This is a genomic window from Kribbella voronezhensis (genome assembly GCF_004365175.1).
In the GTDB taxonomy this organism is placed as follows: Bacteria; Actinomycetota; Actinomycetes; order Propionibacteriales; family Kribbellaceae; genus Kribbella; species Kribbella voronezhensis.
Window position 1 is genome coordinate 1,716,992 of record NZ_SOCE01000001.1, and the last position, 56,338, is coordinate 1,773,329.

At 68.1% G+C, this 56,338-nt stretch carries 56 protein-coding genes (2 of these 56 cut by a window edge); 25 read left to right on the forward strand and 31 right to left on the reverse strand.

The window, feature by feature from the left end:
• A protein-coding gene (locus EV138_RS07600; RefSeq protein WP_133977691.1) for a TetR/AcrR family transcriptional regulator crosses the window boundary here: on the reverse strand, positions 1-89 show its 5' portion. The gene continues 601 nt to the left of window position 1, outside the view; 89 of the gene's 690 nt are visible here — the first part of the coding sequence; the start codon lies at positions 87-89; its stop codon lies off the left edge, out of view.
• 95 nt (positions 90-184) lie between these two features.
• On the opposite strand from EV138_RS07600, the gene EV138_RS07605 reads away from it, so the two are divergent.
• Entirely contained in the window at positions 185-1,645 is a 1,461-nt protein-coding gene (locus EV138_RS07605) for an MFS transporter (protein WP_133977692.1), read from the forward strand.
• Here EV138_RS07605 and EV138_RS07610 read toward each other — a convergent pair.
• From EV138_RS07610 to EV138_RS07635, 6 genes are read right to left on the reverse strand one after another with little or no spacing between them, the layout of a single operon-like run.
• Positions 1,642-3,513 carry a beta-L-arabinofuranosidase domain-containing protein gene (locus EV138_RS07610; protein WP_133977693.1) on the reverse strand — a complete coding sequence of 624 codons (1,872 nt, stop codon included), beginning with the start codon at positions 3,511-3,513 and terminating at the stop codon, positions 1,642-1,644. The genes EV138_RS07605 and EV138_RS07610 overlap by 4 nt on opposite strands.
• A gap of 6 nt (positions 3,514-3,519) precedes the next feature.
• Positions 3,520-4,956: an alpha-L-fucosidase gene (locus EV138_RS07615; RefSeq protein WP_202866662.1), complete on the reverse strand. Its 1,437-nt coding sequence runs from the start codon at positions 4,954-4,956 to the stop codon at positions 3,520-3,522.
• Positions 4,957-4,983: 27 nt separating this feature from the next.
• Positions 4,984-6,675, reverse strand: a complete 1,692-nt coding sequence (locus EV138_RS07620; RefSeq protein ID WP_133977695.1) for a type 2 periplasmic-binding domain-containing protein — start codon at positions 6,673-6,675, stop codon at positions 4,984-4,986.
• 35 nt (positions 6,676-6,710) lie between these two features.
• Positions 6,711-7,661 (reverse strand): carbohydrate ABC transporter permease, encoded by a 951-nt coding sequence (locus EV138_RS07625; protein WP_133977696.1) that lies wholly within the window; start codon positions 7,659-7,661, stop codon positions 6,711-6,713.
• Positions 7,658-8,647 carry an ABC transporter permease gene (locus EV138_RS07630; RefSeq protein WP_133977697.1) on the reverse strand — a complete coding sequence of 330 codons (990 nt, stop codon included), beginning with the start codon at positions 8,645-8,647 and terminating at the stop codon, positions 7,658-7,660. The genes EV138_RS07625 and EV138_RS07630 overlap by 4 nt, the downstream gene beginning before the upstream one ends.
• Positions 8,648-8,672: 25 nt before the next feature.
• Positions 8,673-11,042, reverse strand: coding sequence for a glycoside hydrolase family 95 protein (locus EV138_RS07635; protein ID WP_133977698.1), 2,370 nt, complete (start codon positions 11,040-11,042; stop codon positions 8,673-8,675).
• Between the two features lie 127 nt (positions 11,043-11,169).
• On the opposite strand from EV138_RS07635, the gene EV138_RS07640 reads away from it, so the two are divergent.
• The 3 genes from EV138_RS07640 to EV138_RS07650 are packed head-to-tail and all read left to right on the forward strand — an operon-like array spanning position 11,170 to position 15,284.
• Positions 11,170-12,501, forward strand: coding sequence for an L-fuconate dehydratase (locus EV138_RS07640; RefSeq protein ID WP_238157998.1), 1,332 nt, complete (start codon positions 11,170-11,172; stop codon positions 12,499-12,501).
• Positions 12,498-13,247: a FadR/GntR family transcriptional regulator gene (locus EV138_RS07645; RefSeq protein WP_202866663.1), complete on the forward strand. Its 750-nt coding sequence runs from the start codon at positions 12,498-12,500 to the stop codon at positions 13,245-13,247. Before EV138_RS07640 ends, EV138_RS07645 begins: the two co-directional genes overlap by 4 nt.
• 9 nt (positions 13,248-13,256) lie before the next feature.
• Entirely contained in the window at positions 13,257-15,284 is a 2,028-nt protein-coding gene (locus EV138_RS07650) for a glycoside hydrolase family 36 protein (protein ID WP_133977699.1), read from the forward strand.
• A 1-nt stretch (position 15,285) separates the two neighbouring features.
• Here the strand turns inward: EV138_RS07650 and EV138_RS07655 are convergent, their stop codons facing one another.
• Positions 15,286-16,347, reverse strand: coding sequence for a LacI family DNA-binding transcriptional regulator (locus tag EV138_RS07655; protein ID WP_202866664.1), 1,062 nt, complete (start codon positions 16,345-16,347; stop codon positions 15,286-15,288).
• A gap of 112 nt (positions 16,348-16,459) precedes the next feature.
• Between EV138_RS07655 and EV138_RS07660 the strand changes: the two genes are divergently transcribed.
• The 3 genes from EV138_RS07660 to EV138_RS07670 are packed head-to-tail and all read left to right on the forward strand — an operon-like array spanning position 16,460 to position 19,405.
• On the forward strand, positions 16,460-17,542 hold the full coding sequence (locus EV138_RS07660) for a substrate-binding domain-containing protein (protein WP_133977700.1): 1,083 nt from the start codon (positions 16,460-16,462) through the stop codon (positions 17,540-17,542).
• A 31-nt stretch (positions 17,543-17,573) separates the two neighbouring features.
• The gene (locus EV138_RS07665) at positions 17,574-18,605 is read left to right on the forward strand and encodes an ABC transporter permease (protein ID WP_202866665.1); all 1,032 of its coding nucleotides are present in this window, start codon (positions 17,574-17,576) and stop codon (positions 18,603-18,605) included.
• The gene (locus EV138_RS07670; protein WP_133977702.1) at positions 18,602-19,405 is read left to right on the forward strand and encodes an ATP-binding cassette domain-containing protein; all 804 of its coding nucleotides are present in this window, start codon (positions 18,602-18,604) and stop codon (positions 19,403-19,405) included. Before EV138_RS07665 ends, EV138_RS07670 begins: the two co-directional genes overlap by 4 nt.
• A 57-nt stretch (positions 19,406-19,462) precedes the next feature.
• Here EV138_RS07670 and EV138_RS07675 read toward each other — a convergent pair whose 3' ends face one another.
• Both EV138_RS07675 and EV138_RS07680 read right to left on the reverse strand, forming a co-directional pair.
• Positions 19,463-20,452 (reverse strand): hypothetical protein, encoded by a 990-nt coding sequence (locus tag EV138_RS07675; RefSeq protein WP_133977703.1) that lies wholly within the window; start codon positions 20,450-20,452, stop codon positions 19,463-19,465.
• Positions 20,453-20,547: 95 nt separating this feature from the next.
• Complete coding sequence (locus EV138_RS07680; protein ID WP_133977704.1) at positions 20,548-21,444, reverse strand: MBL fold metallo-hydrolase; 897 nt, start codon at positions 21,442-21,444, stop codon at positions 20,548-20,550.
• Between the two features lie 133 nt (positions 21,445-21,577).
• On the opposite strand from EV138_RS07680, the gene EV138_RS07685 reads away from it, so the two are divergent.
• Together EV138_RS07685 and EV138_RS07690 are read left to right on the forward strand one after the other, a co-directional pair.
• Positions 21,578-22,012, forward strand: coding sequence for a winged helix-turn-helix transcriptional regulator (locus EV138_RS07685; RefSeq protein WP_133977705.1), 435 nt, complete (start codon positions 21,578-21,580; stop codon positions 22,010-22,012).
• A 58-nt stretch (positions 22,013-22,070) separates the two neighbouring features.
• Entirely contained in the window at positions 22,071-22,607 is a 537-nt protein-coding gene (locus EV138_RS07690) for a GNAT family N-acetyltransferase (protein WP_133977706.1), read from the forward strand.
• Positions 22,608-22,635: 28 nt separating this feature from the next.
• On the opposite strand, the gene EV138_RS07695 is transcribed toward EV138_RS07690, so the two are convergent.
• Positions 22,636-23,193 (reverse strand): M15 family metallopeptidase, encoded by a 558-nt coding sequence (locus tag EV138_RS07695; RefSeq protein WP_238157999.1) that lies wholly within the window; start codon positions 23,191-23,193, stop codon positions 22,636-22,638.
• Positions 23,194-23,338: 145 nt separating this feature from the next.
• Here EV138_RS07695 and EV138_RS07700 point away from each other — a divergent pair, with 145 nt between their 5' ends.
• Positions 23,339-24,034, forward strand: a complete 696-nt coding sequence (locus EV138_RS07700; protein ID WP_133977708.1) for a response regulator transcription factor — start codon at positions 23,339-23,341, stop codon at positions 24,032-24,034.
• Positions 24,027-25,133: a sensor histidine kinase gene (locus tag EV138_RS07705; protein ID WP_133977709.1), complete on the forward strand. Its 1,107-nt coding sequence runs from the start codon at positions 24,027-24,029 to the stop codon at positions 25,131-25,133. Before EV138_RS07700 ends, EV138_RS07705 begins: the two co-directional genes overlap by 8 nt.
• On the opposite strand, the gene EV138_RS07710 is transcribed toward EV138_RS07705, so the two are convergent.
• The 5 genes from EV138_RS07710 to EV138_RS07730 form a co-directional block, all read right to left on the reverse strand.
• Positions 25,107-25,565 (reverse strand): GNAT family N-acetyltransferase, encoded by a 459-nt coding sequence (locus EV138_RS07710; RefSeq protein ID WP_133977710.1) that lies wholly within the window; start codon positions 25,563-25,565, stop codon positions 25,107-25,109. The genes EV138_RS07705 and EV138_RS07710 overlap by 27 nt on opposite strands.
• A gap of 12 nt (positions 25,566-25,577) precedes the next feature.
• Positions 25,578-26,186 (reverse strand): D-Ala-D-Ala dipeptidase VanX, encoded by a 609-nt coding sequence (gene vanX / locus EV138_RS07715; protein WP_133977711.1) that lies wholly within the window; start codon positions 26,184-26,186, stop codon positions 25,578-25,580.
• Complete coding sequence (gene vanA, locus EV138_RS07720; protein WP_133977712.1) at positions 26,183-27,214, reverse strand: D-alanine--(R)-lactate ligase; 1,032 nt, start codon at positions 27,212-27,214, stop codon at positions 26,183-26,185. The genes vanX and vanA overlap by 4 nt, the downstream gene beginning before the upstream one ends.
• Entirely contained in the window at positions 27,211-28,131 is a 921-nt protein-coding gene (locus EV138_RS07725; RefSeq protein WP_439648963.1) for an NAD(P)-dependent oxidoreductase, read from the reverse strand. Before EV138_RS07725 ends, vanA begins: the two co-directional genes overlap by 4 nt.
• Positions 28,132-28,333: 202 nt before the next feature.
• A complete protein-coding gene (locus EV138_RS07730) occupies positions 28,334-29,290 on the reverse strand; it encodes an AraC family transcriptional regulator (RefSeq protein ID WP_133977714.1) in 957 nt (318 codons plus the stop codon).
• Positions 29,291-29,428: 138 nt separating this feature from the next.
• On the opposite strand from EV138_RS07730, the gene EV138_RS07735 reads away from it, so the two are divergent.
• Entirely contained in the window at positions 29,429-30,148 is a 720-nt protein-coding gene (locus EV138_RS07735; RefSeq protein ID WP_133977715.1) for an SDR family NAD(P)-dependent oxidoreductase, read from the forward strand.
• On the opposite strand, the gene EV138_RS07740 is transcribed toward EV138_RS07735, so the two are convergent.
• Both EV138_RS07740 and EV138_RS07745 read right to left on the reverse strand, forming a co-directional pair.
• Complete coding sequence (locus tag EV138_RS07740; protein ID WP_133977716.1) at positions 30,103-30,990, reverse strand: helix-turn-helix domain-containing protein; 888 nt, start codon at positions 30,988-30,990, stop codon at positions 30,103-30,105. The two genes, EV138_RS07735 and EV138_RS07740, sit on opposite strands and share 46 nt — an antisense overlap.
• Before the next feature lie 29 nt (positions 30,991-31,019).
• Positions 31,020-31,853, reverse strand: a complete 834-nt coding sequence (locus EV138_RS07745) for an oxidoreductase (RefSeq protein ID WP_202866666.1) — start codon at positions 31,851-31,853, stop codon at positions 31,020-31,022.
• A gap of 117 nt (positions 31,854-31,970) precedes the next feature.
• On the opposite strand from EV138_RS07745, the gene ligA reads away from it, so the two are divergent.
• From ligA to EV138_RS07770, 5 genes are all read left to right on the forward strand, one after another.
• Positions 31,971-33,968 carry an NAD-dependent DNA ligase LigA gene (gene ligA, locus EV138_RS07750; protein ID WP_133977717.1) on the forward strand — a complete coding sequence of 666 codons (1,998 nt, stop codon included), beginning with the start codon at positions 31,971-31,973 and terminating at the stop codon, positions 33,966-33,968.
• Positions 33,969-34,065: 97 nt separating this feature from the next.
• Positions 34,066-35,925: a CASTOR/POLLUX-related putative ion channel gene (locus tag EV138_RS07755; RefSeq protein WP_133977718.1), complete on the forward strand. Its 1,860-nt coding sequence runs from the start codon at positions 34,066-34,068 to the stop codon at positions 35,923-35,925.
• Positions 35,926-36,048: 123 nt separating this feature from the next.
• A complete protein-coding gene (locus tag EV138_RS07760; protein WP_133977719.1) occupies positions 36,049-36,966 on the forward strand; it encodes a serine/threonine-protein kinase in 918 nt (305 codons plus the stop codon).
• Between the two features lie 75 nt (positions 36,967-37,041).
• Positions 37,042-37,992, forward strand: coding sequence for a hypothetical protein (locus tag EV138_RS07765; RefSeq protein ID WP_133977720.1), 951 nt, complete (start codon positions 37,042-37,044; stop codon positions 37,990-37,992).
• Positions 37,989-39,047, forward strand: a complete 1,059-nt coding sequence (locus EV138_RS07770) for a polysaccharide deacetylase family protein (protein ID WP_133977721.1) — start codon at positions 37,989-37,991, stop codon at positions 39,045-39,047. The genes EV138_RS07765 and EV138_RS07770 overlap by 4 nt, the downstream gene beginning before the upstream one ends.
• On the opposite strand, the gene EV138_RS07775 is transcribed toward EV138_RS07770, so the two are convergent.
• Positions 38,978-39,751: a DUF6766 family protein gene (locus EV138_RS07775; RefSeq protein ID WP_238158000.1), complete on the reverse strand. Its 774-nt coding sequence runs from the start codon at positions 39,749-39,751 to the stop codon at positions 38,978-38,980. The genes EV138_RS07770 and EV138_RS07775 overlap by 70 nt on opposite strands.
• Positions 39,752-39,792: 41 nt before the next feature.
• Here EV138_RS07775 and EV138_RS07780 point away from each other — a divergent pair, with 41 nt between their 5' ends.
• Both EV138_RS07780 and EV138_RS07785 read left to right on the forward strand, forming a co-directional pair.
• A complete protein-coding gene (locus EV138_RS07780) occupies positions 39,793-40,044 on the forward strand; it encodes a hypothetical protein (protein WP_133977723.1) in 252 nt (83 codons plus the stop codon).
• 192 nt (positions 40,045-40,236) lie between these two features.
• Positions 40,237-40,461, forward strand: coding sequence for a DUF7218 family protein (locus tag EV138_RS07785; protein WP_133977724.1), 225 nt, complete (start codon positions 40,237-40,239; stop codon positions 40,459-40,461).
• 115 nt (positions 40,462-40,576) lie between these two features.
• Here the strand turns inward: EV138_RS07785 and EV138_RS07790 are convergent, their stop codons facing one another.
• From EV138_RS07790 to EV138_RS07810, 5 genes are all read right to left on the reverse strand, one after another.
• Entirely contained in the window at positions 40,577-41,419 is an 843-nt protein-coding gene (locus tag EV138_RS07790; RefSeq protein WP_133977725.1) for an SDR family oxidoreductase, read from the reverse strand.
• Positions 41,416-41,883 carry an SRPBCC family protein gene (locus EV138_RS07795; protein WP_133977726.1) on the reverse strand — a complete coding sequence of 156 codons (468 nt, stop codon included), beginning with the start codon at positions 41,881-41,883 and terminating at the stop codon, positions 41,416-41,418. The genes EV138_RS07790 and EV138_RS07795 overlap by 4 nt, the downstream gene beginning before the upstream one ends.
• 95 nt (positions 41,884-41,978) lie before the next feature.
• Positions 41,979-42,929, reverse strand: a complete 951-nt coding sequence (locus EV138_RS07800) for an SDR family NAD(P)-dependent oxidoreductase (protein ID WP_133977727.1) — start codon at positions 42,927-42,929, stop codon at positions 41,979-41,981.
• Positions 42,926-44,098, reverse strand: coding sequence for a zinc-dependent alcohol dehydrogenase (locus EV138_RS07805; RefSeq protein ID WP_133977728.1), 1,173 nt, complete (start codon positions 44,096-44,098; stop codon positions 42,926-42,928). The genes EV138_RS07800 and EV138_RS07805 overlap by 4 nt, the downstream gene beginning before the upstream one ends.
• Before the next feature lie 54 nt (positions 44,099-44,152).
• Positions 44,153-45,172, reverse strand: a complete 1,020-nt coding sequence (locus EV138_RS07810) for an SDR family oxidoreductase (protein WP_238158001.1) — start codon at positions 45,170-45,172, stop codon at positions 44,153-44,155.
• Positions 45,173-45,303: 131 nt separating this feature from the next.
• On the opposite strand from EV138_RS07810, the gene EV138_RS07815 reads away from it, so the two are divergent.
• Both EV138_RS07815 and EV138_RS07820 read left to right on the forward strand, forming a co-directional pair.
• Positions 45,304-45,684 (forward strand): VOC family protein, encoded by a 381-nt coding sequence (locus EV138_RS07815; RefSeq protein WP_202866667.1) that lies wholly within the window; start codon positions 45,304-45,306, stop codon positions 45,682-45,684.
• Positions 45,685-45,751: 67 nt separating this feature from the next.
• A complete protein-coding gene (locus EV138_RS07820) occupies positions 45,752-46,546 on the forward strand; it encodes a GAF and ANTAR domain-containing protein (RefSeq protein ID WP_133977729.1) in 795 nt (264 codons plus the stop codon).
• 122 nt (positions 46,547-46,668) lie between these two features.
• On the opposite strand, the gene EV138_RS07825 is transcribed toward EV138_RS07820, so the two are convergent.
• Positions 46,669-47,502, reverse strand: coding sequence for a SigB/SigF/SigG family RNA polymerase sigma factor (locus EV138_RS07825; RefSeq protein WP_133977730.1), 834 nt, complete (start codon positions 47,500-47,502; stop codon positions 46,669-46,671).
• Positions 47,503-47,950: 448 nt separating this feature from the next.
• The gene (locus EV138_RS07835) at positions 47,951-49,477 is read right to left on the reverse strand and encodes an FAD-dependent oxidoreductase (RefSeq protein WP_133977732.1); all 1,527 of its coding nucleotides are present in this window, start codon (positions 49,475-49,477) and stop codon (positions 47,951-47,953) included.
• A 118-nt stretch (positions 49,478-49,595) separates the two neighbouring features.
• On the opposite strand from EV138_RS07835, the gene EV138_RS07840 reads away from it, so the two are divergent.
• Positions 49,596-50,084 (forward strand): CinA family protein, encoded by a 489-nt coding sequence (locus EV138_RS07840; protein WP_133977733.1) that lies wholly within the window; start codon positions 49,596-49,598, stop codon positions 50,082-50,084.
• On the opposite strand, the gene EV138_RS07845 is transcribed toward EV138_RS07840, so the two are convergent.
• Entirely contained in the window at positions 50,081-51,043 is a 963-nt protein-coding gene (locus EV138_RS07845; RefSeq protein ID WP_133977734.1) for a TIGR03557 family F420-dependent LLM class oxidoreductase, read from the reverse strand. The genes EV138_RS07840 and EV138_RS07845 overlap by 4 nt on opposite strands.
• A gap of 186 nt (positions 51,044-51,229) precedes the next feature.
• Between EV138_RS07845 and EV138_RS07850 the strand changes: the two genes are divergently transcribed.
• Complete coding sequence (locus EV138_RS07850; protein ID WP_133977735.1) at positions 51,230-51,787, forward strand: hemerythrin domain-containing protein; 558 nt, start codon at positions 51,230-51,232, stop codon at positions 51,785-51,787.
• 98 nt (positions 51,788-51,885) lie between these two features.
• Here EV138_RS07850 and EV138_RS07855 read toward each other — a convergent pair whose 3' ends face one another.
• Positions 51,886-52,788 carry an SDR family oxidoreductase gene (locus tag EV138_RS07855; RefSeq protein WP_133977736.1) on the reverse strand — a complete coding sequence of 301 codons (903 nt, stop codon included), beginning with the start codon at positions 52,786-52,788 and terminating at the stop codon, positions 51,886-51,888.
• A 49-nt stretch (positions 52,789-52,837) separates the two neighbouring features.
• A complete protein-coding gene (locus EV138_RS07860; RefSeq protein ID WP_133977737.1) occupies positions 52,838-54,169 on the reverse strand; it encodes an MFS transporter in 1,332 nt (443 codons plus the stop codon).
• A gap of 65 nt (positions 54,170-54,234) precedes the next feature.
• Between EV138_RS07860 and EV138_RS07865 the strand changes: the two genes are divergently transcribed.
• Positions 54,235-54,795: an ABATE domain-containing protein gene (locus EV138_RS07865; RefSeq protein WP_133977738.1), complete on the forward strand. Its 561-nt coding sequence runs from the start codon at positions 54,235-54,237 to the stop codon at positions 54,793-54,795.
• 73 nt (positions 54,796-54,868) lie between these two features.
• Positions 54,869-55,330: an SRPBCC family protein gene (locus EV138_RS07870; RefSeq protein ID WP_133977739.1), complete on the forward strand. Its 462-nt coding sequence runs from the start codon at positions 54,869-54,871 to the stop codon at positions 55,328-55,330.
• 3 nt (positions 55,331-55,333) lie between these two features.
• On the opposite strand, the gene EV138_RS07875 is transcribed toward EV138_RS07870, so the two are convergent.
• Positions 55,334-56,284, reverse strand: a complete 951-nt coding sequence (locus EV138_RS07875) for a YihY/virulence factor BrkB family protein (protein ID WP_133977740.1) — start codon at positions 56,282-56,284, stop codon at positions 55,334-55,336.
• On the reverse strand, positions 56,284-56,338 hold the 3' portion of the coding sequence (locus tag EV138_RS07880; RefSeq protein WP_133977741.1) for a DUF3618 domain-containing protein. The gene runs 566 nt beyond the window's last position; 55 of the gene's 621 nt are visible here — the last part of the coding sequence; its start codon lies beyond the right edge, outside the window — the gene reads right to left on this strand; the stop codon is at positions 56,284-56,286. Before EV138_RS07880 ends, EV138_RS07875 begins: the two co-directional genes overlap by 1 nt.

The following is a 56,338-nucleotide window of genomic DNA, read 5'->3' on the forward strand; positions in this document are numbered from 1 at the left end:
GCTTGCCGCTTGCGCGCCGCGCGGTCGCCGGTGAGTACGCGCGGCGCCTCGGCGCGCGCCGCGGATCTGGGTGCTGAAGTCTCTGCCATCTCGGCACCGAGTCTAGCACCAATCTGAACTGTACCGTTGAGTTCAACTGAACTGCTCTGTACAGTTCAAAGCAACCCGGAGAAGGAGACAGATCATGGGATACCTCGGCCACACCCGGCGAGACGGCCCGCGCAGCAGGACCGCTGCACTGGCGTTGCTCTCGTTCGCGATGCTGATCGTTTCGCTGGATCAATACATCGTCGTCGTCGCGCTGCCGGACATCGGCCGCGAACTCCACTACTCGGCCCGGACACTGCAAGCCGTGATCAGCGCGTACGCCGTCGCCTCGAGCGGCTTCCTGCTGTTCGGCGGTCGCGCCGCCGACCTGCTCGGCAGGCGCCGGATGCTGATGACCGGCCTCACCCTGTACGCCGTTGCCTCGCTGGCCGGCGGGTTCGCCACTGGTCCCGGGTCGCAGCTGACCGCCCGCGCGCTGCAGGGTCTCGGCGGAGCGCTCGTCTTCCCCAGCACGCTGGCGATCATCAACACGACCTTCGCGGAGGGTCGCGACCGCAATCGCGCGCTCGGTATCTGGGGCGGCTCCGGTGCCGCCGGTCTGGTGATCGGCGTACTGCTCGGCGGCATACTGACCCGCGTACTCGGCTGGGAAGCCGTGTTCTTCGTCAATGTGCCACTCGCCGGTGCTGCGCTGCTGTTGGCCGTTCCGCTCCTCCAGCCGGACCCGTCGCGAGACAGCGGGCGGGTGTTCGATCTCCCCGGGGCGCTGACCGCCACCGGAGCCGTCACGCTGCTCGTCTTCACCCTCGTTCAAGGCCCGGCCCTCGGCTGGACGTCGCCATGGATCATCGGCACCGCCATCACGGGTCTCCTGCTGCTGGTCGCATTCGCCGTCACCGAGCGGCGCAGCCCCGATCCACTGGTGCCGCCCAAGTTGCTCGCCAACCGGGTCCTGGGGCTGGCCCTGGTGATCGCCTTCCTCTTCATGGCGACCTTCGGATCCCTGCTGTACTTCCTGTCCATCTACTTCCAGGACGTGCGCGGCTACGATCCGCTCCAGACGGGCATCGGCTTCCTGCTGCCCACGGCGGTCGTCGTGGCAGGCTCGACCCTCGCAGGACAAGCCGTCACCCGGTTCGGACTCAAGCGCACCCTGATCGCCGCCCTCGCCATCGGCGCGGCCGGTGCCGTCACCCTCGGCCTGGCGATGTCGGCCGACGGCTCGTTCGCCGCCCTCGTGCCGGGTCTCGTCGCTGTCAGCGTCGGCGACGGCGTCGTCTTCACGATGATGTTCATCGCCGCCGCCACCGGCGTCGCCGACCGCGACCAGGGCGTCGCCTCCGGCATGGTCTCCACCAGCTCCGGGATCGGCGCCGTCGTCGGGCTCGCCGCACTCGTCCTCGTCGCCAACGCCCGCACCGACGACCTCAGCGGCGAAGACCTGAGAATCGCCACCGCCGAAGGCATCCGGACCGCAGTATTCGTCATCGCGGCAGGCATCGCCCTCACCCTGCTGGTCGCCCTGAACCTCCGCGACCAAGAAGTTGCCGAGGACAACGATGCCGTTGGCGACCTCTGCGACACCACGACCTGCTAGCCGGGCCGCACCGGGAAGTACACGGTGTACGGCTCGTCCCGGATCTCCGCGAGAGGCACGAAACGCAGGCCGGTGGTCTGCCCGAAGGTCCGGTACGTCCCGGTCCTCCACCAGCTGTGGTGCCGGTCCTGATCGGGGGTCAGGAACGACGTGGGCTCGGCGGGATCGCCGGACAGCATCGTCTCCTGCTCGGTCAGGCCGGCCAGGACGACCGGCCCGTCGAGCATCGCCATCAGCTCCGGCCGGTCGGGCAGCGGCACAGTGCTCAGACTCGACGGCACCGTCAACCGGATGCGGTGTCCGCTCCACTCCCGGGACATCACGATCCAGCTGTCGTGGACCTCGGCCGGAGCTGCCTGCCCGTCGACCTCGACGACCGGCGGGCCGGCCGCCCATCGTGGGATCCGGAGCCGAACCTCGAAGGCGGACGGTTGCTCGCACCGCACCTCCACCACGTACACCCGTTGATCCGGCCGCCGCCGGGGCAATCGCCGTGACAGCTCCTGGATCCCTGCCGCGCCCTGAAAGGTCTGCCGTTGCCCCAGTACGACGCCCTGTTCAGCGTCCGCCGTGATCGCGACCTCGACGCGGCCACCGAACAGCTCGGCCCACGAGGTGGTCGTTTCGAGGTACTGGCAGATCGAGATCCCGGCGTCGTCGACGTACACCGCGGTCTCGTCCACCCCGGCGTGCGCCTGCAGCAAGGTGCCGTGACAGCACCAGAAGTCCTCGGTCGGGCGGCCCCACTGCTTGCGGCTTCCGGCCGCCAGCGGCAGGAAGTACGCCGGCATGCCGGTGTCCGGATGCTGCTGGGACCGGATTCCGTTGACCAGGTTCCGTTCCCAGTAGTCCGCGTAGCGATCGTCGCCGGTCCACCGGAACAGGAAATCGGCGAGCCGCATCAGGTTGTAGACCAGGCAGTGTTCTTGAACCGCGTGCAGCCGCGCCGACTGTTCACCGGGCGGCTGCCAGACCTCGCCGCAGCTGCTTCCTCCGGTGCAGTACGTTCCACGGGTCTCGACAGCGGAGTCCCAGAAGGCCTCGACGAGATCACGCCACCGCCGTTCGCCGGTGACCTCCCAAGCCCGAGCGGCGCCGAGGATCTCCGCGATCTGGGTGTTGGCGTGCTTGTTGGTCAGCACGTCGTCACCGGCGAGCAGAGGGTCGAAGAATCGGCGCCGGTCGTACCGGTCGATCAGGTCAGCGGCGACCTGGTCCCCCGTGAACGCGAGGAGGTCCGCCCACACCTCGAGCATGCCACCGGTCTCGCGGTCGAGCACGTCGTCCAACTGGTCGCGGGACAGCTTGCCGCTCCATTCGTGGAACCATCCGGCGAAGGCCGACGCGACGTCCAGCGCCTGTTCGTTCCCGGCGATCCGGTACTGGTCGAGCAGTCCCATGAAGGTCTTGTGTACGACGTACTGCGGCGCCCACACCTCACCACCTTCGGCCAGCCGGTCCAGGTACGCCGGTGGAATCGAGCCGGCCCACTGTCCACCATTCGCCCGCTGGCAGGCGGCCAGCTCGCCGACGATCGCGGCGGCTCGTGCCGCGATCTCGCCGTCGTACTGGCCGACCCGCGCCGCGGCCGACAGCCAATGCCCGAGGATGTGACCGCGCAGGTCGCTGGTGATCGATTCCCATCCCCAATGCCACGTCTGCGGACCGTCGGGCGCCACGGTCCCTATCGTCGTACCCCAGGAACCGGAGTAGCTCCAGAGACCCGCTTCTGCGCGATACGGCCGCAGGAGGTTGTCGGCGTCGAGGCTGCGGAGGTATCGGGCATTCAGCGTCCACCGGTCCCGAGTGGGCCCATCCGAGAGCGTCGTCTGTCCACCTGAGGCCCGGACCGTGCGCAATCGGGTCATCGCCTGTCAGCCGGCGCGGAGTTCGATGGCGAGACAGTTGGCGACGTCGAGCGGACGTACGTCGGGCAGCCGGACGACCAGGACCCCGTGTGCCTGCTCGAAGGCGACCGGGCCGTGGCCGAGTAGTCGGACGTTCGCGACCGTCTCGTGGTCGGCCAGGCTGCGGATCACGGCCCGGCCGTCCTCCGGCCAGGCCAGCTGGAACGCGTAGAGCGTGTTGTCCTTCCGGGTGAAGCGGAAGTCGGAGCTCGTCCAGTTCACCCGGTCCTCGGTGAATCCCCGGACGACCACGCTGGACGGCCCTTCGCCGAACACCCGGAACGGTCTCGTCCCGTAGATGCCCTCGCCGCACACCCGCATCCAGGCGCCGAGGTCGTCGAGGATCTGCGTGCACTCGACGTCGAGCGTGCCGTCCGGCAACTGCGGCACATTGAGCAGCAGGTTGCCGTTCTTCGACACGATGTCGACCAGCATCTCGATGACGTGGCCGCCGGTCTTGTAGACGTCGCGGACGTTGTAGAACCAGTCGCCGACCGACGTGTCCGTCTGCCACGGCTCCGGATGAATGTGCGGCGTCTGGCTACGCTCGATGTCCATCACCCCGACCGCGCTCACCTCCGGTCGCCGGTCCTTCTGCTGGTAGACCGCACGATTCGTCTGGTGAAGGTGCTCGCTGGTGTTGTACAGCTGGGCAACCGCCTGCAGTCCCGGCGTGTAGTCGGTCTCACCGAACGGCAGTGGCCCGTCGGAGTACAGCAGGTCCGGTTGGTAGCGGTCGATCATCTCGGTCACCGCCTCGAGCCAATGGCGGTGCCAGGCGGGGTCATCGGCGTACCACGGGTCCTGTACTTCGACGTCCTGCTCGGGCAGGTAGCGCCTGTTGTCGAGGTAGAGGTCCCGGTTGGCCGGATCGTCGCCGTCGTACGGGATGCCGGCGAAAGGCCCTTGTTTGTCGCTGTTCTTGGTGACCGCGAGCCAGCCGAGAGCCGCGCCGAGGTGCTCGGTGATGCCGAACGGCAGCCCGCGCTCGTCCGCGGCCGCCTTCCACAGCGCGAGGATGTCCTTGCCTGGCCCCATCTTGACCGAGTTCCAGCGGTGGATGGCGGAGTCGTAGTTGAAGAAGTTGTCGTGATGGACTGCCTGCGCCACGAAGTACCGGGCACCCGCCGCCACGAACCGGTCCATCAACTCCGCCGGATCGAAACGCTCCGCCTTCCACAGCTGGACGATGTCCTTGTAGCCGAACTGCGACGGGTGTCCATAGGTCCGCAGGTGATAGCGGTACTGATCACTTCCTTCGCGATACATGTTCCGCGCGTACCAGTCGCCGTACCGGGGCACGGACTGCGGACCCCAGTGCGACCAGATGCCGAGCTTCGCGTCCCGGAACCAGTCCGGACACTGGAAGGTGGCCAAGGACTCGAAGGTTGCGTCGAACGGCACTGGTCGCTCCTCGTCGGCTGGATGGATCTACTTGTTGGGGACTTTGTCGTAGGCCGTCTGCTGGATCTCCAGGTAGCGCTTCAGACCGAGGCCGTCGAGGCCCTTGACGTAGCTGTCCCAGTCCGAGTCGAGGTTCTTCGATCCGGTGATGAACTGCAGCGCGTTCTGCTGGATGTAGTTCTCGAGGTTGGTTTGCAGTGTCGCGACCTCGCTCGCCAGGGACGGATCGATCCACACCTTCCAGAACGGGTAGATCTGAGCCTTGTCCTCGTGGCCGGCGTACAACTTCGTTGCATCGAACAGTTTGCGTTCGTAGCCCGCCTGCGAGGTGATGTCGGTGTCGATGGCCTCGGAGTTGCGGTACTTCGCGGTGTTGTTGTACTGCGCCAGCGCACCCCAGCCGCTGTTGCGCGGTTTCGACCCGGGCTTCAGGGGAATCTGCTTGAAGCTCGGCTTCAGCGACTTGTCGAGCGCCACATCGCCGGGACCCGGCTTGGTCCAGGCCTTGCCCTCCATGCCGAACTGTCCGTTGTTCTCTCCCTCATCGGTGAAGATGTAGTCGAGCATCTTGATCGCCTGGATCTGCTTCTCCGGTGTCGCCTTCGACGTCAGTACGAACGTGGCGCCGGGAATGCTCGGGAAGACGTAGCTGGCGAAGTTCGCGCCACTCGGACCGGTCAACGGCGGTACCGCGTCGTACTGCTTGTCCCGCCCGTCCGCCGAACCGATGGTGACGAAGATGCCCGAGTGCATGACGGTGCCCGCGCCGAGGATGACCGAGCCGCCGTGGTTGCCCTGCTGCTGCATCGCATCCGGGTTCTGCGTGAAGGCACCTTTGTCGATCAGGCCTTCCTTGTAGAGCGAGTTGATGTACCGCAGGCCTTCGCGCCAGCCGTCCTTGTTCGCCTGGACGTCGACCTTGCCGTTGTTGAGCACCAGTGTGGTGTTGTTGCCGCCGCTGTTGTTCTGCCCTTGCGGGTCGTAGATGAAGGCGTTCATCAAGTACGGGATGAGGCTGTCGCGGACGTTCGCGCTGAGCGGGATCTCGTCGGCCTTGCCGTTGCCGTTCGGGTCCTGGGTCTTGAACGCCTGGAGCACCTTGCGCAGGTCCTCGGTGGTCTTCGGCTGCTCGAGGCCCAGCTTCTTCAGCCACGTCGAGTTCATCCACAGCTTGTCCGGGTACGAACAGTGGAAGCAGTCGACCCACTGCGGCATCCCGTAGATCTTGCCGTCCGGCGCGGTCGCCATCGCCTTCCACTCGGGCGTGGAGTCCAGCGCCTTCTTGATGTTCGGCGCGTACTGGTCGATCAGCTGGTTCAGCGGTACGACGACACCCTGGCCACCGAGCTTGAGCAGCTCCGCCGGGGTGAACTGGTCGACCCACGGGATCAGCAGGTACAGATCGGGGTAGTCGCCGCTGGCCAGCGAGATCTGCCGCTTCTCCTTCGACGGACCGCCGTCGAACGTCGTGGTCTGCCACTTGATGGAGAGGTTGAACTTCTGCTTCATCAGCTTGGTGAAGTCGTTCGTGGCGAGGTTCGTGTCGGCCGACTGCGGCGCGAAGACGTTCAGCGTGACGTCGGGATTTCCGGTGATCGTCGGCAGCGGCTTACCCTGCTCGTTGTTCGAGCCGCCACCGGAACAGGCCGCGAGCGCGAATGCCCCGAGACTGATGCCGGCGATCGCGGCACGCCTGGTCTTTGTGAACTGTACAGACATGAGGTCCCTCACAGGGGTCGAGGTGATGCGGAAGATCAGCCCTTCACGGCGCCGATCAGGATTCCCTTGGTGAAGTAGCGGGCGACGAACGGATAGATCAGCAGGACCGGCACGCTCGCCACCACGATCAGCGAGTACTTGAGCAGATCGGCCAGTTGCTGGCGCTGGATGACCACGGAGGCATCGACGGCCCCACCGCCGGTCGTGTTCAGGATCAAGATGTTGCGCAGGACCAGTTGCAGCGGGAACAGGTCCGGGTTCTTCAGGTAGATCAGCGCGTCGAAGTACGAGTTCCACTGCATGATCGCGTACATCAAAGCGACCACCGCGATCATCGGTTTGGCCAGTGGGATCACCACCGACCAGAGGAACCGCAGGTCGCCGCAGCCGTCCAGTTGGGAGGCTTCGACGAGTTCTTCGGGGATCGCGGTGCGGAAGTAGCTGCGGGCGATGATGACCTGCCAGACCCCGATCGCCTGCGGAATGATCAGCGCCCAGCGGGTGTCCAGCAGACCGACCGACTGGACCACCAGGTACGTCGGGATGAGGCCACCGGTGAACAGCATCGTGAACAGGATCAGCGTCATCACGACGTTGCGGCCGACCAGCGTCCGGCGGGACATCGGATAGGCGATCGCGACCGTCATCGTGACGCTCACGATCGTCCCGGCCACGGTGTAGAACAACGAGTTCAGGTAGCCCTGGATGATCTGTGGGTTGGCGAACACCGCGTGGTACCCGCGCAGCGAGAAGTCCACCGGCCACAGCAGCACCCGGCCCGACGAAACTGCCTGCGGACTGCTGAACGAGCTGGCCAGGATGTAGAGCAGCGGCAGCAGCACGACCGCGAGGAACACCGTCAGCAGCAGGTAGACGCACACCATGAAAAGCCGGTCGGTGCGTGGTTCGCGGATCCGTTGGGTCCGGGCGGCCCGGCGTTCGGCCCTCTTGCCGGGCAGTGTCGGTGTTTCGGCTTGGGCGGTCATGACCACAGTCCGTTCCCGGTGATCCGTTTGGCGAGCGCGTTGACGACCAGCAGCAGGGCCAGGTTGATCACCGAGTTGAACAGCCCGATCGCGGTCGCCATGCTGAAGTCGGCGTTCAGCAGGCCGGTCTTGTAGACGTAGGTGGAGATGATCTCCGACTGGCTGAGGTTGAGCGGGTTCTGCAACAGGAACGCCTTCTCGAACCCGATCGCCATGATGTTGCCGACGGCAAGGACCAGGATGACCACCGCGGTCGGCATGATGCCGGGCAGGTCGACATGCCGGATCCGCTGCAGCCGGCTGGCCCCGTCGACCTTGGCGGACTCGTGCAGCGCCGGATCGATCCCGGACAACGCGGCCAGGTAGATCACCGCGGAGTATCCGGTGGTCTGCCAGACGTCCGACCAGACGTAGATGTGCCGGAAGTAGTCCGGGTCGCCGAGGAAGTCGATCGCCGGTACGCCGAAGAAGCCGAGTCCTTCGTTGATGATGCCCAGTCGCGGCGACAGCACCAGGATGGTCATCGAGACGACCACCACGGTCGAGATGAAGTACGGCGCATAGGTGACCATCTGCACGGTCCGCTTGAACAACCCGGTCCGGGCCTCGTTCAGCGCCAGCGCGAGAATGATCGCGAGCGGGAAACTCGCCGCCACGGTGTAGACCGACAACAGGAACGTGTTCTTCACCAGCGTCCAGAACACCGGGTTGTGGAAGAACAGCTCGAAGTTCTGCCAGCCCACCCACGGGCTGCCCCAGATCCCCTTGATCACGTTGTAGTTCTTGAACGCCAGCACGGCATTCGACATCGGGATGTACTTGAACACCGCGAACCACACCAACGGCACGACCATCAGCAGGTACAGCGTCCAGTGTCGCTGCAGGCTCCGCCCGAGGCCCTTGAGACCGGGCCGCTCCCGGCGCCGCCGACGGCGCCGGGCCGGCAGCTCGCCGGCCGGCGGGCGAACAGTTGTCAGGGTTGCCATGGTGCCTCCTCGTCCGGGCCGGCGATCAGTTCGAGCTCACGCGGTGGCCGATTCCGGCCGTCAATCGGATCGCCACCCGCTCGTCGCCGAGGCGGACGCTCCGGTCCTGATCCCGGTCAGCGGTCAGGACCGCCTCGACACCCTGCGGCGTCCAGGTGAGATCGACCGTGACGCCGCCGCGCGCCCTGAGCCCCGTCACTCGCCCGCTGGTCCAGGTGGCGGGCAGCGCAGGAAGCAGTTCGATGTCGTCGGTGTGGCTCTGCAGCAGCATCTCCGCGATACCTGCCGTCGCGCCGAAGTTGCCGTCGATCTGGAACGGCGGGTGGGCGCAGAACAGGTTCGGGTAGACGCCGGCGCCACTGCCGATGTGCCCGGTGGCGTCGTCGTCGGCCGGCCGCAGGAAGGCCCGGACCAGGCGGTGCGTCGCCGCCGAGTCGCGCAGGCGGGCCCGCAGGCAGATCTTCCAGGCCAGTGACCAGCCAGTCGCCTCGTCACCGCGCAGATCGAGCGTTCGCGCGGCGGCTGCGGCCAGTTCCGGCGTACCGTCGGGGGTGATCGCGCTGCCCGGATGCAGGCCGACCAGGTGGGACATGTGGCGGTGGTTCGGGTCCTCTTCCGCGAAGTCGGCCGCCCACTCCTGTAGTTGCCCACGGCCACCGATCGGCGGATCGGGCAGTCGCTTCCGCGCCGCTGCAAGGTCGTCGACGATCGGGTCGACCATGTCGAGGAGCTCGGCCGACTGCTCCACCCGGTGGAACAGATCCGAGATCAGGGCCAGGTCCATCGTCGAGGACTCCGTGACCGAGGCGGTCTGCCCGTCACTGGTGAGGTAGAGGTTCTCGGGAGATGTCGACGGCGCAGTACCGAGGCTGCCGTCTGGTAGCTCGACGAGCCAGTCGAGGCAGAACTCCGCGGCCCCACGCAACACCGGCCAGGCTTCCGCGAGGAACTCGAGGTCGCCGGTGAACTCGTAGTGATCCCACAAGTGGCTGGCCAGCCAGGCACCCGCCATCGGCCAGTTCGACCAGCGTGGGTCGCCTTCGACAGGGATCGTCCAGCACCAGGCGTCGGCGTTGTGGTGCGCGGTCCACCCGCCGCAGCCGTAGCGCTCCCGCGCAGTCGTCCGCCCTGCTTGAGCGAGCTGGTCGATGTAGCGCAGCAACGGTTCGTGGCACTCGGAGAGATTGGTCGTCTCGGCCGGCCAGTAGTTCATCTCGGTGTTGATGTTCACCGTGTAGTTGGAGCTCCACGGCGGTCGCAGGATGTCGTTCCAGATGCCTTGCAGCGTGATCGGCAGACCGCCCGGCCGCGAGCTCGCGATCATCAGATAGCGGCCGTAGTTGAACAGCAGTGCCGCAAGCGCAGGATCGTCGACACCTTGGGCGATCCGTACGTCGGTGGGCAGTTCGGACTGCTCTGCGGAACCCGCCAGCTCCAACGCCGAACGACGGAACAAGCGGCGATGATCGTCCTGATGCGCCGACCGCAGTACTTCGAAGTCACGACCGAGAGCGGCTTGCACGACCTGGTCGGCGGCAGCCCAGCATTCCTCACCTGTTCGAGTGGGCGGAACCGAAGGGCCGTCGTACCCCGTGGCGGTCGAGAGCACGAGGGTCAGTTCGGACGCGCCCTCGACGATCAACTCGTTCCCGGCGGTGCGGATTTCACCGTCGCTGCTGGCACGCAACGCGATCGCAGCCTCCATACCGCGATCCGGACCGTCGGAGTACCGGATGGGCTCCGGCACGTCGCGATGGGGCGGCGCGACATCGGCCGGCGCCTGGAGCAGCAGTCCGAGCCCGCCGTCGACCGCGTGCGGGCGCGACTGCAACTGTGAGGTCAGCCGGCAGGTCAGCGCGAGCACCGGCTCGGACGCGGTCAGCCGCTGAACCAGTACGCCGTCCGGCGCGCTGACGAAGACCTCCTGCCGGACCGTCACTCCCTCGAGCTCGAACTGCGCCGTGGCGATCGCCGCGTCGAGATCGAGTTCCCGCCGGTACTGCGTGACGTCGCCAGCTGCAGGCACCGCGCCATCGACGCGTATTTCGAGCAGGAGATCGCCCAACGGCAAGAACGCCTGCGAATAGCCCGAGTGGAAACCGCGAGCCAGTTCGTGCGCCCGCCGGACGTCGCCGTCCCGCAGCGCATCACGCACCGCCTGCACGGCATCGGCGCCGGTCGCGCCGAGCGGAGTCGACAACGCCCGCGCGGTCTGCGGACTGCCCGACCACAAGGTCTCGTCGTTCAGTCCGATCCGATCCGTGCCGACGCCGCCGAAGCACATCGCGCCGATCCGCCCGTTGCCGAGCGGTAACGCCTCCAGCCAGGCGGCCGCAGGCTGGTCGTAGAAAAGCCGCTGGGTGGCGGCGTGGTTCGAGCTCACCAGGTTGCTCATACCAGTGCCCTCCGTCGAGACGACGAGGTATTGATCCTATGAATTTCCGGGATCGTAGCGCCGACTCGCGTCTTGGTCCATACTGAACGGCAGCTAAGCCGAAGAAAGATCCCATCTATTGCTGATCGTGAGGGCCCTCATGCCACGCATCACCTCGGTGGAGGTTGTCGACGTCCGCTTCCCGACCTCGCTGACCAGCGACGGGTCGGACGCGATGAACAAGGACGGCGACCACTCGGCGGCGTACGTCATCCTGCATACCGACGACCCGGGTCTGGCTGGTCACGGCTTCACCTTCACCATCGGGCGCGGGAACGACCTGTGTGCCGCGGCGGCGGCGCAACGTGGCGAGCCGCTGGTCGGCCGCGACGTCGACGCGCTGTGCGCCGATCTCGGCGGGATCTATCGCGAACTCCAGTCGGACAGCCAGCTGCGCTGGCTCGGACCGGACAAGGGCGTCATCCATCTCGCCCTCGCCGCGGTGATGAACGCGGTCTGGGATCTGGCCGCGCGCCGGGCCGGCGTACCGCTGTGGCGACTGCTGGCCGAGATGTCACCCGAACAACTCGTCGACGCGGCCGATCTGCGCTATCTCGCCGACGTCCTGACCCCCGAGCAGGCGGTCGCACTGCTGGCCGGGCAAGAAGGGGGCCGCAAGCAACGAATCGAGCAGCTGGAGGCCTCCGGCTACCCGTGCTACACGACGTCGGCCGGTTGGCTCGGGTACTCCGATGCCAAGCTGCGCAGGCTCTGCGAAGAAGCCGTTGCCTCGGGCTACAAACATGTGAAGCTCAAGGTCGGTGCGAATCTGGCCGACGACATCCGGCGCTGCGGGATCGCCCGTGAGGTGATCGGGGCGGACGGCAACCTGATGATCGACGCGAACCAGGTCTGGGAGGTCCCGCAGGCGATCGAATGGGTGCGGGCGCTGGCCCGCTTCGAACCGCTGTGGATCGAGGAGCCCACGAGCCCCGACGACATTCTCGGCCATGCGGCGATCCGCAAGGCCGTGGCACCCATCGGCGTCGCCACCGGCGAGCACGGGATGAATCGTGTGCTGTTCAAGCAGCTGTTCCAGGCCGGCGCCATCGACTACTGCCAGCTCGACGCCGCCCGCCTGGGCAGTGTCAACGAGGTGCTCGCGGTCTACTTGCTCGCCGCGAAGTTCGGCGTACCGGTCTGTCCGCATGCGGGCGGTGTGGGTCTGTGCGAACTCGTCCAGCATCTCGCGGTCTTCGACTACGTCGCGGTGTCGGGCTCGCTCGACCGCCGCGTCACGGAGTACGTCGACCATTTGCACGAACACTTCGTCGAGCCTTGCGTGGTACGAAACGGCGCCTACGTGCTGCCGACCGCACCCGGTTACAGTGCCGAGATGCACAGAGAGTCACTCGCGACCTACATCTATCCGGACGGCACCTACTGGGCGTCACGAGCGCTCGTGGAGCCCGTCCCGTGAGCAAGGCGAAGACGGCGGCGCCGGCTCGTACGCCGGGTGTCTCCCAGACCGACATCGTCGTCCAGGGCATCCGGCAGATGATCGTCGACGGGCGGTTGCGCCCGGGCGGCCGGCTGCCCGTCGAGAAAGACCTCGCGGCGGCTCTCGGGGTCTCCAGGAATCCACTGCGCGAAGGCGTCCGGGCCCTGTCGATGCTGGGAGTTCTCGACACCCGGCAAGGCGACGGCACTTATGTCACCAACCTGGATCCGGCGATGCTGCTGGCTCCGCTCGGTTTCGTCGTCGATCTGCAGGACGGCAGCGGGACGCATCACCAGCACGCCGTCCGCCGGATCCTGGAGACCGAGGCGGCTGCCGCTGCCTCACTGCGGATCGCCGAGGCGCAACTCGAGGCCGCTGCCGAGCTGTTGCGTCACAACGAGACCGAACTGGCGAAGAAGGAGCCCGATCACGAACTGGTGATCGAGAACGACATCGCCTTCCACCGCATCATCGCCGACGCCGCGGGCAATCCGTTGCTGGCGGCCCTGATCGACGCGCTCGGCGGCCGCACCATGCGTGACCGGTTGCGCCGGTCGATCTCGCAGCCGGGCGCGGACGAGACCGCCCATCGCGAGCATCTGTCCATCCTCGACGCGCTCAGCACCCACGACCCGGATCGAGCCCGCACCCGGATGGCCGCCCACCTGTTCACCGTCGAGGACTACCTGCTCGAACGAAACGGTGCGAACCCGACCCCGGAATGAGTGTTCTGGATGACCTTGCTGCACTGGAGTACCACTGACCTGACGTTGACCTTCGCCCTCGACGACGGCGGCCCGGTGCGACTGACCGCCGTACGCGAGAAGTCGCAGCCGTCTGCTGCCGGCCCGGAGCCGAGCCAGCCGCTGGTCGAGGTCTCGGCCATCGGGTACGGGCGCTCGCCGAGCAGCAACCGGCACGTCGAGACCGCGCTCGGCCAGCAGTTGCGCTATGTCAGCCACGAGGAATCCGAGTCGCTGTTGCGGATCGTCCAGGAAGAACCCCGGTCGGGGCTGCGCGTGGTCAGCGTCTTCGAGGCACGGGCCGGCGTCCGTGCCTGGTCCGAAGCCTCCATCAGCGGCACCGGAACCCTGCAGTTGACGTTCCTCTCGTCGCTCGTCGTCGGCCTGGCGTCGATCGACGCCGACCTGTACTCGGCGGAGAACACGTGGATGGCCGAGAACCGGTGGTCCGCACACCCCTTGCGCTCGGGCGCTCTGGCGCAGATCGTCCGCGATCCCCATCACCACGTGGCCCGGAGCCGGCACGCCGTGACCAACACCGGTTCGTGGTCGACCGGTGAGCGGTCGCCGATCGGCGTGCTGGTCGAGCGAAGTACGCCGTACGCGATCGGTTGGCAGATCGAGCACAACGGGCCCTGGCACTACGAACTCGGTGAGAGTCTGCGCGGCGGCTATCTGCTGCTGAGCGGTCCCACTGACCAGGAACACCAGTGGAGCTTCGAGCTGAGCGCCGGCAAACCGTTCACCACCGTGCCGGTGTCACTCGTCGCGGGGACGGACAGGGACAGCGTGTTCGCCGCGCTCACCCGTCAGCGCCGCGCGATCCGGCAGCGGCGGCCGATCGACGATCGGATGCCGGTCGTCTTCAACGACTACATGAACACCCTCCTGGGTGACCCGACGACCGAGAAGCTGCTGCCCCTGATCGACGCGGCCGCGACCGTCGGAGCCGACTACTTCTGCATCGACGCCGGCTGGTACGCCGAAGGCGACTGGTGGAACACCGTCGGAGCCTGGCAGCCCTCCACCACCCGCTTCCCGAACGGTCTCGCCGAGGTGATCGACCGGATCCACTCGCACGGCATGGTGCCTGGCCTCTGGCTGGAGCCCGAGGTGATCGGCGTTCGCTCCCCGATGGCGGCCGAACTGCCCGACGACGCGTTCCTGACCCGTCGCGGCCTCCGGGTCGAGGAGTCCGGGCGCTACCTGCTCGACCTCCGAAACCAGGCCGCCCGCGCGCACCTCGACGAGACGGTGGACCGGCTGGTCCGCGACTTCGGCGTCGGCTTCTTCAAGTTCGACAACAACACGATGACGGGCCCCGGGACGGACAACGGCGGCACGTCGGTCGGCCACGGTCTGCTCGAACACCAGCGAGCGCTGCTCGACTGGCTCGACGACCTGCAGACGCGCCACCCGGAGTTGTTGATCGAGAACTGCGCCTCGGGGGCGATGCGGATGGACTACGCGATGATGTCCCGCCTGCACCTGCAGTCCACCTCGGACCAGGAGCATCCGTTGCTCTACGCGACCATCGCCGCGGCCGCGCCCGCCGCCGTCCTCCCCGAACAGGCCGGCCACTGGGCCTACCCGATCAGCGGCAGCACGCGCGAGGAGTTCACCTTCGCGCTCGTCAACGGTGTACTCGGCCGGCTCTACCTGTCCGGCCACCTCAATCGGATGACCCCGCCCGAGCTCGACCTCGTCCGGTCCGCCCTGAGCGCGCATCGCGCCGTACTCGACGACCTCGACTCTCTCGTTCCTTCTTGGCCCCTCGGCCTGCCGACCTGGACCGACGAGTGGGTCGCCCTGTGCCTCAACGGTCCAGGCGCCTGCTATCTGACCGTCTGGCACCGCGCGCCGGGGCCGTCCACCATCACCTTTGCCTTCCCCCGGTCGAAGATCGAACCGCACTTCCCCACCGACCTCGATGGCTGGACCTACACCTGGACCGGCGACTCCCTCACCATCTCTGTCGACACCCCGGAGCCCTCCGCCCGCGTACTGCGCCTGACCTGACTCAACGGCGCACTGGCGGCGGGATCTCGCCGCTGCCCCGGATGACCAGTGCAGGCTCGAGTACGACGCGCCGTGGCGGACCGCTGTCGCCGCCGAGCCGGTCGAGCAGGATCTGCCCGACCTCGGTGCCGATCCGCCGGACGTCCTGCCGGATCACGGTGAGGGCCGGCTCGACCAGGTCGGCCAGCGGAAAGTCGTCGTACCCGACCAGGGCGACCTTGCCGATCACCCCGGCGGACCGCAGGGCGCGGACAGCGCCCACGGTGATGATGTTGCGGCCGGTGACGAGCGCGGTCGGTGGATCCGGCCGCTCGAGCAGGCCGGCGACCACCCGGGTCGCCTCCTCCTCGCTGCGCACACTGTGCACGAGCAGGTCCGGATCGAAATCGATCCCGGCCTCGACGAGGGCCGCACGGTAGCCGTCGATCCGGTCCTTGGCCGTCTCGATCTGCTGCAGGTCGCTGAGCATCGCGATCCGGCGATGCCCACCGGCGACCAGATGAGCAGTCGCCAGCTTCGCACCGAGCCGGTTGTCGACGGTGACCGAGTCGCAGTCCAGACCGTGCGGTCTGCGGTCCACGAACACCAGGGGAAGACCGGCGCGGTGCTCGCTCAGCAGGTACTCGTGCCGGTCCGAGGCCGGCATCAGGACCAGCCCGTCGGCGCGGCGGGCCACCAGGTCGGAGACGATGCCTCGCTCACGTTCCGGCTCCTCGTCGAGGCTCGCGGCCAGCACGGACAGGCCGGCTCCACGGAGAACGTCCTCCAGAGCGCGCAACAGGCCGGCGGAGAAGCTGTTGCCGACGTCCTGCAGCAGGGCACCGACGATGCCCGATCTCGCGCCTTTACGCCGCAAGGTGCTGGCACCGAGGTTGTGCCGGTAGTCGAGCCGCTCCGCGGCCTGCAGAATGCGCTCCCGGACCGCCGGCGAGGCCCCCGGCTCCCCGTTGACCACCCGCGACACCGTCTTGACGCTGACACCGGCCAGCGCGGCCACGTCCTTCATGGTCGACCGGGCCGGTCTTTCGGCGCCCCCTCCGGAATGCGTCAACGTTGTCGTCATGTCCGCAGTGTTTCCGATCGAGCCCTTGACCACAAGCCCCTTCTGGGTGTCTCCTCATCTACGTCAACGTTGACGTAAACACAAACTTTGCTGTTCCCGGAAGGATCCAGACATGCACTTCATCACCCGTACGGCGCGCTTGAGCGTCGCCGCGGTCGCCCTGACCGGACTGCTCGCCCTGACGGCCTGCGGCGGATCCGACGGCAACTCGGTCGCCGGTGCGAACGACAAAATCGGCGTCTCGCTGATCACCAAGGACTCCAGCAACCCGTTCTTCGTCGCCATGCAGAAGGGCGCCAAGGAGGAGGCCGCGAAGAACAACGTCGACCTGACCGTGGCCTCCGGGAAGGCCGACGGTGACGAGCAGGGCCAGGTGCAGGCGATCGAGAACGCGATCGCGCAGGGCCAGAAGGGCATCCTGATCACCCCGAACGGCCCCGGTGTGAACAGTGCGATCAAGAAGGCCCGCGACGCCGGGCTGTACGTGATCGCCCTCGACACCCCGCCGGACCCGGCCGACACCGTCGACATCACCTTCGCCACCGACAACTTCGAGGCCGGCAAGCTGATCGGGCAGTGGACCGCCAAGCAACTCGGCGGCAAGCCCGCGACGATCGCGCTGCTCGACCTGTTCAACGACAAGGTCGTCTCCGTCGACTACAACCGCGACCAGGGCTTCCTCACCGGCCTCGGGGTCGACACCAAGGACGCGAAGAAGAACGGCGACGAGGCGAAGTCGGGATCGTACGGCTCCGGCTCGTACACGATCGTCTGCAACGAGCCGACCAAGGGCGCCGAGGACGGCGGCCGGTCCGCGATGGAGAACTGCCTGACCAAGAACTCGAACATCAACGTCGTCTACACGATCAACGAGCCGGCTGCCGTCGGCGCCTACAACGCCCTGAAGGCGGCCGGCAAGACGTCCGGGGTCCTGGTGGTCTCGGTCGACGGGGGCTGCGCCGGGGTGAAGTCGGTGAAGGACGGCGTCATCGGTGCGACGTCCCAGCAGTATCCGCTGAAGATGGCCTCCCTCGGTGTCGAGTCGATCGCCAAGATCGCCCGTGGCGGCGACAAGCCCAAGAACAGCGACGGGCTCGACTTCTTCAACACCGGGGTGGCACTGGTCACCGACAAGGCCGCCCCGGGCGTGACCAGCATCGACACCGCCAAGGCCGGCACGCTGTGCTGGGGATGACCGGTCGGCCGACACATCCGGAGGTATGCAGATGACCGTCCAGAGCGCCGCCCCCGGGGCGGCCGAGAAAGAGCTGGCGCGGCGCGAACACACGCCGGGCCAGCGGATCCAGCACCTGCTCCACCAGCACCCCGCGCTCAGCCCGGCGATCATCCTGCTGCTCACGGTGGTCTGCTTCACCGCCGTGAACAGCCGGTTCTCCAACCCCGCGGCGCTTTCCCTGCTGGTTCAGCAGACCGCGGTGATCGCGGCGCTGGCGGTGGGCCAGACGTTGATCATCCTGACCGCGGGCATCGATCTGTCGGTCGGCGCGATCACGATCTTGTCCACCATGGTGATGGCGACCCTGGCGGCCGAGAACGGCTGGCCGGCCGGCCTCGCGCTGGCCGCCGGGGTCGTCCTGGGGCTCCTGGCCGGTGCGCTGAACGGGATCCTGGTGACCCGGATCGGCCTGCCGCCGTTCATCGTCACCCTGGGCACGCTGAGCATCTTCACCGCGATCGCCCTGCTCTACTCGGGCGGTCAGAGCATCCAGAACAACCGTCTCCCGGCCCTGCTCAACTGGACCGGTGACGGCTTCGCCATCGGCCGGTTCACGATCACCACCGGCGTACTGATCGTCATCGGTCTCTACCTCGTCCTCGGGTTCGCGCTCAGCCAGACCGCCTGGGGCCGGCACGTGTACGCGGTCGGCGACGACCCCGAGGCTGCGCGGCTCAGCGGTGTCCGCTCACGCCGGGTGCTGTTCAGCGTGTACGCCGTCGCGGGTCTGATCTACGGGATCGCGGGCTGGGCGCTGATCGGCCGCGCCGGCGCCGCCAGCCCGAACGCGATCGTCGACGCGAACCTGGACAGCATCACTGCGGTCGTCATCGGCGGAACGAGCCTGTTCGGTGGCCGCGGAGGTCTGCTGGGCACGCTGCTCGGTGCCCTGATCGTGCAGGCGTTCACCATCGGCTTGTCGCTGGCCGGAGTCGACGCGCAGTACAGGTTGTTCGCGGTCGGCGTCCTGGTCATCGTCGCTGTCTCCGTGGACCAGTGGATCAGGAAGGTGCGCTCGTGACCGCAACAGTGAACAGTTCCGAGGCGACGCGCGTACGGGTCCCGATCCTGTCGGCCAGAGGGCTGGTCAAGACCTTCGGACGCGTGATCGGCCTCGACGGTGTCGATCTCGACCTGTACGCCGGCGAGGTGCTGGCCGTGATCGGCGACAACGGCGCGGGCAAGTCGACCCTGATCAAGTGCCTGACCGGAGCCCTGATCCCCGATGCCGGCCAGCTGAGGCTGGAAGACGCGCCGGTGGCGTTCCGCGGCCCGCAGGACGCCCGGGCAGCCGGCATCGAGACGGTCTACCAGACGCTGGCGGTGGCCCCGGCACTCGACATCGCCAGCAATCTCTATCTGGGCCGGGAGGAACGCCGGCCCGGAATTCTCGGCAGCGTCTTCCGCATGCTCGACCATCGGGGCATGCGCGACCGGGCGACGACGGCGGTCCGTGAGCTGGGAATCCAGACGATCCAGAACATCCAGCAGACCGTCGAAACCCTGTCCGGTGGCCAACGTCAAGCCGTCGCCGTGGCCCGCGCGGCGGCCTTCGGCAGCAAGGTCGTCGTCCTCGACGAACCGACCGCGGCGCTCGGCGTGAAGGAGTCCCAGCAAGTACTCGAGATGATCAAGGGCCTCCGCGAGCGCGGCCTGCCGGTCATCCTGATCAGCCACAACATGCCCCATGTCTGGGACGTGGCCGACCGGATCCACATCCAGCGCCTCGGCCGCTGCGCCGGCGTCATCACCCCGCAGTCCCACACCATGACCGAAGGCGTCGCCATCATGACCGGCGCCACCAACCTCCAGGACAGCTGACTCCGAGCGGGGCAAGGGACGAGCACCTCGTCCGTTGCCCCGCTCGAACTCCGTTCGTCAGACCTTCCCGAGTTCCGGGATGAACGCGGCGAGCGCGCCGGTGAGCAAGGGCGACAGGATCGTCAAGGCGGTCAGCGGATTACGCAGCAGCGATACGTCAAGATGCAACAGCGCCTCGAGCCGGGACCGGCTCGACACCCACTCCTCGGTCGGCTGACCGTCCGCCGGAAGCGGATAGGCCTGTTCTACGACGCCGCGGGCACACGATCGCCAACTGGCGGCCAGCGGCACCGCGAGTACTGACAGCAGCACGGCGAAGAGCGCGCCGTAGTACAAGACATTGACCGCTGGGAACTCGTCGGCTCGCTCGGGATGGGCCGCGAGGAACGCCGCGCGCAATGCACCCGAGGTCACGATGGCGGCGATGACCCCCAGCGCGAACCCGCCGACACACAGCAGGAGCAGCTTCCACAGGTTCAGTAGTTGGGCGATCAGGTCGCGGTACTTCGCCGACTCGATGCCGGAGGCAACCACTTCTCCGGGCGCTTTTCTGATCGGCGCCAACTCCGCGATCCGGTCCTGAAGGGCATGGCACGTCTCGTGCGCGAGCCAGACCAGAGCGAGCCAGGGAACCGCTGCGATCATCCCGGCCAGCAGCACCGCGCGGAGGCGGACCACCAGATCTTTCACCGGCACGTCAGGGAAGCGACCGCCGGCCAGGCTGAGGAGGGCGAAGAAGACAGCGATCGCCGTTGCCGCGACGGCGACGTACGTCCAGCGGCGACGCGGGGTCGCCACGAGTCCCCAGTCGCTGCCATCGCCGAGGACGCGGGCCGCCGTCATCAGCATCCCGAGGAACAACAGGATTGCCGCGGCAGCCACCATCCGCCAGACCACCCAGGGCACACTGCTCACGAAGGCGTTGCTGTCCTTGGTCCCGGTCGAGTCGTCCATCCCGAGCGCCGCCGCCACAGCGAACAGCAAGGCCACCGTGCCGATCGTCAGCACCGGCGCCCCCAGCCGTCTACGCCGCACTCGTTCGCTCATCGCGCCCCCTCGGTCGACTCATCACACTCTGAAGACGATACGAGTCCGGTGCGTAACTGAGCAGGTGGTCGCGATCGGCGCGTGCTGGGCACCCCTCAGTCGACCGGAGCTGGTTGGGGCATGGTCGCCCACTGGTGGGTTGTGGTCAGGGCTTCGATGTGGCCGAAGACCGAGTTGGCGAAGTGGCCGCCGGCGATGAGGTCGGGGCTGCCGGCGAAGCGGGTGAGGAACTCCTGGCGGGTCCGCAGTGAGCGGTCCGGGTCGACATCGAAGCGGAAGTTCCACGTCGGCTCGCTCACCTGCGCCTGGGTGTGCATGACGTCGCCGAGGATCACCAGCCGCTGCTCGCTGTCCGGGTCGGCCACGACGATCGACACGTGGCCGGGAGTGTGGCCGGCGGTCGGCAGGATCTCCAAGCCGGGCAGGTCGAAACCGGGATCGCTGAAGAACTGGGCGACTTCGGCCAGCGGTCGCTGAACTGCCTCCGGATGCGGCCCGACGAGCTCGTCCACGCCGGCCCAGTGCTCCCACTCCCGGCGGTCGACGAAATGCCTCGCCTTGGCGAAGGTCAGCCCCTCGACCCGGTGGCCGGCCATGCTCGGCGCCGGCGCCAGGTTCGACGTCCAGCCGACGTGATCGTGGTGGAGATGCGTGAAGAGTACGGCGTCGATGTCGTCGGGACTCAGCCCTTCATCGGCCAAGCTCGTCAGCAGGCGGCCGCCGCGGAAGCTCGCGACACCAGGGAGCTCGAAGTCGACCTCGCCGAGCCCGAGGTCGACCAGTACGGCGGACGACGGCGTACGGACCAGGAACGAACCGACGCTGACCGGCAGCCGGCCGTCGGCGTCCAGGTAGGTCCCGTACCGCGTCCAGCCGGCGGGCGCGCTCGCGGGAAAGAGCTCGGACGGACTGAGCCGTACTTCCCCGTCGGGCAAGTACGTCACGGTCGTCCGACCGATCCTGAGCTGCTCGCGCGGCGCTACATCGACCATGGCCGTTTCCTCTCGGGTAGAAGCTGATGTACTAACTGTTCGTTAGTGCTGCAACCCTCGACAAGTACGCACTTGCAAGTGCGCATCAATCAATTCGCTTGTTGTCATACTCACCGTTCGTTAGTGTCGGGGCATGCCTCAAGAGCCGGCGCGACGACGCCCGCGGCCAGGCAGCCGGCATCCCACCCGGGTCAGGCTGAGCGACGGACATCTGGCCAACGTGTACAGCGCGGCCTGTCCGTCCCGTCAGGCGTTGGACCGGCTCGCCGACAAGTGGACCGTTCTGATCGTCGGGACGCTCGAGCGCGGGCCGCTGCGGTTCGGGCAGCTTCGCGATGCCATCGACGGCATCAGCGAGAAGATGCTGACCCAGACTCTGCGTAGCCTGGAACGCGATGGCCTGGTGGCTCGCCGGGACCACGGCACGATGCCGCCGCAGGTCGACTACCGGCTGACCGAAATCGGTACGACGCTGGCCGCCCCGGTCGCCGCGATCCGCGCCTGGGCGGAGCACTACATCGTCGACATCGAGGCCGCCCGATCCGCACACGACCAGAACCAGCCCTGAAGCCGCTGACCGACAGCAACGCCGTACGGGCTGGAACCCAACGACGCCAGGAGCATTCTTGAAGACCTATGGGCCGGACCTGCTGTCCATCGCCGACGAGCTGACCGACGCGTACGTCGAGATCTTCACCGCACCGCCCTGGGACGCCCGGGATCCGGAGGAGACGCGCACGGCGTTTCGACACCGGCTGGCCGAGGATGTGCGACGGGACGGCTTCGTAGCGTTGGTGGACCACGCCGACGACGGCTCGATCAACGGGTTCGTGACCGGCTGGATCACGCCCGCCCCGTTCCGGACCGACCGGGCGTACGGCAGGGTGGCCGACCGGCTCGGCGCCGAGCGGGTCGGGGAACTGCTGGTCGGGGCGTTCGAGATCGACGAACTCGGTGTCCGCGAGCGCGCCCGGGGTACCGGCCTGGGCCGGCGCCTGCTCGAGGGTCTGGTCGCAGCGCACCCCCGCGCCTGGCTGCTGACCTGGGACCAGGCGCACGACACGGTCGCGTTCTACCGTCGTGTCGGCTGGATCGAGCCCGAAACCCTGCCTGGCCAGGAGAACGACATCGTGGTCTTCCTGGCACCGACACACCACGCCTGAATCCGGTTGAGCGAGCGCCGCGCTCGGTTCACTGCCGCGTTCTCGGGTCGTGCGTCGGATCGGCGTACATGGGCGGGCACCCGTGCTCGATCGCCTTCGGTCGTAGCTCGTAGTGCCAGGGCTCGTTGCGATAGATCGGGCAGAGGCCGTACTTCGCCCCGTGTTCGGACAGCCAGCTCTTCGCCTCCGAGCGCCCGATGTCCACCGCGTGCCCGGAGACGTGCGGCGACCTGTCCGGGGTGGCGACCCAGCGAGCGGCCTTCTCCTTCGATCCGTACTTCGAGATCGCCTCGCGCAGGAGTTGGTTCTGGTACTCCGGTGAGCGCCAACCGCTGTTGACGTAGAACGTGACGCCGTCGTCGGCGGCATCCTTCGCCGCGTCGCGCAGGGCTTGCAGCAGCTTCGCGTCGAGGTTGGCCACGCCGGGGTACTTGTCGTCGAACACCGTCGCATCGTCGGGCAGCGACCCGTCGGCCTCGGTCGCCGGACCGCCGTGATCGCCGCGCAGGACCTCGGTGAACGGGTCCGCAGAGGACCGGTGGACAAGGATCCCGATGACGGCGGCGGCCACCACGACCAGGCCCACGGCGTACGGTCGGAGGCTCCTGCGGGGCGTTGTGCGAGTTGCTGTGGTTCGACTCATGCGAGCCAGTCAAGGCAGTGCGGTGTTGTCAGCTCGTATCCGCTTTTCGATACACGGACGATAAGTGCCGTCTCGTAGCATGGCGATCATGCGTGTGCTGGTCGTCGAGGACGAACCCCTGATGGCGGCCGCCATTCGCGACGGCCTGCGGCTGGAGGCGATCGCGGCCGATCTCGCCGGTGACGGCGACACCGCGCTGGAGTTGCTGAGCATCAACTCCTACGACATCGCCGTCCTGGACCGCGACGTTCCCGGACCGTCCGGCGACGAGATCGCCAAGAGCATCGTTGCCTCCGGCACCGGAACGCCGATCCTGATGCTGACGGCGGCCGACCGGCTCGACGACAAGGCTTCCGGGTTCGAGCTCGGCGCCGACGACTACCTCACCAAGCCGTTCGAATTGCGCGAACTCGTGCTCAGGCTCAGGGCACTCGACCGCCGGCGCAGCCTCAACCGGCCGCCGGTGCGGGAGCTCGCCGGTCTGCGGCTGGATCCCTTCCGCCGGGAGGTCTACCGGGACGGCCGGTACGTCGCGTTGACCCGCAAGCAGTTCGCCGTACTGGAGGTTCTTGTCGCGGCCGAGGGCGGAGTGGTCAGCGCGGAAGAGTTGCTCGAGCGGGCCTGGGACGAGAACGCGGACCCCTTCACCAACGCCGTACGCATCACCGTGTCGGCTCTGCGCAAGCGGCTAGGAGAACCCTGGATCATCTCCACCGTGCTCGGCGTCGGCTACCGCATCGACACGACCTCGGACAGCGAAGGCGGGAGCGGGGACCGTGGATAGACAGCCCGGCTGGAGCGTCCGGCTCAAACTGACGCTCAGCTACGCGGCGGTCATCATGCTTTCCGGCGGCATGCTGCTCGCCGTTGTCTGGGTGTTCCTGTTGCGCTACGTCCCCGCGGTGATGCGCACGCCCACCCCCGGCAGCGGCCCGCACTGGCCGGCCGGACCGGACCGCGCCGCCCTGGTGAGCGCGTTCGCCCCGAAGGCGGCGGCGATGCTCGTCTTCCTGCTGTTCTTCGGGCTGGTCGGCGGCTGGATCCTTGCCGGCAGCATGCTTTCGCCGCTGACTCGCATCACCAACGCCACCCGGCTGGCCGCGAACGGATCGCTGTCGCACCGGGTCCACCTGGAAGGCCGGCAGGACGAGTTCCGCGAACTCGCCGATGCCTTCGACACCATGCTGGAGCGGCTGGAAGCCCACGACGCCGAGCAGCAGAGGTTCGCGGCCAACGCTTCGCACGAACTGCGTACCCCGTTGGCGATCACGCAGACGCTGCTCGACGTGGCCCGCAATGACAAGGACGGCGACACAGGAGAACTCATCGACCGTCTCCGCTACGTCAACACCCGAGCGATCGACCTGACCGAAGCCCTGCTCCTGCTCAGCCGCGCGAACCAGCGTGCCTTCACTCGCGGCCACGTCGACCTGTCACTGGCCGCGGAGGAGGCAACCGAAACGCTGCTCGCCCTCGCGGAGAAGCATGGTGTCGCCCTGGAGACATCCGGCGACCAGGCGCCCACCATCGGTTCGCACGCGCTGCTGTTGCAGATGGCAACGAATCTCGTGCACAACGCGATCGTCCACAACCTGCCGGAGCAGGGCACCGTGTGGGTCCGGACCAGCGTCGAGCCCGGGAACGTCGTACTCACGGTGGAGAACACCGGCGAGAAGGTCACGCCGCAGGCGCTCTCCACCCTCACCGAGCCGTTCCAGCGGGGCAGCCAGCGCATCCGCACCGATCATGCGGGTGTCGGCCTCGGCCTGGCGATCGTCAAGAGCATCGCCCAGGCGCACGACGGAAGCCTCACCCTCACTCCCCGCGCAGCCGGCGGTCTCATCGTCACGGTGAAACTACCCGTCGCGCCGCTCGACCAGTGACAGGTCGCGCAGGAAGCGGGACGACTTACCCGTTTGGTCGTCATATCCGTACCGGCGGTAGAACTCGTGCGCGTCCGACCGCTCCTGCCGACTGGTGACCTCCATCCGGACGCACCCACGTTCCCGCGCGAACGACTCCCCCGCTGCCATCAGCTGGGACGCGACACCACGCCGGCGAGCTCGTTCGGAGACGACCAGCGCCGTGATCCGGCCCCAGGAACCCTCCCGCTCGAAGAACGGGCAGAGCTGTACCGCGATCACGCCGGCCACCACCCCGGCTTCCTCGGCGACGTAGACGACGCCCGACGGGTCGTCACTCCATGCGTTGATCCTGCGCGCCGTGTCCTGAGGCTCACCTTGCGGGTAGCCGAGCACGGCGAGCAATTCGTTGACCGCGCCCGCATCTGCGAGCTGGACCGGTCGTATCTCCATGGTCACTCCGGTTCAGACGATCGGGAAATCGAAGTAGGTGGTCGGGTAGGGCTCGTCCGTCAACGTGTAGTGCCACCATTCGCAGGCGTACGAGCGGAAACCACAGTCCTCCATGATCGACCGAAGATACTGCCGGTACGCCGCTTCGACCTCGGTGACTCCGGCTGCGCCATGGTGCGAGACCGGATCCATCAGATCGTGGTCGCCGCCCATCGGAGCGAGCTCGCCGGTGGTCAGGTCGTAGAGCGTCAGGTCGACCGTGCTGCCCCGGCTGTGGCCCGACTTGGCGGATACATACCCCTGGTCGAACATCTCGGACCGGTCGATCCTCGGATAGTGCCGAAGCTTCGTCCGGCCGTCCTCCGGTTGCTGGGACCAGCGCAGGAAGCAGTCCACCGCTCGTTGCGGGCGATAGCCGTCCCACAACAGCAGGCCCAGGCCGAGGGATTCAGCCTTCTCCTGGGCGCTTTGCAACGCCGTACACAAGGCTCTGGTGCCGACGATCCGGTTGGCCAGATAGCCGTCGACGGGCTTGCCGATGAAGTTGTCCCAGGTGGCGTACTTGGCGTCCCAGCGGACCCCCGGCACGAAGTCGTCCACGAACACGAAGTCGGAGTTCATCGCAGCTTCCCCGTCAGCGCCAACGACACCGCCCGGTCGATCACCTCGCCGAGCGACAACCCCGCGGCCGCCATCATCCGCGGATAGCGGCTGTACGACGTGAGGCCGGGCAACGTGTTGACCTCGTTGAGGACGACCGCTCCGTCCTCGGTGAGGAACATGTCGACCCGCGCCAGCCCGCGGCAGCCGAAGGCGCGATAGATCGCCTTGGCCGTCTCCCGCACGAGCGAGCGCGCCGCCGCGGAGATGTCCGCGGGGACGATCGGGGTCGAGTTGTCGGACCCGCTTTCCGGATCGCTCTCCTGGTGGATCCTGAAGAAGCCGTGGGACAGGGAGATTCGATCGACCTCGCCGACGACCAGGTCCGGATCGATGCCCAGCACGGCGCAACCGACCTCGCTGCCGACGACGGCCGCTTCGATCAGCACCTTCGAGTCGTACTTTCGTGCCGCCTCCACCGCGGCCGGCAGGTCCTCTGGCCGAGCGACCTTGTTGACGCCGAAGGACGATCCCGAGCGGGCCGGCTTGACGAACACGGGACAGCTGACCTGCTCGGGGTCGACTTGCTCGTCGGCCGTGAGGATCCAGAACTCCGGCGTGGCGATCCCGGCGCTCCTGGCGACCAGATAGGCCAGAGACTTGTCGATGCACAGGGCAGAACTCGGGATGTCGCAGCCCACATAGGGGATGCCGGAAAGCTCCAGCAAGCCCTGGATCGCGCCGTCCTCGCCGAGCTTGCCGTGCAGCACGGGCAACACGACGTCGAGTTCGATCGTTTCGTACTTGCCGTCCTCCAGGACGAGCAGGCCGCGGGTGTCCCGATCCGGTGACAGTACGGCGGGCCGGCACCTGCCGTTCTCCCAGTCCGGGCCCGGGCGGTCACAAAGCATCCAGGCGCCGCTGTTGGTGATCCCGAGGTAGAACGGTTCGTACTTGTCCGGGTCGAGGTTCTTCGCAACCTCCTGCACGGACTTGAGCGAGATGGGGTGCTCCTCGGAACATCCCCCGAACAGAATTCCGATCCTCATATCCAGCGCTGCTTTCTGTTCTCGAATTTCCGGCAATTGGCGACCGAGTTCTCCAGCGCGTCGCGCAGGGCGTGGTCGGTGTAATAGGCGGTGTGCGGGCTGACGATCACGTTCGGCAGTTTCTGCAGCCGCACGAGGTTCTCGTTCGGCAGTGGCTTGTTCCGGCAGTCGGCGTAGAAGATGCCTTCCTCGCCTTCGAGCACGTCCAAGGCCGCACCGCCCAGCCGGCCGCTCTCCAGAGCCGCCACCAGAGCTTCGGTGTCGATCAGCGAACCGCGACCGGTGTTGATGACGAATGCGCCCCGCTTCAACTGCTGGATCCGTCGACCGTTCAGCAGGTGATGGGTGTCGGCGGTGAGTGGCGTGTGAAGTGTCAGAACGTCGCTCAGCCGGAGTACTTCATCCAGCGGAAGATAGTCGGCGGAGGTCTGCGGGCGATTGTCGAAGGCAACCATCCGGCAGCCGAAGCCGTGCAGCCTGTCCATGACAGCCGAGCCGATGCGCCCGGTGCCGATGACCCCGACCGTCAGGTCGCCGAGTTCTTTCCCGCGTACGTCGTTCAGCCGGTAGTCGTGAACTGCTGCCCGGCGAATGACGGACCCGGCGTTCCGCAGCGCCATCAGCATCAACATCACCGTGTAGTCGGCGACGCTGTCCGGTGAATAGGCGACCGTCTCGACGCAGATGCCGAGACTCCGCGCGTAGTCCACATCGATGTGATTGCAGCCGATGCTTCTCGTGGAGATGTACTCCACCCCCGCATGATTGAGCGCGAGCAGCGTGGAGTTCGTGATCCGGGCCTTGTGGCCGACGCTGATGCAGCGGTTTCCGGCCGTCAGCCCGATATTCGCCTCGGAAACCGCCGCCTGGGTGATCGTCGGCACCACCCCGAGGCCGGCCGCCAGCTCTCGCAGCACAAGGGCCTCGTCCTGCTCACATCCGTAAAACGTGATTCCCACGGCGGTGGCGGCAGTTGGAGCCCAGGACGCCAGGACTCCGGTGCGTGGTGCTGATTCCCTGGAAGTCATGCCGAGAAGTCAAGACAACACGGTGTTGCCAGCACGTATCGGCGTTTCGATATGCCGACGATAGACAGCCGACCCGGCTGAAGATGCTGGATCAGGTACGGCTCGGGCCCGCGTGGGTCACCCCACCTGCGGACCGCGACCTGATGCGGTAGCGGCCTGGCGGCTGGTCGCGGGCTCGCGAGAACGCACGCGAGAAGGCGTACTCCGACGTGTAGCCGACCGACCTGGCAACGAGTTCGATCGGGTCGTCGGTGTCGCGAAGCCTGCGGGCAGCGAGATCCATCCGCCAGCGGGTGAGGTACGCCGACGGCGTTGCGCCGACGAGCGCCGGGAAGCGCCTGGCAAGCGTCGCGCGGGACACCGCGACCTCGTCAGCCAGCGAGTCGATGGTCCACGGACGCGCGGGATCGCTGTGCAGCGCTACCAACGCGGCGGCGACCACTGGGTCACCGAGGGCGCGCAGCCAGGAAACCGATGGACCGACCGGTTCGTTCTTGATCCAGGACCGCAAGAGGTGGATCAACACCACGTCGACGAGCCGATCAAGCACCGTGGCCGCCGCAAGCTCTTGGTGGGTGAGTTCGCTGCCGAGCAGCCGCAGAGTGTCGTCGAGTGCGTTGCCGCCGGTCCCTGCGGCGATGTGCATCACTTCCGGCAACAGGGTGAGCAGCGGCGTGGCGACAGCGGGATCGTGCCGGTAGGACGCGCACAGGATCCTGGTCCGGCTCGGCTGTGCTCCGACGTGCAGTACTCCGTCGGCAGCCAGCGCCCGCTCGGCAGCCGCATGGTCGAACGGCTCCAGAGCACCATCCCGTTCGCTGGACAGCGCGTGCTCTACGCCGGTCGGCAGCAACACGACATCCCCCGGCATCAACCGCACCTCGCGCCGACCGGGGAGCCGAAGCCACGCCGTACCAGCCGTGATCGCGTGGAATGCCGCGCCGGGCACGCGATCGAGCTCGAGGCCCCACGGTTCGCCGGCGTGGACGGACGCAGCCACAGTGCCCCGTACGCCGGCGACAGCGAGCACTTCAGCCAGCAGATCCACCACCCGATCGTATCCGTAGTACTCATACAGAACTGACGATGAGACGAACGGACAAGAAATTGCGAGTACGAGGCATCGATCCGCAGGTGACGTGCGGAATACGGTCACCCCATCAGCTATCCACAAGGAGATCTCCTCTTGAACATCACCGCAAGCACAGCGCTGGTCACCGGGGCCAACAGAGGCCTGGGAGCCAGGTTCGTCGCCGAGCTCCTGACCGGCGGAGTCACCAAGGTGTACGCCGCCGCGCGCGACCCGAAGTCCGTCGATCCGGCGATCGCGGCCGACCCCCGGGTGCGGACCCTCGCACTCGACATCACCGATCAGGCCAGTGTGGACGCGGCGGTGTCGGTCGCGTCCGACGTGAACCTCCTGATCAACAACGCCGGCGTACTCGGCTTCGGAAGTGCCCTGGAAGGCGACCTCGACCTCTTCGGGCGCGACATGCACACGAACTACCTCGGGACCGTCCGCGTCACCCGCGCCTTCGTTCCCGTGCTGGCATCAAACGGCCCCGCAGTCATCGCCAACGTGCTCACGTTGATCGCTCTCGCCCCCGTCGGCCCGATGGCCGGCTACTCGGCCTCCAAAGCCGCGGCGCATTCCTTCACCCAAGCCCTGCGGGCCGAGGTACGGGATCGCGGGATCGAGGTCGTCGGCGCCTACCCAGGCGGAATCGACACCGACATGCTCGCGGGCGTCGAAGCAGACAAGGCCGCCCCTGAAGAGGTGGCCCGCAGAATCGTTGCGGGCATCGCTGCCGGCGACACGGTGATCTGGCCGGACGACGCCTCAGCGGGCGCCGGCAAGGTCTACCTCGGAGATCCGCTCCAACTCGAACGGCTGCTAGCCGGCTGACCTGGATCCTGGTCGGCCTGAGGCGATTCGACGGTGGCGGTTGCGCGGAGGCGGGCGAGGGCTGTGGCGCTGGGGGTGTCCGGCTCGGCGTGGTAGACGACGAGTTCCTGGCCGGGGGCGGAGCGCACGTCGAAGGCGTTGATCTGCAAGGTGAGTTCGCCGACCTCAGGGTGGTGGAACCGCTTGCTCGTCATTCGGGTACCTCGCGCCTCGTGCTTGTCCCACAGGGCGACGAAGTCCGGGCTGGCCTGGCTGAGTTCCTCGATCACCTGGCGGATGCGCGGGTCGTCGGGACTGCGCCCTTGCTGGAGCCGGAACCCGGCCACCGTGTATCGGGCGACTTCGTCCCAGTCGGGATAGAAGGACCGCGCGTCCGGGTCGAGGAAGATCTTCGCCATCAGGTTGGGCCCCTGCTGGAACCCGTCGAACAACGCGTACGCCGGCGCGTTGCCGGCCAGGATGTCGAAGGCCCGCCCGAGCACGATCGCCGGGTTGTCCGGCCACATCTCCAGCAGCCGCAGCAACTGAGGGTCGACCTGCTCCGGGGCCGCCGGACGGACCGGCACCGGCAGCAGCCCGGCCAGCCGGAAGAGATGCAGGTGAGCGTCGTCGTCCAGCCGCAGCACCTGGCTGAGCGCATCGAGGACCTGGGCCGACGGATTCCGCTCCCGCCCTTGCTCCAGGCGGATGTAGTAGTCGACGCTCACCCCGGCCGCCATCGCGACTTCCTCGCGGCGCAGCCCCGGAACCCGCCGTACGCCGTGGGTCGGCAGGCCGATCAGCTCCGGGGTGACCTGCGCCCGCCTGGCGCTGAGGTACTCACCGAGAGCGGTCGTCGCCATCCAGGAATTCTAGCCAAGCCGGCACCCGGTCACTGCTGTCCCTGCGCTGCGACGGACACCTTCTCCCACTTCTCCCATTCGGCGAGCCGTCGCTGATAGATGCCACGCACGATGGAGGCGGCCTGAGCGCCGAAGAGCACCCGCAACGGCGGCTCCGGAGCATCGACGACTTGGAGCAGCGCCTGCGCGGCAGCGGCCGGCGTACCGGGGCTCTGGGCGCCTCGACGCGCGGCGGCCTCGTCACGCATGGGGTTGTAGGCGTCCAGCGGATCGCTCCGCCGCGCCGACGACCCGGCCCAGTCGGTGTCGAAGCCGCCCGGCTCGACGATCGTGACGCGGATCCCGAACCGGGCCACCTCCGCGGCGAGAGACTCGCTCAAAGCCTCCAGAGCCCATTTGGACGCGTGATACGCGCCCAGATTGGCGAAGGCGCCGACACCACCGATCGAGGAGATCTGTACGACGTGACCGCGCCCGCGTTCGCGCATCCCCGGCAGCGCCGCCTGGGTCACCCGCAGGGCGCCGAAGACGTTGGTCTCCAACTGCTCTCGCAGGTCGTTCGCGGTCAGCTCCTCGAAAGCACCGAAGTGCCCGTAGCCGGCGTTGTTGACCACGATGTCGAGGCCGCCCAGCTGTGCTTCGGCGGTGTGGACGGTCGCATCGACGCTCGCGCTGTCGGTGACGTCGAGAGCGAGCGGTACGAAGGTGTCGGGGTACTGCGAGGCGAACTCGTCCAGGGTGCCCGTGTCGCGAGCCGTGGCAGCCACGTGGTCGCCACGCTGCAGAGCGGCGCGGGCGAACTCCCGGCCGAGGCCGCGAGAGGCCCCGGTGATCAGCCAGTTCTTGGTCATCAGTGTGTTCATGTCGTCCACTCTGGTCGCGGAGACCGCGGCCAAGAAGGGCACAGTGTGCCTGGGAGCAGCGCACCCACCCAGGCGGAGCGGACGGGATCTGTCGGTGACCGCAGGTAGTGTCTGGCCGTGGACGTTGGGGAGCGGATTCAGGAACTTGCCGATCAGATCGTCGTACTGCGCGATGCCTACTACCGGGGTTCGCCGGTGGTCGCCGACGCCGAGTACGACGCGATCGAGGACGAACTGCGGTCGCTGATCGAGGCCAACCCCGAGTCGGCCCCCGACCCGAACCCGCTCGAGCAGGTGGGCGCGCCCGCGGTACTGCACGCGCCGGTCCGGCACTCGCGGCCGATGCTCTCGCTGGAGAAGGCCACCCGCCCCGAGCAGGTGGAAGCCTTCTTCAACCGCTTCCCCGGCCAGTCGGTGGTGGTGATGCCGAAGCTGGACGGCCTGTCACTGGCCCTGGTCTACGAGAACGGGAAGCTGGCGCGAGCGATCACCCGTGGTGACGGGACGACCGGCGACGACGTGACCCCGCTGGTGCGGGCCCTCACCGACGGAGTCCCGGCGAAGCTCGCCGTACCGGGCCTAATCGAGGTTCGCGGCGAGGCGGTGATGCTGCGCTCGACGTTCGCCGCCTACAACGCTGCCCACCCGGACAAGCCGCTGATCAACCCGAGAAACGCCGCCGCGGGCACCCTGCGGGCGAAGGATCCGGCCACCGTCGCCGAGCGCCGCCTGCAGTTCCTCGCCTTCGACCTGCTCAGCGACACCGACGACGCCGACGCGGATCTGGAGCGCGCGCTGCAGACGCTCGGGTTCACCGTCGCGGAGATGCGGCACTGCGATGACGCTGCCGCCGCCCAGGCGGTCATCACCACGATCGAGCAGCAGCGCAACGACCTGGACTACGACCTCGATGGCGCCGTACTGCGGTTGGCCGACCGCGGCGCGTACGCCGCCGCCGGCACCCGGTCAAGCTCACCGCGAGGCGCACTGGCGTTCAAGTTCGCCGCCGAGGAGAAGACCACCGTGCTGGCCGATGTCGTCTGGGACGTCGGCAAAACCGGCAAGATCGCGCCGGTCGCCTGGCTCGAGCCGGTCTTCGTGGGCGGTACGACGGTCACTCGCGCGACGCTGGCCAACCAGGAGGTGATCCGGGCCCGCGGCATCAAGATCGGCGACACGGTGCTGGTCCGCCGCGCGGGTGACGTGATCCCGTTCGTCGCGGGTGTGCTCGACGCGTCCAAGCGCACCGGCGCTGAGCGAGACATCGTGCCGCCGGCCGTGTGCCCGTCCTGCGAGCAGCCGTTGATCGAGCAGGGCAACAGCCGCGAACTGTTCTGCACGAACGTCGCCTGCCCGGCCCAGACCGTCCGGCGGCTCATCCACTGGGCGTCCCGCGCGGCGGCCGACATCGACGCGATCGGCGGGGTCTGGATCGAGCGGCTGGCCGAAGCCGGCATCCTGGAGAATCCCTCGGACTTCTACCAGCTGACGAAGGAGAAGCTGCTGGAGTTCGATCGGGTCGGCGAGGTCTCGGCGACGCGGATGATCGAGTCGATCGACGCGAGCCGTGAGGTCGGCCTGCGCCGGGCGCTGATCGGGCTGGCGATCCCGATGGCCTCCGAGGGCACCGCGACCAGGCTCTGCCGAGCGGGCTTCGTTTCGCTGGAAGAGGTTGCCGAGGCGGGCGTCGACGCCTTGGTCGCAGTCGACGACATCGGGCTCAAGGTGGCCACCTCGCTGAGCGAGCACCTCGCCCGGTTGCGCCCGGAGCTCGAGCGGCTTCGCGCGGCCGGGGTCTCGCTCGACGTCCGCGAGGAAGACCTCCCGCCGGTCGTCGCCGCCGGAGCACCACTGGCCGGCAAGACGGTGGTCGTCACCGGCTCGATCAGCGACCCACGCTCCGGCGAGAAGGTCACCCGTCCCGCCTTCCAGCGACTCTGCGAGAAGGCCGGCGCGACCATCGCCTCCTCGGTCTCGGCCAGTACCGACTTCCTCATCACCGGCGCCGATGTCGGCGCGGCCAAACTCACCAAGGCCGAGAAGCTCGGCGTCACCGTCGTCGACCAGTCCGAGATCTGGCAACAACTCCAGGCCGCCGACCTCCTCCCCCGCTGACTCCCGCGCCGACCGGCGGCTGCCGGTCGGCGCGGTACCGATTGATGGCATAGTGCGCACGCTGGGGTGGTCGGGGCGAGTGGGGAGATGTGCTGGCATGTGGCGGGACAGAGCGCGGTACTGGTTCGACAGCACGATGTCTCGCGGTACTCCGGCGCTGATCGGCTGGCTCGGACTGGCCTCCGCACTGCTGGTGCTGGCCACGTCGGGCCTGCTGCTGGTGCTCGCACCGACAGACGCCAAGGGCCACGGCGGGTGGCACGGCGTGCTGTGGATGAGCCTGTTGCGGACTCTCGACCCCGGCACGATGGGAGGCGACCAGGGCGGCCTGTTCTTCCTGGCCTTGATGCTGGCGGTGACCCTGGGCGGGATCTTCATCGTCAGCTCGTTCATCGGTGTGCTGACCACCGGCCTGGAGAACAAGATCACCGTCCTGCGCAAGGGCAGGTCACGGATCGTCGAGCAGGACCACACGGTCGTGCTCGGCTGGTCCGAGCAGATCTTCACCGTGGTCTCGGAACTGGCGCAGGCGAACCAGACCAATCGGCGGTCCTGCGTCGCCATCCTCGCCGACCGGGACAAGGTCGAGATGGAGGACGCGATCCGCGCCCGCGTTCCCGACCTCGGCCGGACCCAGGTGGTCTGCCGGACCGGCAACCCGCTGCGTCCGGCCGATCTGGACCTGGTGGCCCTGCGGTCGGCGCGCTCGGTGATGGTCCTGCCACCCGATACCGACGACGCCGACATCCAGGTGATCAAGGTGCTGCTGTCGCTCGGCTCCCGTGCGACCGAGGCGGACGGTCCGCGCGTCGTCGCGGCGGTGGCCGACTCTGCGAACCTCCCGGCGGCGCAGCTGGCCGGCGGGCCGCGCGCACAGTTGATCGGCGCGGACGACCTCGCCGTACGGCTGCTCGTCAACGCGCACCGGCAGTCCGGGCTGTCCGCGGTCTGTGCCGACCTGCTCGCGTTCGCGGGCAACGAGTTCTATCTGAAGACGGAGCCGAGCTTGAGCGGATCCACCTTCGCAGCGGCGGTGCACGCCTACGAACTCGGCGTACCGGTCGGTCTGCGGCACGGGGACGACAGCATCGAGCTCAATCCACCGGGCGACTTCCCGATCCGCGACGGCGACGAGCTGATCGTGCTGGCCGAGGACGACACCATGATCCGGCTCGCCCAGACCCCACCGCGCGTGGTCGAGCACGCGATCGCACCTCCCACGGACCGGCCGCCCGCGCCCACCCGCACCTTGATGATCGGCTGGAACAAGCGGGCACCGCAGATCCTCGAACTCCTCGACGCCTTCGCCTACACCGGTTCCGTACTCCGGATCGCCGGCCCCGAGCCGATCGCGGACCAGTTCGGCGGCTACCCGAATCTCGCCGTCACCACGACGATCTGCGAGCCCACCAACCGGGCTCAGCTCGAGGCGCTCGATGTCACCGGCTACCAGCACCTGATCGTGCTGGCCGCGGACGACCTGGGTGTCCAGGAGGCCGATGCGCGCACGTTGGTGACGTTGCTGCACCTTCGCGACCTGGCGCGGTCGCTGGAGATCCCGTACTCGATCGTCAGCGAGATCAACGACGACGCCAACCGCGAGATCGCCGAGGTGACCCGGGCCGACGACTTCGTGGTCAGCGACAAGCTGATCAGCCTGCTGCTCACCCAGCTGACCGAGAACCGCCATCTGGCGAAGGTCTTCGAGGACCTGTTCAATCCCACCGGCGCCGAGATCTACCTCAAACCCGCGACCGACTACCTGCGGCCGGACACCGACGCGACCTTCGCCACGATCGTCGAAGCCGCTCGCCGGCTGGGTGAGACCGCGATCGGCTACCGCGTCCACGACGAGTTCTACCGGCCGCCGGCGTACGGCGTCGTACTCAATCCACCGAAGAACGCGCCGGTCACGCTGACCGCCCTGGACCGGGTCGTCGTCCTCGCCGAGAACTGATCCAGGCGTCAGCACGCGGCGAATTGGTTGCGGGCGTGTGGCGGAGTCGTCACAGTCCGGAAAGGCTTGTTGCCGGGTCAGGTTTGCGGGTACCGGAAGAGCGTTGATCGTCAGGAGGTGGCGATGCGCGTCGCGGACCGGTACGAGCTCGAAGCTGTCATCGGCCAGGGCGGGATGGGCCAGGTGTGGCGCGCCACCGATGCGGTTCTCGGCCGGCCGGTGGCGGTCAAACTGCTCAAGCAGGGCCGGACCGGCCGGGAGGCCGCCGCGATGTTTCGCCGGGAGGCGCAAGCGGCAGCGGTCGTCAACAGTCCTCACGTCGTCGGCGTGCACGACTTCGGTCCGCACAACCAGAGCTTCTACCTGGTGATGGAGCTTGTCGTAGGCAACACTCTGGCCGCCGCTCTGCAGCAGTTCGGCCCGTTCAGTCCGCCGGCCGCCGCGGAGGTCGTCGGCCAGACGGCGGACGGACTGTCGGCGGCCCACGACCAGGGCGTGATCCACCGCGACATCAAGCCCAGCAACCTGCTGATGGCCGACGACGGCACGATCAAGATCGCCGACTTCGGCATCGCCTGCTTCCTGAACCACAGCGCGGAAGATCAGGTTCCGCAGCAAGGAGTGCTCGGCACCAGCTACTACCTCGCGCCCGAACGGGCGCGGGCCGAGCCGGTCGGGCCGGCTGCCGACATCTACTCACTCGGGTGCGTCCTCTATCAGCTTCTGACCGGCGCGCCGCCCTTCCTCGCCGACACCCCGACCGGTGTACTGCGTCAGCATCTGGTCGGCGTGCCGGCACGGCCGGCCCGCGTCGGCAGCGGTTTCGGCCGCCAGCTGCTCCGCATGCTGGCGAAGGACCCCGCTGACCGGCCCGATGCGGACGAGGTGGCTGCCTGGTGCCGGCGGATCTCTGCGGACCATCCGGCTCATCCACCGGCGGATGCTGAGCTCTTCGCGGGCCCCACCACCCAACTGCAGACCGTGAGCAGCCGGTACGAAAGAACTTCGGCGTGCCAGCTCTCACTGAAAGAGACTGTTTGATTACACTAGGTACTCACCTGGGTACAGGGATGCTGCCTCGGAGAACGGTCACCTTCGCGAAAGCAGGGTCTCTGGATGTCGAAACCCGCGTGCTGCCTGCTGTCCCTGACGGTCTTCCTCGGCATCGCCGGGTGCAGCGACGTGCCCCCGGAGCTGCCGGCCTCCGAGCAGCTCGCTGAACATCCGGCCGCGGCTGCCGTGACGCCGAAACCCAAGCCTCCGGCGCCACCGCAGGCGCAGTTGCCGCGGGGTGGCCGCCTGATCTTCCCGGCTCATCAGCTGGTCGCCTTCGTCGGCGCGCCGGGCTCACCCGCACTGGGTCCGCTCGACGCCGACCTCGACGAGCGAGCCCGACGACTGGAGCGGCTGGCGACGTCGTACCGCGGTGGCCGGTCGACCCTTCCCGTGATGGAGCTGATCGTCGTCACGGCACAGGGCTCGGCCGGACGCGACGGCATGTACCGGTCCCGGATCGACCCGGCGCAGATCGGCAAGTACCTCGCGGTCGCGCGCAAGTACCGGATGCTCTTGATGCTTGACGTGCAGCCAGGCCGCGCCAACCCGGTCGACGAGGTACGACGGCTCGAACCGTGGCTCCGGCTGCCGGACGTCGGTCTGGCGGTGGACCCTGAGTGGCAGGTCGGGCCCGGTCAGGTGCCGGGCCGGGTCTTCGGCCGGACGACCGGGCCCCAGCTGAACGCGATCGCCGCCTATTTGTCCACGCTCGTCACCCGGTACAGGCTTCCGGAGAAGCTCTTCGTTTTTCACCAGCTGGCCAAGCCGATCGTGCGCGACGAGACCGCGGTTCGCACCTATCCGGGTGTGGCGACGGTGAAATCCGTCGACGGGATCGGCAGCCGGGCGCAGAAGCTGGCCACCTATCGCGGATTGACGACGAAGCTCCCGCGGGGCGTTCGCAGCGGGTTCAAGCTCTTCTACCAGGAGGACACCCGGCACGGGGTACTGATGACACCGGCGCAGGTTCTCGCTGTGCGACCACGCCCCGAGCTGGTGATCTACGAATGACCGGCCTGACCCGGCGGAGCTTCCTCGCGGCGGCCGTATCGTCGACGGTGCTGGCTGGTTGCGCCGACACGGCCGCAGACACCGCGCCAGTCGTGAGCGGCTCGCGACCTACGCAGCCGACGCCGACACCCCGCCGTACGGCGCGACCCCGGCTGCCGGCCGGTGTCCACGCCAACAAGCTCGGCCTGATCCCGGTGCTCATGCATCACCGGCTGGTTGCGTCGAATCCCGGCAGCTATGACCTGACCCCCGCCTACTTCCGGGCGGAACTCGACCGCCTGTACCGCGAGAACTACTACCCCGTCCGCGCCATCGACCTGGTCAGCCGGAACCTGGACTCGGTTCCACCGGGGAAGACGCCCGTGGTCCTGACGTTCGACGACGGCACTCCGGGACAGGTCGCCTTCGACGCCGGCGGCCAGGTCGCCCCGGACTGCGCATTGGGGATCCTGCGAGCCTTCCACGCCCGGCACCCCGACTTTCCGGCCGTTGCGACGTTCTACGTCAACAAGAATCCGTTCGGCCTGACGGGCGCCGCTGCCGCCCAGGCTCTGGTCCGCTTGAACGACCTCGGCTGCGAGGTCGGCAACCACACCTGGAGCCACCCGAATCTGCACACGCTGACCCGGGCACAGGCCGAAGCCGAGATCGGCAGCCTGGCCGCCCTGGTGAGCCGTGCCATTCCGATGGCCCCACCGCGGACGCTGGCCCTCCCCTTCGGAGCCCACCCTCGCGACCCCGGCGTCCTGGCTCGCGGCGGAGCAGGCGGTACGGCGTACCGGAATCTCGGTGTGCTGCTCGTCGGGGCCGAGCCGAGCCACTCGCCCTTCCATCCCGGCTTCGACCCGATGGCGATCCCGCGGATCCGCTGCAGCTCGCGGGACGGCGAGCTCGAGTTCACCTACTGGCTCGACCGCCTCGCTCGCCGGACCGCCCTGAAGTTCATTGCCGGCGGCAACTCAATCGGCGTTGCCAACGGCATCTTTCAGTCGCCGGTCTGGGAGTTGGGGGCGTGCACCGGCTTCGACTGCGTGGAGGAGCGCTGGCGAAGATAGACGGAGCCGCCGATGATCGCCGCCACGGCGAGGAACTCGCTCTGCCAGTTCTGGAACGACTCGAACCAGAACTGCGACGTGTGGACGTACTGCCAGGTCGTGACGGCCTGCCCGCCGTGCAGTTGCTGGTCCTGGCTGTAGGCACGGGCACCGGTCACCGCATGTAGCCAGATCGACAGAGCGAACACCAGGCCGAAGGCGATCGCGAGCGAGTTCTCGTACAACCTCAGCACCAGCTCGGAGCCACGCCGTACCGGCCAGGGCGCCTCCGGATCGTTGCGGTGGTTGCGCGGATCCTCGTCCTGCGGCGCGTCCTCGTCGATGGGACGCGATTCCGCCGACCCCTTCTGCACCAGGAAGGTCGTCAACAGCACGTACATCCCCATCTGCAGGAACTCCGACTCCCAGTTCTCGAAGACGGTCTCACCGAACGAGGAGGACCCGGCATACTGCAGCAGTGTCTGGGTCGGCTGATCGTGATCGGTCAGATCCTCGTTCTCGTGCGCGTGACCGGTCAGCAGTACGCCGAGCAGGAACAGCGCGAACAAGGCGAGGTTGACCAGCAGCAAGGCGCGGAACCGCACCCACTGCCCTACGCCGCCACGCCGGCCCACGGCAACCTTCGAATCGTCCATGCCCGGCCAGTACCCACCAGCGAACGAACCGGACACCGGACCGGCCCGCTGGTTTTCGAAGCCGTCCACCGGGCACTGGGGATCCAGGAACCAACGAGACGGAGCTGGTCATGTCGATCCTGGACCGATTCAAGCGCTGGCGCCTGGCCCACCAGGTCAACGAGGCGGACGCACCCGCGGACACCACGACGGCCATGACGAGGGCGGAAGGCGGCGACCCGCGAGGCGGCACGCCGGCCACCACCGGCACCGGTTCCAGCGGCGACTTCGTCGGCCGGGTCGCCGGCGACGAGGCCGAAACCGGCCCGAGCGGCGCCGAGGCCCGCGCCGCCGGCACCAAGGACACCCCTGAAGAACGCTGAGGAGATCGGACATCGAGGAACTCGGTCCGAGCTCCGGCGAGATCGGCCAGGGCGCCGACGAGATCGGTCCGGACACCGGCGAGATTGGTTGCCGACGGCATCTCGCGCTCCGGGCCCGGGGCAACCGGTTTGCCCGTCAGGTGATCCGGGTACCGAAAGGCGTCTTATCGTCGCACCAGCCGGGAGATCGTGATGCCGGGCAAGTCGTCGAACGTGAAGAACGAGAAACAGTACGAGGCGCTCAAGGACAAGGGAATGTCCAAGGAGCGCGCCGCCAAGATCGCCAATTCGCCGAAGGCGAGCGAACACGGTGGCAAGCAGAGCGGCAAGGGTGGTAACAGCAGCCAGGGCGGCACCACCGCGCAGAAGAAGGAAGCCGGCCGCAAGGGCGGAAAGGCAGCGGCCAAGAAGAGCTAATGTCCCGGACTACCGGACCGGGGCGTTCCGCAATAGCATCGAAGGCAGCCGAAGGGCCTGGCCTGGTGCCTCCCCCCGCACCGCCGGGTCCTTCGCCCGCCCCCTTTTCCGCCCGCTAGTCGGTCTCGGCCGTCTTGGTCGTGACGCGCTGAGCGGCCTTGTCGAACAAACGGTCGGGCACCAGCCGGCGGATCTTGGGCACCACCGCGGCGGCCGCGCCGACCGGGTACCGCGTCCGCGGTTTCGCACTCGTCACCGCGTGCTCGATCACCGCGGCGACCTTCGCCGAGCTCGCGCCGTTCTTCGACGCGCTCCGCAGCGACTCGCGGAAGGCGTTGATCCTGTCCGCATACCGCTCGGAGGCCGGCAACCGGTCGAGCGTTTCGACCGCCTTGGCCCACAGCGGCGTCGCGATCGGCCCCGGCTCGACGATCGAGACCCAGATCCCCTCCGGCGCCAACTCCTGACGCCAGGCGTCCCCGATCGCCTCGATCGCGTACTTCGAGGCGTGGTACGCACCGGCGAACTGCACCGAGACCAGGCCGCCCACGGAGCCGACGAACACGATCCGGCCGCCGTGGCCACGCCGGAGCAGCGGAAGGACGCTCTGGGTGACCGCGACGGGGCCGATCACGTTGACCTCCAGTTGCTGCCGGAGGCTCTCGATCGGCAGAAGTTCGAGCGGGCCCGCGATCCCCTGTCCCGCGACGTTGACGACCGCGGTCAGCGGGTCCCCGCCGAGCTGCGACGCCACCGCCTCGGCCAGGCTTTCGACCGAGGCCTGGTCGGTGACGTCGACAGCGTGAACGCTCAGCGCGGGTGACGCCTGCCGAGCAAGGATCTCGCCGTCCGCGAGGTCGTGCACGGCAGCGAACACCCGGATCCCGGCGCGGTCCAGCCGAAGCGCTGTGTTCGCTCCGATCCCGCTGCCCGCGCCGGTCAGGAGAACAGAAGTCATCGTCCCGCGTCCGGCCGATCGACGTCGCCGCGCCAGCCGCCGGTCTCGTGACCGCGCTTCTCGATGAACTCCTTGAAGCGCCGCAGGTCGCCCTTGACCCGGTGACTGATCAGGCCGGTCTTGTCCGCGACGTTCTCGGCGATCCCCTCCGGCTCCAGGTCCATCTGGGCCGTCACCCGGGTCTTGGTGTCGTCGAGCCGGTGGAAGGTGATCACACCCGCATGGCGTGGCTCCGAGTCGGAGGTCCAGGCGACCCGCTCTTCCGGGTGCTGCTCGGTGATGGTGGCGTCGAACTCGCGGGTGACGCCCGCGATGCTGGTCACCCAGTGCGTGTGGGTGGCGTCGAGCTGCCTGATCTCGTCGACGCCTTCCATGAACTGCGGGAACGACTCGAACTGCGTCCACTGGTTGTAAACCGCGGTGATCGGCGCCTCGACGTCGACCGACTCAGTGGTGTTGCCCATCTGTGGTTCCTCCCTAGGCCCCGGTACTGCGAGGCGAGTTGTGCACTGGTTCGTCCCGCCCCCAGTACCCAGCGATTTCAGGGGAAACCTGAAACCTATGCACGCCTGCGCCGCACCTTCCAGCCCGCGCCCGCCACCGCGGCGGCCACCGTCGTACCGGCGAGCGGTCGCAGCCAGTGGCGGCCCCAGCGCCCGTACTCGCCGTCTCCCCGCGGACTCGGTGCCGGCACGTTGCCGGGATGGGCGCCGACCTTGTCGCGGGACAGTCCGCCCGCCTTCATCAGCGGGGTGACCAAGCGGTCGAACACGCCCGGCAGCCACCGGAATCCGAACAGGGTCAGCCGATTGGCCACGCCGACCGACGTCGCCCGCCGCGGCCGGTCGGCGAGTCGCACGATGCGCCGGGCGACCTTCTCGGGTGGGTCGACCGGTGGCGGCGGCCGGCCGATCCGGCCCGCGTAGTTCGCGGCCTGCGAGTAGGCCGGTGTGTTCACCGACCCCGGCCAGACCAGGGCCACCTCGACTCCCGGATCCGGTCGGACCTCGAGCTGCCAGGTCCGGGTCAGGCCGTGAATGGCCCACTTGCTGGCGACGTAGGAACTCAGGTACGGCGTGGCGATCGTGCCCAGCAAGGAACCGACCACGATCAGCGTGCCGCTTCCCTGACTGCGGAAACTGCGCAGAGCCGATCGCCCCACGTTCGCCGTGCCTTGGATGTTGACGGTCAGCACGTGATCGAAGATGTCCGTGGGAACGTCCTCGAAGCGCCCGTACGCAAGGACTGCCGCGGCGTGCACGACAACGTCGATCGCCCCGAACCGCTGCTCGGCGACCACCATCAACTTCTCGACCTCGCCGGCAGCCGCCACGTCCGTCGGTACGACGAGCACCTCGCCGCCATCGGAGACGCACAGTCTCTCGGCGGCGGCGAGACTCTCGGCCGACCGTGCCGCCAGGACGAGCCGAGCGCCCTGCCGCGCAAAGGCGCGCGCGGTCGCGAGCCCGATGCCGCTCGAGGCGCCGGTGACGACGACGACTCGGGTCACGGCGTCAGCAGCACCTTCACGGCGCCGTCCTGCTTCTTCTGGAACATCTCGTACGCCGCGGGGCCTTCGGACAGCGGCAACCGGTGCGTCGCGAAGCCGTCGACCCCGAGCGGGTCGTCATCGGTCAGTAGCGGCAAGATGTCGTCCACCCAGCGGCGCACGTTGCCCTGCCCCATCCGGAGCTGGATCTGCTTGTCGAACATGGTCAGCATCGGCAGCGGATCGGCCGCCCCGCCGTACACGCCGCTCAGCGAGATCGTGCCGCCGCGGCGGACCAGGTCGATCGCCAGGTAGAACGCCGCCAGCCGGTCGACGCCGACCGTCTCCATCATCTTCTCGGCCAGCCCGCTCGGCAGCAGCCCGACGAGTTTGTGCGCGGCCTGCGCCTTCGGCGACCCGTGGGCCTCCATCCCGACCGCGTCGATCACCGAGTCGGGACCACGCCCGTCGGTCAGCTGACGTACCTGCTCGGCCACCTGGTCGGAGTACTCCAGGATCTCGACTCCGCGGGCCTGCGCCCGGCCGAGCCGCTCGGGCACCAGGTCGATGCCGATCACGCGGTAGCCGCGATGGATGCCGATCCTGGCCGCCATGTCACCGATCGGGCCGAGGCCGATCACCGCGAGCGTGCCGCCGTCGGGCACACCGGCGTAATCGACCGCCTGCCAGGCGGTCGGCAGCACGTCCGACAGGAACACGAACCGGTCGTCGGCCGGACCCTCCGGTACGACGATCGGCCCGTACTGCGCCTGCGGCACCCGGAGGTACTCCGCCTGCCCGCCGGGCACCTGGCCGTAAAGCCTGGTGTAGCCGAAGAGCGCGGCGCCCATGCCCTCCTTGCGAACCTGGGTGGTCTCGCACTGCGACTGCAGACCCTGGTCGCACATGAAACAGTGCCCGCACGCGATCCCGAAGGGGATCACCACGCGGTCCCCGGCCTTGAGGTTCGTGACCTCCGAACCGGTCTCGACCACGACGCCCATCGGCTCGTGCCCGAGGACGTCACCCGGTGCGAGGTACGGCGCCATCACTTCGTACAGATGCAGGTCCGAGCCGCAGATGCCGGTCGACGTCACCTGGATGATCGCGTCGGTCGGCTCCTGGATCACCGGATCCGGCACGTCGGAGTACTCGATCTTTCGTTTTCCCTGCCAAGTCAATGCCTTCATACCGGCGGCCGGTACCCGGATCCCCGGCAGCGAACCGAAAGTTGTGCAACCGGCTCAGCGTCGCGCCCGCCGCCACGCCGAGGCGGCCGCGGCAGCCACACCGGCGGTCGCCAGAGCCACTGGTCCGCGGTGCTGCGAGGCCCACAACTGGTAGCTGCGGCTGGTCGACCTGCTGTCGAAGACACCGTGGGTGCCGAAATCCTCTTCGCCCTGCCCGTCGGCCGGTTCCCACAGGTTGGCCGGCGAGTCCGCTGCGTGCGGCTGGTCGGTCTGCTGGGACTTGTACCCCGTCCGGGCCAGGTAGTGGTCGAGGAGACCCGCTGCGAACTTGTTCGCGATCAGCGTCGCCGCCGTCGGACCGCCCACCCAGTACTCGCGGCGCCGCGGGTGGTCGGCGGCGTACAGGATCGCCTTCGCGGCCACCTCGGGCTGGAAGATCGGCGGCACCGGTTGCGGGTGCCTGGGCAGCCTGGACAGCACCCAGGAGAACTGGGGCGTGTTCACCGCCGGCATCTGGACCATCGTCACGTGCACGTTCGACTTGTCGTGCAGCAGTTCGCAGCGCAGCGAGTCGTGGAAGCCCTGGATGGCGTGCTTGGCGCCGCAGTACGCCGATTGCAAGGGGATCCCGCGATACGCGAGCGCGGAGCCGACCTGGACGATCGCACCCCGGTCGCGCGGCTTCATCCGGTCCAGTGCGGCCCGGGTGCCGTAGACGTAGCCGAGATAGGTCACCTCGGTCGCCCGCTTGAACTCGGCCGGCTCGATCTCGGTGAACGGCGCGAAGACCGAGGTGAAGGCGACATTGACCCAGACGTCGATCGGACCGAGTTCGGCCTCGACCCGGGCGGCCGCGCTCTCCACCTGGTCGTAGTCGGCGACGTCGACCGCGATCGGCAGCGCCGTACCGCCGGCCGCTTCGACCTCCTCGACCGCGCCCTTCAGCCCTTCTTCGCCGCGCGCGAGCAGGGCCACCTTCGCCCCTCGCGCCGCGTAGGCGATGGCGGTCGCCCTGCCGATCCCGCCACTGGCCCCGGTCACCACCACGGTCTGGACCTGCCCGTTCACGCTCACAGCCACTGACTCCTTCGTCGTCGGTCCCGGTGCTTCCGGTTCCCACCGCGTGCCGGTTCAACCCGTGACTGAGGGGCGGTTCGCCGGGGTACCGGCACCGGCACCGGAACCCCCGACGGACGGAGCGTTGTGTGACAGAGCAGATTCCCCTCTCCGGCGTCGTACTGGACGCGCCGGATCCGCGCGAGCTGGCGAAGTTCTACCGGCAACTGCTCGGTTGGGAGATCGTTCAGGACGACGAGAACTGGGCGCAGCTGCGGGGGCCTGCCGGCAGCAGCAAGATCTCGATCCAGCGCGAGCCACACCATCGGCCCCCGGCCTGGCCCAGCGAACCCGACCGCCAGCAGATGCAGCTCCACCTCGACTTCGAGATCTCCGACCTCGGGGAGGCCCAGCAACGCGCTGTCAGCGCAGGAGCGACCGTGATGGACTGGCAGCCGCAAGAAGAAGGCGTCCGGATCTTCGCCGACCCGGTCGGGCACGTCTTCTGTCTCTTCCTGCCCGGCTGGTAGCGCCTTGTACTGGGGCGTAACGGCGACGGCTCTGTGACGGGCGGAGGCGTCGGTGCATTATTGGGGCATGGATCAGCCCGGAGGCGCGGAGGCGCTAGGAGACGGCGAGGTGGAGCCGCGGTTCGACACGTTCACAGCCGACGGCATGGCGACGGCGGACGCCTTCGCCCGGCTCGCTGTCGAACTGCACGACTCCGAAGGTGTCGAGGAGACGATCCATGCCGTCGTCGCCTTCGCGATCCAGGCGCTGGACTGTTCGCATGCCGGCGTCGCCACCGCCGGCCGGGGCCGCAAACCCGAGATCCCCGCGGTCACCGATCCGGTCGTCGCCGAGATCTACCGGTCGCAGCTGACCTATGGCAACGGGCCGATGACGGTCTGTATGGACGAGCGGGTGCCGATCCTGGTCACCGACACCGCGGCCGACAACCGCTGGCCCGAGTGGGCGGCGCAGGTCCGCGACCTCGGCGTACGGAGTGTCTTCGACGTGCCGTTGAACTCGGCGGCCGGGACCGTCGGCGTGATGGGGCTGTACAGCAACCGGCCGGACGCCTTCAGCACCGACGACCAGGCCATCGCGCACATCCTTGCCCGGCACGCGACGGTCGCCATCGCGAACGCGCGCCATGACGCCACGATGATCCAGGCCATCGACGCCCGAAAGCTGGTCGGACAGGCGATGGGCATCCTGATGGAGCGCTTCGACCTGGACGGCGACCGCGCCTTCGAAGTACTGCGACGCTACTCCCAGGACAACAACGTGAAACTGCGGGACGTGGCCCAGTACCTCGTCGAGACCCGCCAGCTCCCGACCGCTCGGCACCGCGTGAACGGCAGCCGGCCGACGAGCCCTGCGCCGTAACCGCGCGCACCGGCCGTAGTCGCGGTTCGTGCCCGGCCCAGTCGGCGTCCACCACCTGCCAGCCGCGTCCCGCGGTTCGGGCCGCGCGCGCCGGTGGGTTTCGGCGCGCGCGGCACGGTCTGTCAGGCGGCCGAGGGGAGGGGTTCGAGGCGGTCGCGGAGCGTGTCGAGGATCTGCCGGAGGACCCGGGAGACCTGCATCTGGCTGACGCCGACCTCCCGGCCGATCTCGGACTGCGTCCAGCCCTCGACGAACCGCAGTTCCAGGATCCGCCGCTCGCGCTGACCGAGGTCCGCGAGCACCGGCTGGAGCATGTCCACCGCCTCGAGCTGGCTGACGGCCCGGTCCTCCTCCTCGGCCATGCAGTCGGCCAGCGTGAGCCCTTCTTCCTGCCCGGCCGGACGATCCAGCGACAGGGTGTTGAAACAGCCCCGCGCCGCCATCGCCTGCTCGACCTCGTCCGCCTCGATCCCGAGGTACGACGCGACTTCGTCGATGGACGGCTCTCGCCCGAGCCGTTGTTCCAGCTCCGGCAGTTTCGCCGAGACGGCACCCTGGATCTCCTGCAACCGGCGGGGAATCCGGACCGTCCAGGCACAGTCGCGGAAATACCGCTTCACCTCGCCCCGGATGGTCGGTACCGCGTAGCCGATGAACGGCGTCTCCGCGTCGAGGCGGTACTTGGTGGCCGCCTTCATCAGCCCGAGGAACGCGACCTGCTCCAGGTCCTCGATCTCCGCGCCGCGGCCCCGGAACCGGTGGGCGATACCGCGGGCTATCTCCAGATTCAGCTCGACGATGCGATCGAGCAACTCCTGCTGCTCGGCCGGGTCGCTGCTGCGCTCCCGGAGTTCGAACAGTTCGATCGTCGCCGCCTCCCGGGCGGCCCGATCACCGGCCGACGAACACTGCGCCGGCAGCGACTGCTGACTACTATCGATCACAGAAACAGTCATCTTTGACCTCGCGACATCTCAGTCACGGCGCGGCACATCTCTGGACCGCGGTCAAATGGCCCTTCTCCGTTACCCAGCGAGTTCAGCTACATGTATGACAATTCCGTCTCAGCGGAATCCGCTAGGCAGGGGTCCGGCGGGCAGCGGATTTCGGCCGGGCCGTCCGGTGGTGCAGCGCGTCCGGCTCGGACTCGTCGCGCGGCGCGCTCTTCGGCGTGGGGCACACCGGTCCACGCCGCACCGGGCCACCGCCGAGTCTTCGGCTCTTCCACTGCTTCTCGTCGTAATCGTAATAAGTATCGACGCCGCCCACAGTCATCATCGTTCTCCCGCCAAACCGATATCACTCGATCCGGCTGCTGACTGCTTAACAGACCGCCGCCAACAGATTGCCACGATTCGATCGCACATACCAGTCCCGTTTTCGGCACAGCCGGATCACGAATCCTCAAGGTCGCGCGAGCCGGCTCGTCGCGGGGCCGTCGAGGATTTCGCCGTCCGGGCCGAACCGGGAGCCGTGACAGGAGCAGTCCCAGGTGGTGTCGGCCCGGTTCCAGACCAGCCCGCAGCCCAGGTGCGTACAGACGGGTTTCACCAGGTGCAGTTCGCCTTCGCTGTCCCGATAGGCGCCGACGGTGTCCTTGCCGTGCTGCAGCAGACCGCCTTCTCCCGGTTCGAGGTGGTCGACGCCGCCCGACAAGCGAGTGACGTGTCCCAGGGCGAAGTCCTTGCCGACGCTCAGATTCTCCTTCACCAGTTGGGCGACGGCGGCCACGCCGCCGATCCGGTTCGCGGTGTAGAGGTCGGCGTCGGGATGTTTCCGGCCGGCCACGAGATCGGCGAGGATCGCCGCCGCGACCGTTCCTTGCGTAAGGCCCCATTTGTTCATCCCGGTCGCGACCAGCAGCCGGTCGCTGCCGGGCGCGGTACCGATGTAAGGCAGCAGGTCCGGCGTGGCGTAGTCGTGCGCCGACCATCGGTACTCCGCACTGATCTCGCCCGTGCCCCAGGTCGAGCGAACCCAGTCCAGCAGCGCCTCGTAGTTCGCCTCCGTGTCCGCTTGGGCCTGGGAGTCCGCATCGCCCGGACTGGTGGTCTCGGGTCCCGCGCCGACCACGATCAGGCCGTTGGGGCCGCCGCCTGGCCAAGGCCGGGTCGACCGGACCGGATCGTCGATGCTGATGGCCATCCCGGCCGGCGCCGGCACCGACAGCCGTACGGCGATGCCCCAGGATCGCCGGGGCCTGATCCTCGCGAAGTACCCACCGGTCGTGCCGAGAGGCGACAAGGTGGCCATCACAGCGTGCCCGGCAGCAACGGTGGCGCCGTTCGCTGTGGTGACCGTGACGCCATCGCTGCTGGTGTCCACCTCGGTGACGCGGGTGCGGCCGAAGATCCGGCAGCCGCGCTCGACCGCTGCCCGGGTCAGTCCGGCCAGGTACTTGGCCGGGTGAAGCTGAAGCTGGCCGGTGAATTCGACTCCGGCGATCGCCTGCGGAAGCCCGATCTCGCTCCCCCGGACGAACGACGCGGGCAGACCGAGTTCGGCCGCGAGGGTCGCCTCACGCTTCAGGTCCTCTTCGGCCGCGGCGTCGGCGGTGTAGGCGAAGGACGACGTCCGCGAAAGCTCACAATCGATGCCCAGGGCCCCTATCTGGTCGGCGACGCGAGCGATCGCGGCCTCGTTCGCCGCGCCGTACCGCGCTGCCGTCTCCCGGCCGTGCCGATCCACCAGGTCGCGGTAGATCGCTCCGTGCTGGGACGTCACCTTGCCCGTCGTGTGCCCACTTGTTCTCGCGCCGACCTGGAGGGCCTCCAGCACGATCACCTCGGCGCCGTCGTCGGCCAGCATCAACGCGGTCGTCATCCCGATGACCCCGCCGCCGATCACCACCACGTCCGCGGTCAGGTCGCCCGCCGCCGGCTCGAACCGCGGCAGCTCGGCGGTCTCCAGCCAGACACCGTGCCCGCTCATCGTGCATCCCCCGGCTTCGCAGATCGGTCGATTCCCATGCCCGGCCGGTACCCCGAGCCAACCAGGCGCACGCCGGACCCACCTGCTCGTCCGCCGACGCGAGATGCACAATTGAACGGTGTCCGATCCTGCCGAACAGTCCGACGACGGCGCCGAGCTCGCGGCGGAAATCTCCGAGCTGGTCCGCAAACACGACCGCACGGTCGCCGTCGCGGAATCCCTGACCAGCGGAAACATCGCCTGCCGACTGGGCGCCGCCCCCGCAGCGAGTGGGTGGTTCGCCGGTGGAGTCACCGCTTATGCCAGCGCGGTGAAATTCGAGGTGCTCGGAGTCACTCCCGGCCCGGTCATCACGGCCACCTGCGCGGTCCAGATGGCCGACGGCGTCGCGCGGCTGACGCATGCCGACTACGCGGCAGCCGTCACCGGCGTCGGCGGGCCGGATCCCGAGGAAGGCCACCCGGCCGGCACGGTCTTCGCCGCGGTCCACACGCCCACCGGCACCGACTTCACGGAGTACCACTTCGACGGCCCGCCGGAGACTGTGGTCGAATCGGCGACCCGCGAGGCCTTGCGGATGCTGCTCAAGGCACTCCGCGACAACTAGCTGGACAGCTTGCGGAGAGCGGGGCCCAGCTCCTTGCTGAAGAAGTCGAAGAACCCGTCCATGTCCGGACCGGCGTTGATCAGGGCCAGCTGGTCGTAGCCCGCCTCGACGAACGGCTTGGCGATTTCGACATGCCGGGCGACGTCCGGACCGCAGCCGAACTCCTCGCGCAGGTGATCGGCGGTCACCAACTCGGTGGCGGCCGCGAAGTTCACCGGGTTCGGCAGCTCGGCCTGCACCTTCCAGCCGGTGATGCCGAAGCGGAACAGGCGCCGCGCCGATTCGGCCGCCTCGTCCTCGGTGGGTGCCCACGCCAGCGGCACCTCGGCGTACCGGCGGCCGTCGCCACCGGCTTGTTCGTACGCCGTGACGAGATCCTTCCGCGGCTCCGTGGTGAACAGTGCATCACCCAGTTCACCGGCGATCCGGGCTGCCGCTGGTCCTCCGGCGGCCACAGCAATCCGGGGCAAGGTGTCCGGCAGGTCGAAGACGCGGGCGTCCTCCAATTTCAGGTGCTTGCCGTCGTACGAGTGGTAGCCGCCGCTCCACAGCAGCCGGATGATCTCCAGCGCCTCCCGGAGCATCTCGTGCCGCTGGGCGACGGCCGGCCAGCCCTGGCCGACCACGTGTTCGTTCAGTCGCTCCCCGGCACCGACACCGAGGGTGAACCGGTCGCCGGACAGCAGGGCGGTCGTCGCCGCCGCCTGCGCCACGATCGCCGGGTGATACCGGATGAACGGACAGGTCACCCCCGTGGCCAACTCGATCGTGGAGGTCCGCGCCGCGGCCGCCGCCAGCATCGAGAACGCGAACCCCGAGTGCTCGTGCTCCGGCACCCACGGGTGGAAGTGGTCACTCACCTCGACGAAGTCGAAGCCCGCCTCCTCCGCCCGGACCGCCTGGTCGACGATCTCGACCGGCGAGTAGGCCTCCGCGATCAACTTGAACCCGAGTCGCATTCGTTCCTCCTGAGATGTCTGCGCGGCCGGCGGCCCTGCCATGGCAGCTCGTCGGTCCCTCCCCCGGTTCCCGATCCGCCACATTCGAAAAGGGTGTTCCCTGCGGCCGCGGTGGTGAGTTTCGAGACGGGGTACAGGCGGCGCAGAGTCGCGCCGATCGTGCGGACCGGAGAAGGAGGAACTGGAATGGCTGCGGATGTCGTCGATCTGATCATGCAGGATCACCGAGAGGTCGAACGACTGTTCGACGAGCTGAAGGACAACCCGGAGAAGCGGGTCGGCCTGCTGCCCGTGCTCACCACCTTGCTGTCGGCCCACAGTCGCGCCGAGGAGTCCGAGGTGTATCCCGCAGCCGCCGCCGAGGCCGACGAGGCCGACGAGGTCGCGCACAGCCAGGAGGAACACGTCGAGGCGGACGAACTGCTGGCCAAGCTGGCCGCGACGGATCCGGAGAGCGCGGACTTCGACAAGGCGCTGCAGAAGGTGATCGATGCCGTCAGCCACCATGTCGAGGAGGAGGAGACCAAGGTTCTCCCCGGCATGCGCGCGAACCTCAGCGAGGAACGGCGCATGCAGCTCGGCGAGGCCTTCGCGGCCGCCCGCAAGGAACACCTGGGCGACCAGCCGGACGACATCACCCGCGAACAACTGTTGCAGCAGGCCCGCAACGCCGACGTCTCCGGCGTCTCGTCGCTCGACAAGGACCAGTTGCAGAAGAAACTGCGCCAAGAGGCCAGCGAGTAACCGCCGCTCCAGCAGCCGAAGACGCCCAACGGAACTGGTGGTCCGTTGGGCGTCTTCTTCGTCCGGCCGCGGCAATCGGGGACCAGGAGCAGCTCGGCTTACGGGAGTGGGTTGCCGCCGGTGATGCCGATGCGTTCGCCGGTGATGTAGCTGGAGTCCGTCGAGGCGAGGAACACGAACGCCGGCGCCAGTTCGGCCGGCTGACCGGCTCGTCCCAGCGGGGTGTCCGCACCGAACTCGCCGACCGTGTCCGCCGGCATCGTGGCCGGGATCAGCGGCGTCCAGATCGGGCCGGGCGCGACCGCGTTCACCCGGATCCCCTTCGGGGCGAGCTCCTGGGCCAGACCCTTGGTGAAGTTCAGGATCCCGGCCTTCGTCGTCGCGTAGTCGAGCAACTGAGGTGACGGCTGGTAGGCCTGGATCGAGGTCGTGTTGATGATCGCCGAGCCCGGTGGCAGATGCGGAACCGCCGCCTTGCACAGCCAGAACATGGCGTAGAGATTCGTCTTCATCACCCGGTCGAACTGGTCGGTCGTGATGTCCACGATGCTCTCCTGCGACATCTGGTACGCCGCGTTGTTCACCAGGATGTCCAGCCCACCCAGGTCCGCGAGCGCCCGGTTCACCAGCTCGACGCAGTGCTCCTCCGACCGGATGTCTCCCGGCACAGCCACTGCCTTGCGACCGGCCTCTTCCACCAGCCGGCAGGTCGCCTGCGCATCTGCCTCTTCGCTGTCGAGATAGCTGATCAGTACGTCGGCGCCCTCCCGCGCGAACGCGAGCGCGACCGCCCGGCCGATCCCCGAGTCGCCGCCGGTGATCAGGGCGCGCCGGTTCTCGAGCTTGCCGCTGCCCCGATAGGACTTCTCGCCGTAGTCGGGTTCCGGGCTCATCTCGCCGCTGAGCCCGGGATGCTGCTGGGAGTCGCGCCCTTGCTGGTCGGGCTTCGGGTACTGCGTCGTCGGGTCGATCAGCGTCTCGTTCACAAGCGTGCCTTCCATGTCGTGGTCGCCGCGCCCCGGTATCCCGTTGCGCCGGTTCCATGCACAGCTAGCAGCGACGACGTGTCCGGTGCCTGGTGACCGAACTGACACTGATCAGCACTGCGAGCGCTGTGAGGGCGACGGTGAGCCAGCCGGCCCGGTAGTCGAGCCCGTCGGCGCGACTGGCAATGGCTACGGTGATCGCCACCATCATCGCCGTACCGACTTGTGCGGCAGTGTTCAGCAGGCCTGCCGCACTGCCTTGTTGCTCGGCCGGTACGGCGGTCCCGAGCCCGTACGCCGCCACGGCTCCCATCCCGTTCCCCAACCCGGCCAGGACGAGCGCAACGATCAGCGCGGCCGGCGTCGACGACAGCCACACCGCGGCTCCCCCGCCGAAGATCAGCACCAGGCCGAACGCCAAGGTACGCCGAGGGCCTGTTCGCGGCATCAACCGACCGGCCAGGCCGGCCGCGACGACCGCACCCAGGCTGAACGGCAGGATCATCAACCCTGCCGAGGCCGGGCTGAATCCCTTCTCCTCCTGGAAGTACACCGTCCCGACGACCACCAGTGAACTGGTCGTGGCGGTGATGCCGAACGACCCCAGCAGCCCCGCCACGAAGGTCGGCCGCCACAGACCGGCGGCCACCAACGGCCGCGCCGTACGCCGTTCGCGCACCACCAGCCACGCCGCGGCCAGGACGCCGGCCAGCCCCAGCGCAACCGGGATCGGCCAGGGCTTCGCGGTCGCGTTGGCAGCGGCGACCACCGCGCCGACCGCAACTACCTGCAACACCACCGAGCGCGGATCGAACCCGGCCGACAACTCCTCGGAAGGTCGATCGCGCTCGACCAATCGCAGCAGTACTGCGACGAGTACCGCAGTGACCACGAGGTTCCCCCAGAAAATGGCCCGCCAACTGACGGCGGAGGTGGTGAGTCCACCGACCAGGAGACCGGATGCGCCGGCGAGTCCGCCGCAGGCGTTCCATGCACCGAGCGCCCGCTCCCGGGCAGCCTTGGATTGAGCGCGCCGGGTCAGCAGGACCAGCGCATTCGGCACCGAGATCGCGGCGGCCACCCCCTGGATCCCGCGGGCTGCCACCAGCAGCGAGAGCGTTGGCGCGGCGGCCGCGGCGGTCGAGCCGATCGCGAAGACCAGCAGCCCTGCCACCAGGGTCCGGCGATGCCCGAAACGGTCGCCGAGCCGTGCCGCCAGCAACAGCAGACTGCTGAACCCGACCGCATAGGCGGGCACCAGAAGTCCTGCCTGGGCAGCAGAACCGCCCAGGTCGGCCAGCATCCGCGGCATCGCGGACACGACGACGGTCACGCCCATCACGTCGACGAACTGGACCGTGCACAAAGCGACGAGACGACCCCGGGAGTTGGTCATGGCTCGACTCTAAAATAATGGTTTTAGATCTTCAAACCGTTAGCGTGTTGCCCTAGACTGCTGTCGTGGGCATCGAGTTGACCTGGGAGTGGCTGGAGGGCTACCCGTCGCTCGACTTCGCGAACACGGTGATCCGGCGCGGCTGGACCGAGCACGAGTTGGTGACCTCGGCCGACGATCTGGAGTCGTGGCTCGATGCGGCGGCGTTGCCCGGTCCCCGGCCGACGAGCGTCGACGAGGACGATCTGCGTGCTTTTCTGCACCTCCGTGATGCTGCGCTGCGCCTGTTGCGCGCGGCTGCCGGCCACGGCACCTGGCACGAGTCCGACGTACGGACGCTCAACGAAACCCTGCTCGGTTCGCCGGAGGTGATGGTGCTCGGCGAAGAGCCCGGGTCGCTCGTGTCGCGTGCCGTCGGCTCCCCCGCCCCGTTCACACTGCTGCTGGCGAGGCTGGCCGCCGCGGTACGCGACGTACTGGCCGGGCCTCGGGCCGACCTGGCGCTTTGTGACGCGCCGGGATGCGGGCAACTGTTCTTCCAGCGCCGGACGAACCAGGCCTGGTGCGGGCCGGCCTGCGGCAATCGCGCCCGCGTCGCCCGTCACCACTCCGCCGGCCAGGGATAGCGCTGCGTTTTCGGACCGGCCTGCTGGGCACCGGGGACGCGTAGGTCTTCGCCGACGAGTTGGGACGGATCCGATGGCGCATCACGAAGTGTCGACGACGGTGGATGTCGCACCGAACATCCTCTTCGACTACCTCTCCGACGTGCAGAACCTGCCGACCTACCTGCCCAGGATGACCGGCGTGCACGAGACCGGGCCGCTGCCCGAGACCGCGCAGGGTGCCGAGGCCAGGCGGCCCAAGGAGCCCGTGCACCACGAGGTCGAGGTGACCGCGGAGGAACCGTCAGGACAGTCCGTCCGCAGTGAGGCGTGGATCGATGTCGTCGAGGAGAACCGCACCCTCCGCTGGGGAGCGCCGGGCGACTCCGACTACCACGGTGAACTGGAGGTCGACTTCGTCGCCGACGGCACCTCACGGCTCACCGTCCGGCTGGACACCGAGCACGCGGACGACCCCGCGATCGACGACGAACTGCGAAAGACCGTCGAAGGCATCAAGACCTCGATCCAGGGCTGGTCGCCCAGTTCGGCGTAATCCCTACTGCGGAAGGGAGTCGGCCTTGACGGCGTCGCGTTCACCGAGAGGCCGCGGCTCCCCCTTCGTGGTGTCCCGAGCCGTCTGCTGCTCGGACTCCGCGTTGATCTCGGCGCCGAGCAGTACGGCGTACGCGGTGAGCCAGAGCCACAGCATCAGCACCACCACGGCCGCGAGGCTGCCGTAGGTCTTCGCGTAGTTGCCGAACGTCTCGACGTAGATCGAGAAACCGATCGAGGCGATCAGCCAGATCACCGTCGCGACGACGGCTCCGACCGAGACCCAGCGAATGCGCGGCGCATCCCTGGCCGGTCCCAATCGGTAGACGACAGCCAGCGCCACGGTGATCAGGAGGATCGCGAGCAGCAATCGCGCTATCTCCAGCAGGATGCGCAGCGGTGTCGTCAGGTCGCTCCCGATCGCCGCACCGGCCGCGAACAAGGCGATCGCGAGCAGGACGAAGACGATCGCGCCCAGCGTCATCCCGAGCGCCAGCAACTTCCGCCGGACGAAACCGCGGGTCTCCTCCTCGTCGTACGCGAGGTTCACCGCGGTCAGCAGATATCCCACGCCGCCGGACGCGCTCCACAACGCGGTCGCGGCGGCGATCGCGACGCCGATCCCCAGCCCTTGCCGCGGCGCCGACGTCAGGGCGTCGATCTGCTGGAGCAGCAGATCGCGGCCCGACGCCGGCATGGCCGCGCTCAGATCCTTTGCCTGGTTACGGATCTGAGCCGGATCGGCAACCAGCCCGTAGGCCAGCACGGCGGCGACGACGGCCGGGAACAGCGACAGGAAGCCGAAGAAGGCCACCCCGGCGGCGAGCAGCGGGACCTGGTCGGCCTTGGCCTCGGCCCAGGCCCGCCGGGTCACCTGCCACCACCCGCGCGCGGGGATCTCGGTCGGCTTGTCCGCATCCGCACCCGGTACGTCGTGCCGTCGCGTGTCGTTCATCAGCTCGGCGAGCCCGCCTGACGGACGTTGTCCGCCGAGTCCCTCGCCCCGTCG

Bases quoted from the DNA above. Each gene is read 5' to 3' on its own strand.
- EV138_RS07760 (WP_133977719.1), top strand. From the start codon at position 36,049: ATGCGCGTCGCGGACCGGTACGAGCTCGAAGCTGTCATCGGCCAGGGC.
- EV138_RS07610 (WP_133977693.1), bottom strand. From the start codon at position 3,513: ATGACCCGATTGCGCACGGTCCGGGCCTCAGGTGGACAGACGACGCTC.
- EV138_RS07650 (WP_133977699.1), top strand. From the start codon at position 13,257: ATGACCTTGCTGCACTGGAGTACCACTGACCTGACGTTGACCTTCGCC.
- EV138_RS07795 (WP_133977726.1), bottom strand. From the start codon at position 41,883: ATGGGCAACACCACTGAGTCGGTCGACGTCGAGGCGCCGATCACCGCG.
- EV138_RS07850 (WP_133977735.1), top strand. From the start codon at position 51,230: ATGGCTGCGGATGTCGTCGATCTGATCATGCAGGATCACCGAGAGGTC.
- EV138_RS07835 (WP_133977732.1), bottom strand. From the start codon at position 49,477: ATGAGCGGGCACGGTGTCTGGCTGGAGACCGCCGAGCTGCCGCGGTTC.
- EV138_RS07655 (WP_202866664.1), bottom strand. From the start codon at position 16,347: ATGACGACAACGTTGACGCATTCCGGAGGGGGCGCCGAAAGACCGGCC.
- EV138_RS07805 (WP_133977728.1), bottom strand. From the start codon at position 44,098: ATGAAGGCATTGACTTGGCAGGGAAAACGAAAGATCGAGTACTCCGAC.
- EV138_RS07620 (WP_133977695.1), bottom strand. From the start codon at position 6,675: ATGTCTGTACAGTTCACAAAGACCAGGCGTGCCGCGATCGCCGGCATC.
- EV138_RS07745 (WP_202866666.1), bottom strand. From the start codon at position 31,853: ATGAACACACTGATGACCAAGAACTGGCTGATCACCGGGGCCTCTCGC.
- EV138_RS07630 (WP_133977697.1), bottom strand. From the start codon at position 8,647: ATGGCAACCCTGACAACTGTTCGCCCGCCGGCCGGCGAGCTGCCGGCC.
- EV138_RS07765 (WP_133977720.1), top strand. From the start codon at position 37,042: ATGTCGAAACCCGCGTGCTGCCTGCTGTCCCTGACGGTCTTCCTCGGC.
- EV138_RS07685 (WP_133977705.1), top strand. From the start codon at position 21,578: ATGCCTCAAGAGCCGGCGCGACGACGCCCGCGGCCAGGCAGCCGGCAT.
- EV138_RS07740 (WP_133977716.1), bottom strand. From the start codon at position 30,990: ATGGCGACGACCGCTCTCGGTGAGTACCTCAGCGCCAGGCGGGCGCAG.
- vanA (WP_133977712.1), bottom strand. From the start codon at position 27,214: ATGAGGATCGGAATTCTGTTCGGGGGATGTTCCGAGGAGCACCCCATC.
- EV138_RS07770 (WP_133977721.1), top strand. From the start codon at position 37,989: ATGACCGGCCTGACCCGGCGGAGCTTCCTCGCGGCGGCCGTATCGTCG.
- EV138_RS07660 (WP_133977700.1), top strand. From the start codon at position 16,460: ATGCACTTCATCACCCGTACGGCGCGCTTGAGCGTCGCCGCGGTCGCC.
- EV138_RS07675 (WP_133977703.1), bottom strand. From the start codon at position 20,452: ATGAGCGAACGAGTGCGGCGTAGACGGCTGGGGGCGCCGGTGCTGACG.
- EV138_RS07875 (WP_133977740.1), bottom strand. From the start codon at position 56,284: ATGAACGACACGCGACGGCACGACGTACCGGGTGCGGATGCGGACAAG.
- EV138_RS07860 (WP_133977737.1), bottom strand. From the start codon at position 54,169: ATGACCAACTCCCGGGGTCGTCTCGTCGCTTTGTGCACGGTCCAGTTC.
- EV138_RS07710 (WP_133977710.1), bottom strand. From the start codon at position 25,565: ATGGAGATACGACCGGTCCAGCTCGCAGATGCGGGCGCGGTCAACGAA.
- EV138_RS07625 (WP_133977696.1), bottom strand. From the start codon at position 7,661: ATGACCGCCCAAGCCGAAACACCGACACTGCCCGGCAAGAGGGCCGAA.
- EV138_RS07855 (WP_133977736.1), bottom strand. From the start codon at position 52,788: ATGGAAGGCACGCTTGTGAACGAGACGCTGATCGACCCGACGACGCAG.
- EV138_RS07790 (WP_133977725.1), bottom strand. From the start codon at position 41,419: ATGACTTCTGTTCTCCTGACCGGCGCGGGCAGCGGGATCGGAGCGAAC.
- EV138_RS07820 (WP_133977729.1), top strand. From the start codon at position 45,752: ATGGATCAGCCCGGAGGCGCGGAGGCGCTAGGAGACGGCGAGGTGGAG.
- EV138_RS07635 (WP_133977698.1), bottom strand. From the start codon at position 11,042: ATGAGCAACCTGGTGAGCTCGAACCACGCCGCCACCCAGCGGCTTTTC.
- EV138_RS07665 (WP_202866665.1), top strand. From the start codon at position 17,574: ATGACCGTCCAGAGCGCCGCCCCCGGGGCGGCCGAGAAAGAGCTGGCG.
- EV138_RS07825 (WP_133977730.1), bottom strand. From the start codon at position 47,502: ATGACTGTTTCTGTGATCGATAGTAGTCAGCAGTCGCTGCCGGCGCAG.
- EV138_RS07605 (WP_133977692.1), top strand. From the start codon at position 185: ATGGGATACCTCGGCCACACCCGGCGAGACGGCCCGCGCAGCAGGACC.
- EV138_RS07680 (WP_133977704.1), bottom strand. From the start codon at position 21,444: ATGGTCGATGTAGCGCCGCGCGAGCAGCTCAGGATCGGTCGGACGACC.
- EV138_RS07780 (WP_133977723.1), top strand. From the start codon at position 39,793: ATGTCGATCCTGGACCGATTCAAGCGCTGGCGCCTGGCCCACCAGGTC.
- EV138_RS07700 (WP_133977708.1), top strand. From the start codon at position 23,339: ATGCGTGTGCTGGTCGTCGAGGACGAACCCCTGATGGCGGCCGCCATT.
- EV138_RS07785 (WP_133977724.1), top strand. From the start codon at position 40,237: ATGCCGGGCAAGTCGTCGAACGTGAAGAACGAGAAACAGTACGAGGCG.
- vanX (WP_133977711.1), bottom strand. From the start codon at position 26,186: ATGAACTCCGACTTCGTGTTCGTGGACGACTTCGTGCCGGGGGTCCGC.
- EV138_RS07870 (WP_133977739.1), top strand. From the start codon at position 54,869: ATGGCGCATCACGAAGTGTCGACGACGGTGGATGTCGCACCGAACATC.
- EV138_RS07755 (WP_133977718.1), top strand. From the start codon at position 34,066: ATGTGGCGGGACAGAGCGCGGTACTGGTTCGACAGCACGATGTCTCGC.
- EV138_RS07845 (WP_133977734.1), bottom strand. From the start codon at position 51,043: ATGCGACTCGGGTTCAAGTTGATCGCGGAGGCCTACTCGCCGGTCGAG.